The sequence below is a fragment of the Pseudomonas moorei genome (genome assembly GCF_008801475.1).
Classification (GTDB): Bacteria; Pseudomonadota; Gammaproteobacteria; order Pseudomonadales; family Pseudomonadaceae; genus Aquipseudomonas; species Aquipseudomonas moorei.
In genome coordinates, this window is the sequence record NZ_VZPP01000003.1 from 230,111 (window position 1) to 284,712 (window position 54,602).

Below are 54,602 nucleotides of genomic sequence, written 5' to 3' on the forward strand. Positions count from 1 at the left end.
AGCAGCGCCGGTGTCACGCGGAATGCGCATGTACTCATCGGCCCACTGATCGATCCAGACATCCGGGTCGGGCCGCAGCCCACGGAAATACGCCTCACGGTACACCTCTGCACCATCAGGAATGTCCGAAGTCATAAGGTCAACTCATGGTCAGTGCGTGTTCAAGGTCTGCGGAGGACATGCGCTCGGCATCTTCCAGCGAGCGACGGATCGCCGCCGTCAGGTGTTTTTCGATTTCCCAAGGGTCCGTCATGGAAGCCAATTCAGGCGCCAGCTGCGGAGGCATGCCCAGCAGTTGATCACGCAGCATGCGCCCAGCGCTATAAGCGCCCGTCTGCACCGCCGACGCGAACACCAGCGAGCCCTTGGCCTTGTGCAACTCGATCTCGGCGAGCTGTGCCAGGTTGTGTTCGCGTAGGGCGCGGGCTTTCTGGAAGTCTGGCAACTGCCCGGTAGGGGCAATTACTGGCGGCGGCGCAGCCGTTGAAGTCGGTTCGACTTGGCTGGACAGTTGGCTGTACACGTCACGCTGAAGCCGATCTTGGTGGTGCCGATCCGCAACAGCGGTTTTGCTCGGGTCAGCGGTCTCGCGAATCAATACTTCGCTGGCCGTGACATCTACCTGCTTACCATCGGCGGTGAGCACCAGTCGGTTGTTGTTTTTCAACCAGGTGATGTAACTGGGCGCCCTGCCAATGCGAGCCGCGAAGGCGCTCTTTGACAGGTACATTGGTTCTGTCATAAGCCCTCCTTTTCAACGGCTTTTCAATGCAAACCTTTCAATTTCAATGGATTGAATTTCAGTAAGCTGGCAACCCTGCCGCTAACACTTTCCCGCGGGTTTCCGACCCCGTACCCACCGAATACCCCCAGGGTCCCCGGCGATTTCAGGCCGACCCGCCGCTGCCCGGAGGCAGATCGGAGATCCCCAACCGCTTCGCCGCCCAGCGTTCGTACAACCCGATGGCAACATCGGCGCCGGCCATGGCCGTCAAACATCCGATGCCCCCTGCCGCCACAATTGAAACCCCGGCGGCATGCAACAGCATCATCGTTGACAGCCCACACGCAACGCAGGCACCAGACCGAAGTGCCAACCGCCGCACCAGCGGCCAACCTCGCACACCAGCCTTGTCTGCCCGCCACATCTCGCCGGACACGCCGCCGACCAGCGACAGGACAATCACCATCCAAACCGGCATATCTACCAACGCCTGTTGCTCATTCGTCATCGCCTTCCCTATAAACGCAAAAACCCGACGCAATGGCCGGGTTTGGTGGTGTGGTGCCTGCCGCTCTCTGCGGTCGCACCTATCGAAGATGACTACTTTTTACAGGTCGATTCCGGTGGCAGCAACCCTGTTTTAATGCCACCCAGTGAATAAGTGGGTAACACAGGGTGAACGCCTAGCGAATGTCGGCGAATACACCACTACGGCATTCTGTTGTTTCGGTGGTGTCCCATACGTCCCACTTTTCGGAATCGAAGTGGGACGCCTGAGAGCGCCTAAATTCGGGGCTTCGCCCCACTGTCCTACTTATCTTTCTACTTTCTCGTGTAAAGGAAGAAATTTAAAGAACACGCGTTCGCGCGTAAGCGCGTAATGCTCGCCCGCTACGCTCACACGGGCGGGAGGCACTTCTAGGCGGGACGGTGGGACAACCCAACAACGACAAGGCCCGCACCTGTCCCACTGCGTCAAAACGCAGCGAGACAAGACGGGCCAGTGGGACAACCACAACCGGAGCGATGCCTGGGGTCACGCAGCCTTCCCCATCAGCACCCAGTAGATCTGCAGATGCGCATCATGCAAACGCTGGTAGTACGTGTCGCGGCCACAACCGCAGTGGGCATACCGCAAGCGCATATCCACATCGAGCGTGCAGTAATGCTCCCGCACTACCGTCACCAGCTCCGGTGCCAAGTGCTTGCTCACGATCAGCTCAATGTCCAACGAACTCTCCAGCGGCGCACGGAAGGCACGCCGCCCCCTGATCAGTTGCCCATTGCTCTCCATCATCATGGCAACCATGTTTCCCCCAGCCAGCCCCCCTTTTGAATGTTCCGAGTGCAGCTCCTGCGCCCACAACCGAAGCAGCGAATCGATTTCCTTAATCATCAAAGCAAGGCTCCTCGAACGCTTCTCGCTGCAACGCCGATGCACCACCCCACCCTGCCGGTTTCTTGTAAGCCCAGGGCCGCTGCCCACTCTTAGCCAACGCCGGCAAACGCACACGACGCCACCCCAACCGATGCATGATCGCCCCCACCCGCATCTGCTCCGGCTTGCCCCAATGCCCGAAGTCCAACTTCAACGCATTGGCCAGCACTTCGCTGCCAGTGGTGGTCTCGCCGATCTGCGACTCTTCGAGCCAGGTCAGAATTGGCCCTTCCCACTCATCTACCACAAAACGCTCGTCCTGCTCCTCGCCAAACATTGCCGCTTCATCCAGCGTCACCCACCAGAGGTCGCCCGCGTCATAACAGAACACCGCCTCGGCCCACAGCTGATCGCGCATCTCGCGCAACAACTCCAGATCCACCTTGGTACAGGCCACAGGCCAATAACGCCGGTTTCCCGTGGCATCCTTTAGGTACTCGTCCTGGTTGGTCGTACCCACAAATACACACTGGCGTGGCACATCCATGGTTCTGCGGCCATAGCTCTCGCGATAGGTGTCGGTGGACGCGGAGAAAAACTGCTTAGCCTTGGTGCTTTCAGCCTTGTTGAAGCTATCCAGCTCCCCCAGCTCAACAATCCACTTGCCCCGGATCGCCTGAAAGCCATCCTTGTCACCCAGCGCAAATGGCGTATCCATGAACCACTCGCCGCCGAGAATGCTCATCGCCGTCGATTTACCAGCGCCTTGAGCGCCTTCCAGAATCATCACCGAGTCGGCCTTGCAGCCTGGCTTCATCACCCGGGCCACGGCCGACATCATCCAACGCTTGCCGACCTTCGAAGAGTAATCAGTAGCCTTCACGCCCATGACGTCCGTGAGCCAGCTTTCGAGACGTGGCACCCGATCCCACTCCAGCTTGCGCAAGTACTGGCGCACCGGATGAAATGCATGGTCATGCGCAACGACGCTCACCGCCTCAATCACATGCGAGGCTTTCACCCGCAAGTTGTACTGCTGCGCAAGCCACTTCATCACCCGCACATCATCAATGTCCGCCCAATCACCCGTGCCGCCGCCATAAGGTGCAGCGCGCAGCTTCACGATCTTCGAGCTGAACGCGCTGTAGCTGATCACCCCAGCCCAGCGCTCGTCATTGGCCAGGATCAGCTCGACGTTCTGCATATGCGCAATCAAGGCGCCGCTTTCACTGCGGGCTAACATATCCTTCCAACCACCGGCAGCCGGTGGCTTGACCACCGCCAACACCTGGCGGCGCACCGCTTCCAAACCCTCGGCAACATGCAGATCGTTGAAGTCGGTCCACTTGTCTTCCCGCTCCCCGGAAAAGATCGGCGCGACCACCTGACCACCGACGATCAGTGCGGCATTGTTCGCCTTCTCTTCACCGGGGTTCCATGGCTCGCCATTCGGCCGTTTGGTCTTCCAGTCATCATCCCGGCACACAATCAGCGGGCAACCAGGAAAGCGCTCGCGCATGGCCTTGCACACTACCAGCAAATTGCCCGCATCGAAGGCGATCGCAACAGTCAGCGAGGTCGCCATGTGCAGGCTGGCGCCGGTGGCGTAGCCCTCACATACCAACACTGGCTCACCCGGCTCCGGGTGCGGCCCAATCAGGTGGAAAGCCCCCTCCTTCGACATGCCGTAAGGCCAATAGGACTTGTCCCGGCCGGTGTCTTCCTGCTTGGTTGGAAACACCACCTGCAGGCCCACAATCTGATCGCGTACGTTGCACATAGGCACCAAAAACGCGCCTGAGCGCGGTGCATATCGAACGCCGAAACCCACGATCTGCTTTCGATCCAGATAGTCGCTTCGGCCCTTCTCTGGCATGCGCTTGAACAGCGCAGCAGCCCGATTCGCCGCACGGCGCGCCGCATTGGCAGCGATCTCGGCAGCTCGGCGCTTGGCGTCCTCCTGCCGAGCACGCATCACCTCACGCTCTTCCGGTGACATCCGCGCGGCTTTGACTTTGATCTTTTGTGTCTCACCCGAACGCCAATCACCGAAGCTGCCAAAAATCAGCGTTTCGCCCTTCTCGGTGTGATGCTCATGAACGATGTACCAACCGTTCTTTTCCTTGCCCTTGTCCTGCGCCGTTTTACAGCGGGTCAGCTTGCCGAAACTCAGCGGCTGCTCAGGCTCAAGGCCGTAGTCTGCGAACTGCCCCAATACCTCATCGAGCATGGCGAGCCTCCCGCTGTTCATCAATCGACTGGCACTGCACGCACTGCGTGCACCCCGGTGACGCGACTCGGCGACCTTCTGGAATCGGATCGTCGCACTCTTCGCAGAACAAAAACGAATGAACTATCGACATAGACTTGGCGGCATTGCGGGCTGCCAGCGCCTGATCGATCCGCTCCTGCACCAGGTCATTAGCGAAATCAGCGATATCAGCCACGGTCAGCACCCCGCGTCGTCTGGTTAACATAGGTGGCGCGGTTGAACATCCCCAGCAGCCCTTGAATCCCACGAAACACCTGCAGGCGAATCGCGGCGAGTTCATCGTCCGTCACCACCCCATCGCCGATGCTCTTGGCCCAGGTATCAGCCAAATCAGCCACCTGCCGGAAGTACTCAGCAATGCCGGTGGTCAGCGTTTCAGGCATGTCGTTGGTGTACGCCTCGGCCAGCTCCTGCCAGGTCGTGTCACCCACCAGTGCATGCACCGCATCCAGAATGCGGCGATCCTTGGTCAACTCCAGGATCTCGCCGAACTCCTGAATGTTCACCGTGTGGCTCGGATGGGTTGGGGAAAGTTTGTGCTGCAGCGTGGTGGCGTTTCTGCCGGTGGTGGCGGCGATGGCTGCCGCACCGCCAGGATAGTCCCGAGCGGCATGGTAAAGCGCGAGGTCGAGCGGCAGCACTTCTCGCTGCGCCCGCTCAACAGAACTCAGAGCGATTCGGCTCATGGCATTAATCCTTAAAAGTTGCCAGTGCCGCGCGACATGCAGTGGTGGTACATTTGCCGCGTGGCTTGAAAGGGCCCAAACGCCGGCTAGATCTTCAGGATCGACACCGGCACCGTGCCGGGGCGAGCAATCCGTTACTCACCCCTGGCGCAACCGCTGCCCAATCTGTGGTGGAAAAGGCAGCAACAACAGGGCATTCCATGTCCTGGAAAGCGCAGTAAAGGGAGGTGGCTAGCATGTGGTGTGCCCGCCTCCCTTTACTGCGACCCGACAGCGCTGTGGTGGTGCGTGCCGGGAGGAACTGGGCGGCCTTTAGGTCGCCTTTTTTCTAGCTATGCTGCTTTGGATTCCGTCACACCGAAATGCTCTAGGACTTCGGCAAGTGATACACAACCTTCGCTTTCACGGGCCAACGATTTGATCAACGAAACGCTAGGGTCTTTACTCGCGTACTTCACATGTAGACGCAAGTAATTCACAGCGATGTTGCAGCGCCCGGCATAAGCCAGCAGTGCTTGAGAATCTAAAAGCTCGATATAGTCACGTAATTTCATGTGGTGTACCTCCGCGAGGTGCAATTTAACCATAAAGGTTAATTTAAGCAATACCTAGAAGGACATTCACCTCATAGGTTAATCTGGGCACAATCGCAGCATGAGAATTTCAGACACACGACTAGATAATTTCCGCAGGGTCCTGGCCGAAAAAAAACTGCGGCTGATCGATATAGCCGAGCTGCTGGGTAAAGCGCCGGCTCAAGTGAGTGCTTTCGGGGGTAAGAATCCCACCAAGGGTATTGGCGACCAAATCGCCCGAGAGATCGAAAATGCGTTAAGCCTGCCGAATGGTTCGCTCGACGTTCCGAATGCCTTTGCTGAATTCAACAACGGCTCAGTCATTGGCTATACCGGAAGAAAGCTACCGGTTATCGGCTCGATTGCTGCAGGCTCATGGTGCGAAGCTATTGAAACGTTTGACCCGCGGGATGCCGAAGAATGGATCGAAGCACCCGGACCTGTAGGTCCCCGGGCCTTTATCCTCCGCGTAGAAGGTATAAGCATGGAACCCAAGTTTATGGAGGGGGACAAAATTGTAATCGATCCTTCACTTGAGGCCCTTCCTGGACATTTTGTGGCAGCTAAGCGTACTCGTGATCACGCTGCGACGCTTAAACAACTGAAGCAAGAAGGTAATGAGCAGTATCTATATGCGCTCAACCCTGATTGGCCAGAGCGCATAATTCGAATGACGGAAGAGTGGAGAGTTTGTGGTCGCGCTCGCTGGAAAATCTCGGACCTTTAATGTTCAAGATAACAACATTTTTGAAGCTTTCAAATTAGTTGCCAAGACGACAAAACCATGGACTTAACATATAAACTGAGACTTACAAAATCCGCCCAAACACTCGCAAAAAAAATCTTAGCGGCAGTATTATCTGGCGCCAAATAAAGTTTATATGCCAAAAAAGAAAACCCTGAAAGCAACATGACGTAAGCAACTTTATCAATATACTCAAGTCTCTTTTTAGCTTTACTTATTAGGCCTTCAATTTTTGACTGAGTATCCTCCGCACTTTCTTTTACCTCCTCCGCAACCTCAGTTTTTTTATACTTCTCAAAACCTTTCTTAATTTGGATAAGCAAATTATCAAAAGAATCAAAGTAAATATCATTGGCCGTTTTCGTAAGAGATCTGACCATCATCAATCCCACGCATATCAAAGCCATTTCAGCCATGCCAGCGGATTTCACCAACGCAGCTATACCCACCAAGACACCTGGCAGCGCAAACGCTTTTGTTTGGCTGCCAGTAATGAAGTCATTAATTTTATTGGTATATTCTAGATTCTTCTCTTCAATCTCAGTCAGAAGCTTATTTACAGAAAACCGGTGAGTATAATTATCATAATGCTCACGATATTTTTTAAATAATTTCGCCCCCTGAGAAACGACCCAGACAAAAGGGCTTCCAGTATGATCCTCGCCTAGAATATCTGCTAATGCAGTTCGCATTACTGACTTTCTTTCTAGTTGGTGAGCATCATCCACTTTCAAATGATCAAACAAACTCTTTGCGATTTTTTGCAAGCCTTCATCAAAACCATCCGAAAACTCACCAAAAGCTATTACGGGATTGACTTCGTATTTTTTGGCACTCTTATCCCCAGCTATAAAATAAATAAACTCATTCATAGAAGTTCTGGTGCCAACATGATCAACTAACAACTCTAAAACTTTTCGCCATATCACATAGCATTCGACCTTATTTGAAAACAAGGACGCAAAGCCCGGAATATTTGTAGCTTTACATTCAGTTATATAATAATAACTATCCGAGTTAGCATCATTTGTGAACGCGGCCCAAAAATCCTCATCATTGGCATAAAAGAAAAGCTTCCGCTTTTCAGACCACTTACTGCTTTCATTAGACAAAGAGAATTTAAACTCATCACCTACATCCTCTCTTTCAATTTCTGAAGCATAGCCTACAGCCTTGAATGCGAGGGAGACTTCATTCCAATCGAATGTAAATTTATCACGTTTAATCACGATATCGAGATAGGAGTCCTCCCAAGTCAAAGCACCCTTTTCAAGGAACTGAGCAACTAATCTCCCGTCATCCATTAGTTTCATCCACCGAACTCATGAGGTCCGATATCGTTTTTTTAGAAGCTGCATCTAGAGGAATACGAATATAGTTAAAGTCCTTATCAACTTTAACAGGCCTGTCAGAACCATCAAACCCGAGAGAGGTCACTTTAAGTTTACATTCATAACTACGACTAGTATCAGTCACATTCACAGATGCGCCGGAAACGGCAGAAGCAACTGTAGGTTCGAAGTGCGAGCTTATTTCATATTCTTTATCATTTACAAAAACACAAAAACCACCTAAAAGCTCTGAGTCTTCAGGTAGCACTCGATCGACTAGCGCTTGAATCTCTTTTAACTGCACCGTCTTTCTGTCTTTACCTTTCTTGAGCAGGAATGCCTCAACGCTAGCTAAACACTTATCTCGGTCGGTTCTGCTGATCTTATTCTCAGCAAAAAAATCTCTAATAGATTTATATATATTATCAACGCTTGCCTTATTACTAGGAGATTCCATGCATCCAAGGGCTGACTTAAAAAACTCACTCCTCGATTGCCCTTGAATAAATCGAAGGTATGCATCACCTGAGTTTTCAGGATATGACACATCAAACAAATTCAGATCAATCCAAGCAGCTTGTCGCAGGGCATTTATATCAATTGATGTAAGGCTTTTAGGCTGAAGCTTATCATCAAACTCAAAACCACTTCGATTGCCAACCATAACAATTAACAACCTACCATGATTTGTGTCCTCATCCATATCCTGAGCATTAACAACGCGATCACGATACATTATGAAAACAACATGCCCACCACCTAAACCTCCACCAACAATTTCATTAGCGGCATTTTTAAGCAACGTCATTACTGAGTTTGTGAATGTAAGATGATCGCACTCGACTGCCAGCAATTTTCTAACTGTATCTGGCATCGCATGCCAGATAGTTTTTGAGAAAAAACCATGTAGCTTGTTCTTTTTCCTAAATCTTTCTTCAATTTTTTCAACAAATTTTTGAGCCGTCGAGTCTCCGAGAACCCAAGGAGTGCCGGTTTTAGCCTCAAACGGACTGCCGGTTAGCTCAGTGTTCCTGCCTAAAGCCGCAGTAATTGCAAATAAAACGTCGATTTTAGGCAGTGCTAAATCATCGTTTTTGGGTTCTACCGTCTGATTCTGGCCTACTTCAGCATCCTGGATCACGTCTACAACTCCATATTTTTTCATATTCTCGATTGCTAACACTTCTCTTGGCAATGAGTTTATGCATCTTGAGCAATAGAGCTAGGTTAAGCTGAACAGAATTTCACCAGGACCCACCTTCAAGGGTATTTTTTCTTGCACAAATAACCTTTTGGGTTAATTATTGCCTCACTCTTCCACCACAGAGCGAGGCAATACCCATGCACACCACAGCCACCCTGCATATCCATCCAGCCGCTGCTGACCCGATCCGCATCTTCGAGATTCGCCGCCTGGCCCGCGAATGCGGCTGCGCGTTTGTCCCCGCAAAGCCAAAGCTGAAAGCCCGCACTGCGCCCGCGCCATTCGCCCCAAACGGCGGAGGGCAAGCAGCATGAGCAAGTTCAAAATCGACAACCGTACCCTGCAGTTGCTCAATGCCCAGGTCAACCTGTCCGAGACCTTCAACCACGTCCTGCGGTCAGCGCCCAAGCGTGAAGCTTTGCCGTTTCGTCTCAGGGTTGAGCGCGGCACGGCCGAGACCGTTTTCGTCGTTGAGATGGACAGCGAACGCCACACGCTGACCTTGAACAACGAAAAGAAAATGCACCTCAAGCTGGCTGACTTCATCGAAGAAATTGCCAACGGTCCTTTTCACTTAAGCAACTCAGCTGATCTGCTGTACTTGCCCCATGCAGAGCGCGATTACGGTCGGTTTAATCTGCAGGACAAGCAACGCGTGTTCGAACTGGTCATCACCGGGGGCACCCTGAGCCTCGACATGGGTTTCGAACTACCCCTTCACGTCGCGATACATCGCACCCACACCCGCCCCGGTATCACCACCATCCTGAGCATCGGTGTAAAGAGCCCACGCACCAAATGCTTCACCGTGTGCGGCACCGATGTCGAGATCTACGGCAAGGTCGTGGAGTCCATAAACCACCTGGCAGCTGCGGCGACACCTGCCGCACACGCTGCGTGAGGGGACGCCATGGAACGCACACTCGCCCAAGCCGCCAGCCAACTTGGTCTGACTAGACCAAAGCTCATCAAATTGATGCGTGAAAAGGGTCTGCTCAACGAACGGAACCTGCCGGCCTACCCCACCCGTGATCGCGACTATCTGCGGGTCAAGGACGGCCACTGGTATCACGACCAGCTCGGCATGCAGTACAGCCAATCAACCCGGGTCAAACAACCCGGCATCAGCTGGCTGGCCGAGCAACTGGGATTGGCGTTACCCGCCATTCCGGTAGACACCCGTGACGTGGCCTAGGGAATACGCCCGCCAGATCATCGCCATGCGGACACGAGAGGAGCGCAACGCCGCGCTCCTCGAAGTTCCCGAGCATCTGCGCGAGCTGACCAGAACCCATTGCCTGAATGCCTGGAACCACCCGGCAAGAACACAACGCAAGGAGGCCCAACTAAGCCATGAGTAACGCAGCACAAAACCCACTACGCCTGCACCCGGCACCGGAGTCGGCCACCGTCGAATTGCTCTACCGCATCTTCGGCGATGTCCTGATCCCGCTGGACAAAGTGCGCGAGCAGTACTTCCGCAACCTCAACGAGCAGTCGTTCGTCACCGAGATCAGCAGCGGCCGCATCCAGCTTCCCATCACCACGCTGGACACCAGCCGAAAGGCACCGAAGTACGCCCATATTCGGCACGTCGCCTCACTGATCGACATCCGTGCCTACAAGGCAGACGAAGACATGCAGCGACAGCAGGAAGAGACCACCTAGTAACACCCACAAACCGAACGGCTGTCACCACCAGCCGATGACATCACCAGGAGCACACCACATGACCGCAATACAGATCTGCGCACTGATTGTCCTCATCTTGCTTGTAGGCCTCACCTATTGGGCCGGCTACCGCGGCGGCCTCATCGACGGACGCGTTAAGGGCATTGATGAAGGAATGCCCATTAAACATTCCGACCATTCGCAAAACATCCGCAATCTGGAGCTTTCGCTTAACCAAGCAAGGGAACAGCACCAGCAGCTTTACGCCCGCTACGAGCGCGTACTGGCCACTTCGAAACTGGGTGAACCAGAACGCCAAACCCTGCTGGCCATCACGGAAAAACTCAGAATCGCCGCCGAGACATTCGCCGCATTCCGCACTGGCAAAAAGCTCGAACGTGAATCTATCGCGCTCCGCGAACAAGCACTCACCATGGCCGCCCTCCTGGAGCCAGTAGAACAGGGGGGCCGCATGAGCCAGAGCCTCCCCCATACCGGCAAGCGCTTCGACTTGCCCGAGCCAAATACCAAAACGAGCCTCGACGCGCAGGAAACAAGCAGCCTCTGCTGCGCAGCAGCAGGCATTACTGCTCCTTCCAGCAGCACCACCGAGGCACTTATACCCCACGAAAAGCTGCGCGGGGCAGCGTCACCCGATGCATCGCTAACCGCTCAGAATGGCCCGCTCGCGCAGCCTGTTGTGGGGGATACGCGCACTATGCCAGATCAGGGGCCGCCTCAGCAGCAAGCCGTCAAAGCGGTTCAGATCGATGAGCGCGCCGAGTTTGAGAGAGAGTTTCCAGTGCCTGAAGGCGTGCAGTACTGCCGGCAACGCGGAACGTACATCAGGTCACCAGGCGCAAGTAATTCCGACAACTTCGCTCGAGAGCATTACGCCTACAGAGCAGGTTTTACTGCATGGATACGTCGAGCCTCAAAGCATGCGAGGGACTACGCATGAGCGCCCAAAACATTGACAGCGTAAGCGGTGGTAAACCGGAGCAGATGCCACATCCCGAAGTAGACAAGGTATCGGAAGAGGTTATGGCCCATATCCTGGGTATTTCATTTAGAGCACTCGCAACCCGGCGTGCCCGCAAGCAAATCCCCGAAGGCGTTTGGAACAAGCTGGGGAATCGCATCATGTACAGCAAAAAGAGATATTACGAATGGGAAGAAGCACAGTGGATTTGCCCGATGGAGTTGAACTCTTCCGCAAATCCCTCAGGATTCGTTTTACTTGGAACGGTATCCGCCGAAGCGAAACCCTCCCCTATCCCACGACGCAGAAGGGCATTAAAGCTGCATCCCAATTACGCGATCAAGTAGACAACCTGATCAAACTCGGCCTGTTGGATGACGCCAAGTACGCCGAGCTGTTTCCCGGGTCATCGGTATTACTCGGTGGTGTACCGACCTTCCACGAGTATGCCCAGTTGTGGCTGGATGGCCGGAACATCACCAGCGGTACTCGCAACAACTATAAGGGTGCGCTGAACCTTTACTGGATTCCACCGCTTGCCCGGGTGCGCATTGATCTGATTACCACCACCCTCCTACGCCGCATTATTGCGGCTACGGAGTGGACGTCTCCTGGTGTTCGGCGCAACGCCTTGGTCAAGCTCTCGACAATTCTGGATGCGGCCGTGGCTGAAGAGCTGATCAAAAAAAATCCGGCCAAAATGATCGATCTCCCGAAGCGAGGTCGCAAGGAGATCAACCCGTTTTCCCTGGACGAAGCCAACCTAATCATCGACCACCTGTATCAGACGACACACTGGCCCAGCGGTATATATGCTGCGTTCTTTGAGTTCGCGTTCTTCACGGGGCTTCGCCTGGGCGAGGTCGCCGCGTTGCGCTGGGAGGCGGTTGACCTGGTGAAACGCCAGGTTCACGTCTGCCGCACAGTCGCCCTGACCGCCGTCGAAGAGCGCACCAAAACCGGCAAGGATCGTTTCGTGCTGCTGAACGAGCGAGCGCTGCATGCGCTCGAGTTCGCTCGCCAGTACGCCGAGCGCCGCGCCAAGGGTATCGGCAGAGTCAAGACGACTCCCTATGTGTTCCCGCCGTCGAAGAACAGCGAGTACATCAAACAGACCTCCGATCTGCACAAACAGTGGGGGCCGGCACTCAAAGAGCTGGCGATGCCTTATCGACCGCCGTACAACTGCCGTCATACTTATGCGACAATATGCTTAATGTCCAACATGAACCCCGCATTCATCGCTCAGCAGCTTGGCCACAGTGTCCAAATGTTGCTGACGACGTATGCGCGTTGGCTCAACTCAAGCTCAGACTGGGCGGAGCTGGAAAAGCTCCAGATTGGTATCAAATCGGTATCAGGCAAAAAAGACCAGCTCTAACCCATTGATAGGTAAGGTAATTGATCTCCACAGCTAACATCACCATGCAGTTCGGCGCCAAGCCGTTGTTCGAAAACGTTTCGGTCAAATTTAACGGCGGCAACCGTTATGGCTTGATCGGTGCCAACGGTTGCGGCAAGTCGACCTTCATGAAGATTCTCGGCGGTGACCTCGAGCCGTCTGGCGGCCAGGTCATGCTGGAGCCGAACGTACGCCTGGGTAAATTGCGCCAGGATCAGTTCGCCTACGAAGAATTCACCGTGATCGACACCGTGATCATGGGTCACGAAGAGTTGTGGAAGGTCAAGGCCGAGCGCGATCGTATCTACTCGCTGCCGGAAATGAGCGAAGAAGACGGCATGGCCGTGGCCGAGCTTGAAACCGAATTCGCTGAAATGGACGGCTACACCGCCGAATCCCGCGCCGGTGAGCTGTTGCTGGGTCTGGGTATTCCCCTGGAACAGCATTTCGGCCCGATGACCGAAGTCGCTCCAGGCTGGAAGCTGCGTGTATTGCTTGCCCAGGCCCTGTTCTCCGACCCGGAAGTGCTGTTGCTCGACGAACCGACCAACCACCTGGACATCAACACCATTCGCTGGCTGGAAACCATTCTCACGGCGCGTAACAGCACCATGATTATCATTTCCCACGACCGTCACTTCCTCAACAGCGTCTGCACCCACATGGCCGACCTGGACTACGGTGAGCTGCGCCTGTTCCCGGGCAACTACGACGAGTACATGACCGCCGCGACTCAATCGCGCGAGCAATTGCTGTCGGACAACGCCAAAAAGAAAGCCCAGATCGCCGAACTGCAAACCTTCGTCAGCCGCTTCTCGGCCAACGCCTCGAAAGCCAAGCAGGCGACTTCCCGCGCCAAGCAGATCGACAAGATCCAGCTGGCCGAGGTCAAGCCATCGAGCCGCGTGAGCCCGTTCATTCGTTTTGAACAGACCAAGAAGCTGCATCGTCAAGCCGTGACCATCGAGCAGATGTCCAAGGGCTTCGACGGCAAGACCCTGTTCAAGAACTTCAGCTTCACAGTTGAAGCCGGCGAACGCGTCGCAATCATCGGCCCGAACGGTATCGGCAAGACCACCCTGCTGCGCACCTTGATGGGCGAACTCACCCCGGACGCCGGTTCCGTGAAGTGGACCGAGAGCGCGGAATTGGGCTACTACGCCCAGGACCACGCCCACGATTTCGAAGACGATGTCAGCCTGTTCGACTGGATGGGCCAGTGGACTCAAGGCGAGCAGATCATTCGCGGCACCCTGGGCCGCATGCTGTTCTCCAACGACGAGATCCTCAAGTCGGTTAAGGTCATTTCCGGTGGTGAGCAAGGTCGCATGCTGTTCGGCAAGCTGATCCTGCAAAAGCCGAACGTACTGGTGATGGACGAACCGACCAACCACCTGGACATGGAATCCATCGAAGCGCTGAACCTGGCGCTGGAGAACTATCCGGGCACGCTGATCTTCGTCAGCCACGACCGTGAGTTCGTATCGTCCCTGGCCACCCGCATCATCGAACTCAGCCCGAATGGCGTGACCGACTTCAGCGGCACCTATGACGACTACCTGCGCAGTCAGGGCGTGGTGTTCTAAGGGCAGATCCACGCCTTTAGCTGCACAAGCTGCAAATGAAAAGCCCTGTCCATGTGACAGGGCTTTTTTCATTTCAGACCAAGGTTTCCTGTTGGTGCATAAGTCATCGCGAGCAGGCTCACTCCCACAAGGGATACATTCCACAATGTGGGAGTGAGCTTGCTCACGATGGGGCCATGAACAACAGCGACAATGTCATGGCAAAAGTAGTTAGCCTGCTTCCTTTTATGTCAACGCCACGCCATCATGCAGTTCTCCCACCGCCGCCCGCGAACGAGCCCTCATGTCTGCGCCGCAACAGCTACCGCAAAGCTCCATGGCGATCACCCTGCAGATCGTCTCCATCGTTTTCTACACCTTTATTGCCTTTCTCTGCATCGGCCTGCCGATTGCGGTATTGCCGGGCTATGTCCATGAACAACTGGGGTTCAGTGCCGTCATCGCGGGGTTGACCATCGGCTCGCAGTATCTTGCCACGCTGCTCAGCCGCCCCATGGCCGGGCGTATGTCCGACAGCGTCGGTACCAAGCGGGCGATCATTTACGGTCTGTCAGGCATTGTGTTGAGCGGGGCATTGACGCTGCTGTCGACCCTGTTGCAAAGCGCTCCGCTGCTAAGCCTGTTGATTTTGATTGCGGGGCGTTTATTGCTGGGGATCGCCCAGGGACTGATCGGAGTCGGCACCATCAGTTGGTGCATGGGCCAAGTGGGTGCCGAGCACACCGCGCGCTCGATCTCGTGGAACGGCATCGCTTCCTATGGCGCGATTGCCATCGGCGCTCCGCTGGGCGTGGTGATGGTCGATCAGTTGGGATTCGTCAGCCTGGGCATCGCGCTGTCGGTGCTGGCGTTGGCTGCGCTGCTGCTGATTCGCAACAAGCCATCGGTGCCCGTGATCCGGGGCGAGCGTTTGCCGTTCTGGGCGGTGTTCGGTCGCATTGCGCCCTTTGGCGCGAGCCTGAGCCTGGCCTCCATCGGCTACGGTACCCTGACCACTTTCATCACCTTGTATTACCTCAATCGTGGCTGGACCGGCGCGGCTTACTGCCTGACCGTGTTCGGCGTGTGCTTCATTCTGGCGCGTTTGCTGTTCATTGCCAGCATCAGCCGTTTCGGCGGATTCACCTCGGCCATCGCCTGCATGAGCATTGAAACAGTCGGCCTGCTACTGCTGTGGCTTGCGCCTTCGACCGCCTATGCCTTGATCGGTGCCGGCCTGACCGGCTTCGGTCTGTCGTTGGTGTACCCGGCGCTGGGCGTCGAGGCGATCAAGCAGGTGCCCAGTTCCAGCCGCGGTGCCGGTTTGAGTGCCTATGCGGTGTTTTTCGACCTGGCGTTGGCGATCGCCGGCCCCTTGATGGGGGCGGTGGCATTGAACTTGGGTTATACGTGGATATTCTTCGCAGCTGCGTTGTTGTCAGTCACCGGCCTTTGCCTGACGCTGCTCCTGTCACACCAAAGTGCGCGTCAAACCCGTTGAACGCTGACACCGACAAGATCATGGATTAAAACATTACCGAAGGATTCCAGCGCAACATGCCGCATCGATTGAGACAAAGAGCCAGCATTGTTTGAAGTGTCAACTTTCACAGATGCTCGACGCCGCTGTTACATAACAATCGACAAATGGAAATTAATAAACATGCGTATATTGCCTTTAAGCCTGCTCGCACCTGCATTGCTGTTTTCCCTCTACGGCACAGCCCATGCGCAAAGCTCGACGCAGCAACAAATCTGCCATAACGGTCAATGCTGGGACGTCGGCGACGATATTGGGGATGAGTGCTGCCCATTTCTACGTCAGGAAAACCCTATGAAAAACCTCCTGAAACTCCATGGTGTCACGTTCAACTGGAAGCAAAACGACCCTACCCATGTCGGCCTGATTGCCCATGATGTGTAGAAAGTCTACCCCCCAGTTAGTACGCACTGATCGGGGCCACTTGCAAGTTGATTACCAAAAACTGGTGGCGCCTCTTATCGAGTCCGTACGTGAACTTAATGCAAGAGTAGTCACTCTGGAACTGCTTTAGCTGATAAGTAACCAACGATAAACAACTGCCGATCCCCCTCACTGATCGGCAGTTTGCATTCCGGCCCGAGTCGCCTTGCCCAGCGTGCGGGAGAAGAAGCTCCCGGCTTCGGAAATCAGGTTTCGGTGAATGTCTTCACGATCGACACCATCGGCATCAGTACACAGCGCTGGCATGATGACAATCTGCTCGTCGTTGCACGGCGCCATGAATACGAAGTGCCCTGCCCCGGCCAGCAACTTGAAGTCCGGAGCAACGGGCAGCTTGCGCGCCAAAGCCACTGCGTTTTTGTCGATGGGCACCAGTTTGTCGCCGTCGCCGCTATAAAGCAGGACCGGCACGTGCACGTCGGCGAGGGTTTGACGGCCGAACTTCAAGCTCAGCGGCGCCATCAGCATCAACGCATGGACGCGTGGATCCGCCACCGGTTGCAGGTCATCGCGGTCGACGATCAGTTCACCCTTGGTGTTACAGGCGTCGCGGTCGTCCGGGCGTTCCTCGCAGTAACGGCGCAGGCGATCCAGATCCGGGGTCGCGCCGGATAGAATCAATGCGGTCTCGCCCCCGGCCGAATAACCGATGACACCCACCTGATCAGCATTGACGAACGGCGACAGCATGCGGTCGCCCAGGGTCGCGGTAATGGCTTCGGATATCTGGATCGGCCGTCCGTACAGGTTGCTCAAGGTGCCGAGACGACTGTGGTCCTTGGAGTTGTCGCCGGGGTGAATCACGGCTACCACTACAAACCCCTTGCGTGCCAGGGAGGTGGCGAGGTCGTGCAGCGCCAGTGGCGTTCCGGTGTTGCCGTGGGAGAGCATCAGCATGGGGAACCGGCCGATGGCGACTTTGGTGTCTTCACCGGCTTCGACGGTGTAACCCTCGAGCCTGCTGGAGTGTTCCTTTTCGCTCGATGGGTAGAAGGCAATCGCACGCATCGGTTGCAGGTCCAGCGGGTCGAGAAAACTCAGTTCGTGGTAACCGACGCTCCAGTGTGGATGCGGTGCAGGCGCGGCGTGCACTGTATTCAGGCTGCAGAGCAGACAAATCAGTAAAGTTGCACAAAGACGCATCATGGGATGCCCCACCTTGTTACCGGACTAGAGACCTGTACCCTTGACTGCATAACTTGGGCCAGAATCTGAAACGACCAGAAACAAAAAACTCCGTACCTGGTACTTGCGTATCCAGAATACAGAGTTTTTTGTGGGATTGCCTGAGCAGTGTACTGTCTTTACGCAAGCCTTACGCGGCGGCGAACAGTTGCTCGCTGATTTGCGCGTGAGCGTCGCTCATGGCCTTGTTGCGGACTTCATCGCCATAAGCCAGGCCGTGGGCGCGAACAAATTCGATGTCCGTGATACCGATGAAACCGAACAGCACCTTCAAGTACTCTTCGTGGGCAACACCCGTTGCCTGGCCGGCATGCATCCCACCGGAAGTCGACACGATCACGACTTTCTTGCCGCCGCACAGCCCTTCAGGGCCGGCCTCGGTGTAACGGAAGGTCTGGCCGGCAACGGCGATGCGGTCGATCCACGCCTTCAATTGAGTCGGGACAGTGAAGTTGTACATCGGCGCTGCAATCACCACGGCATCGGCGGCGAGGAACTCGGCCAGGGTGGAAGCACTGAGTTGTGCTTCGTGCTGTTGTGCGGCGTCGCGCAGTTCAGCGGGCGTGCCGGCAGCAACCAGGGTGTTCGAGGAAAAATGGCTGATGGCGTCAGCCGCCAGGTCACGGTAAGTCACCACCGCCGACGGCTCGGCTATTTGCCAGGCTTTGACAACTTCGCTGCTCAGCTGACGGGACGCCGAGTTATCACCAAGAATGCTCGAATCGATATGCAGCAGTTTCATGTGGGATCTCCAGGTGAGGATCGCCACCGGGGCGATCTGATGGAAACGATCCTACAGACGAAACCAATAGCTGATTAGACTGCAACAATGCGATAGTTTGTCCCACTGATAGAACAATCGAGCCAATACCCATGCAAGACCTCAATGACCTCTATTACTTCGCCAAGGTCGTGGAAGCCGGTGGTTTCGCCGCGGCCGGGCGACTACTCGGCATTCCCAAGTCACGGTTGTCGCGGCGCATTGCGGAATTGGAAGAACGCCTGGGCGCCCGTCTGCTGCAACGTACCACCCGCCAACTCAAACTGACGGCCGTGGGCGAGCGCTACCTGAGGCACTGTCAGGCCATGTTGCTGGAAGCCGAAATGGCCGACGAAGCCGTGGCCAGCATGTCCAGCGAACCTCGAGGGCGCTTGCGGGTGTCATGCCCTGTGGGATTGGCCCATGAGCTGCTACCGTCGGTGATCAGCAAATTTCTTGAAAAATGCCCTCAGGTTCAACTGGAAGTCATGCTGCTCAATCGCCGCGTCGATCTGGTGAACGAGGGCGTCGACGTCGCCCTGCGGGTCCGCGAACTGGGTGATGAAGACCCTTTGCTGGTCACCCGACGCTTGCGTCAGGCGCAGATGCTCCTGGTCGCCAGTCCGGCGCTGATTCACGGTCGAGAAATCAATCATCCCGAAGATCTCAAGGGTTTGCCGGTGCTTGGCGCCCTGGAAGCCGACCGTATGGTGCACATTCGCATGCTCGACCAACAGGGCAAGAGCTGTGACCTGGCGCTGGAGGCCCGGCTGGGTATCGACGACTTCATTATCCGTCGGGCCTGCACCCTCTCCGGCCAGGGCTTTACCATGCTGCCGATGATGTATTGCGAGCAGGAACTGCAGACTGGCGCGCTGGTGCAGATACTGCCCGAGTGGTCACTGCCTGGTGGCTGGTTGCAGGCGGTCTACCCTCATCGACGCGGGGTGATGCCAGCCGTTCGCGCCTGGATCGACCATCTGATCGAATCATTCAATGCCTGTGGGGACCGATTGATATGAAGGCTGGACGCATGAGCGAAGAGGACGTCGCGACATTCTGCCTGGCGTTGCCCGGCGCGCGGGAAGACTACAAATGGGGAGGTGTACGGGTATTTTCGATTGCCGGGAACAAGATGTTCGCCTTGCAGAATCTGCGTGGCGCGTCCCTGGCGTTCAAAGTCGACAAGGATTTGTTTCTCGGTCATTGCGACCGTCCGGGCATTCATCCCGCACCTTATCTGGCACGGGCGCAGTGGATCATCATGGCAACGCCCTACCCGCTTGGCACCGAGGAGCTGCAAGGTCTGTTGCGGCGCTCCCATAAACTGGTGGTCGGCAAATTGCCCAAGCGTACCCAGGTAGGGTTATTGCTTTAAAACAGTGCCAATAGGTTGGCACCGAGAAACAGCATGTCGATCCAGAACACCTGGTGCAGCAACACGATGATCCAGAACACCAACTGATAGGAGACCTTGCGCGTCTTGTGCCGAAAGACTTGCTGGGCCAGCAAGGCACCCGGCCAGCCCCCGGCGAACTCCAGCGCATGCAGCACGTTTTCCGGTGTTCGCCGTTGATCGATCCGGGCGCTGCGTTTGTCATTCCAGTACAGGAAAAACGTCAGTACGCTGACGATGCCGTAGGCCGCCAAGGGAATCGGCGAGACCCCACGCAGCCACAACGACATCGAACCTATCAGCGGCAGCGCGCACAAAATCGCGAACACCAACAGTTTCAGGCGCAGATGCTGGATATCTCCCCCAGACTGGCGTCCGGGTTGATTGCGCGCGCTGGAATCACTCATGGCTTGGCGGCAGTCCAGTCAACCCAGCCAAACTGCCAGGTAGCCAGAATCAGCAGGCCGAACGCGATGCGATACCAGGCAAACGCCGCGTAGCTGTGGCTGGCGATGAACTTGAGCAAACCACGCACGGCAATCATGGCGAAGATAAACGCCGTGACGAAACCCAGGGCGAATACCGGGAAGTCTGCCGGCACAAACAGCTTGTGGTACTTGTAGCCTGAGTACACCGCCGCCCCCACCATGGTCGGCATCGCCAGGAAGAACGAGAACTCGGTGGCAGTTTTACGCGACAGACCGAACAACAGGCCGCCGATGATCGTCGAGCCGGAACGCGAAGTACCCGGAATCATCGCCAGGCACTGGGCGAACCCGACTTTCAGGGCGTCTTTCCATGTGATTTCATCGACGGTATCGGCATGCACTTCATGCTGACGCTGTTCAGCCCACAACATAATGATGCCGCCCACCACCAAGGCCGTCGCCACGGTGATCGGGTTGAACAGGTAGTGGTGGATCAGGTCAGCGAAAATTACCCCCAGTACCACAGCCGGCAGGAAGGCGATCAGCAGGTTCGCGGTGAAGCGCCGCGCACTCGGCTGGGTCGGCAAGCCGATGACCACGTCGAAAATCTTGCGGCGGAACTCCCACACCACCGCCAGGATCGCCCCGAGCTGGATGATGATGTTGAACGCCATTGCACGCTCGCCACCGAAGTCGAGCAAGTCGGCCACGATAATCTGGTGACCGGTACTGGAAATGGGCAAAAACTCTGTAAGTCCTTCTACAACGCCAAGAATCAAAGCCTGAAAGGCAGTCCAAAGATCCATCAATCCCCCAAAAGGCTATGCGCCGATGCATGCCCCATTAGTATTTTTTAAAACGCTTATCGCGATCAGCGTAGTCGAAACTATGCGAGCACAAGAAACACACTCGATCCTGAAAAACTCCGTGAAACAGTTGGATTTCAGGTTTACCGTGCGGGGCGCAAATCCTATCAGACAAGTCCGATCCGTGCTGCCGTGTTATGGGGACTGGCGAGGGGCTGACGCTAATTGATGACAGGAGAGGTACAATCCGCCCCTCTTCGACTTTACCCAAGGAAACTGCATGTCCGGGCTTGAACTGTTTGCCGCTGCCCTCGGTGTCATTGCCGTCTGGCTGACGGTCAAACAGAACCCTTGGTGCTGGCCGATCGGCCTGGTCATGGTGCTTTTATATAGCTGGATCTTTTTCGAAGTGAAGCTGTATTCGGACATGCTGCTGCAACTGATCTACGCCGCATTGCAGCTGTACGGCTGGTGGCAGTGGACCCGCGCAGGCGAGACACGGCATGGGCGCGAGGTCAGCCGGTTGGGCGGCCAAGCAGTAGCGTCGGGACTGGCCTTCGGCGCGATCGGCAGCCTGTTGCTCGGCGCCGCCATGGCGAACTGGACCGACGCAGCGCAACCCTGGCTCGATGCCGCTCTCACGGCCTACAGTCTGGTGGCGCAATTCTGGATGGCGCAAAAGCGCGTACAGTGCTGGCCGCTGTGGATCGCTCTGGACTGTATTTTCGTCGGCCTGTTCCTCTATAAAGGCATGTACCTGACTGCTGCCTTGTATGGGCTGTTCACGCTGCTGGCCATAAAAGGCTGGCGCACATGGCGCAGCGATCCGCTGCTTTGCCCATGAAGGTGTTGGTGCTGACAGGCCCGGAATCCAGCGGCAAAAGCTGGCTTTCGAACGAGATTCACGCCAATTTTGGCGGCATATTGGTCGGTGAATATGTTCGGCACTTTATCGACAGCGAAGCCCGCGAAACCTGCTACGGTGACATTACAGACATAGCGAATGGCCAGCTGACTTGGGAAGATGAGGCACGCGGCAAACAACCCGAGTTGTTGATTCTCGATACTCACCTGCTGAGCAATATCCTTTGGAGCCGTACTTTGTTTGGCGCTTGCCCGGCCTGGATAGAACACGCATTGCTGGCACGGCACTACGACCTGCATTTGCTGCTCAGCCCTGAATCCGTGGCCTGGCATGACGACGGACAACGTTGCCAACCGCAACTGGCAGAACGCCAGGCGTTTTTCCAGGCCAGCCACCAATGGCTGAACCTGCACCACCAGCCTTGCCAGGTACTGCAAGGCGGCTGGACACAGCGCAAACTGGCGGCATTTGAAGCTGTGGCATGCTTACTAAAAGCCTGAAACGGGCGCCCCCTGCAAAGGTATAAATGTCCATTCCTGAAACACTCCCTTCCCCGCAAACCCGCGAATTAAAGCATTCCGGGCCGTCCTGAAAGAAAATGTTACACCGCTGATACAACTTGCCTGCAACGCCCTTGGCGAGCAATGCCGCCCGCATGGACGGCGTTTTTACGTGGCTTTGTCTCAGCAGCGTTACAAATCTTTTTCAACCACCTTGATTAATAAATCCAACCCGCTGTTTTAAAAAGAAAATCAAAAACCGGCACACCTTCTGCTCTCTTCCTCGCAACGCTGATAAGGGCCAGCGTTCCACTTACAGAAGGAATTGCCGCCGTGGGGAAACTTGATAACCGCATTTTTAGCCTCCTGCTGATCGGATGTGCACTGGGCTCAAGTGTTTGCCTGCCTGTACAGGCCGACAACGGCATCATCATTATCAAACGTGATGTTCAGGTGCGAGACGCAGTGACTCCGACGTTAGCTCCCGATCCTAACCCCACGACCGCCAATGCCAACCCGTCCAAACAAATCCTCAATCAGACGAGCGAGTTGAGCGACGGTGACTTTGCCAGCGTCGCCAGTGGTGCAGGCATTTCACGCCTGGTCGCCCAAGGCACCAACAACCTGGGCGGGAACATCACCAACCAGACCCAGCTTTCCAACATCCCCGCCGGACGCTCGGGAAATTCGGGCAACAACGGCATTGCCAACATGGTCAATTCAAACGTCCAGCAAGGCCTGGGCGCTTTGAGAATCATAACGGGGGACCGTTGAGATGAATCGCTCGCTACTGATCATCGCCATGCTTTGCAGTACATCGGCCTTCGCCCAATCTCCCGTCATCAATAACGCCGAAATCGATGATTCGGGCGCGCAGTACCAGGGCAACTTCTCCGTCAACCAGGCGGCTGGCGATCTCCAGCAACAGGCTAACGCCCGTGCCATCGCCATTGGCCATGGCGCCAGCGCGACCGTACAGATTCGCCAACGGCTGCGCGGTCAAGTCGACCCTGCCATGGATGCGCACTCGAGCATTCAGGGCAACTCCTTCAGTAACGGCAGCGGCGTATTGGGCGTAAACCAGAGTTCGGGCGCCAATACCCAGCAAGCCAACGCACTGCGCATCAGCATCAGTGCTCAGCCGCAAAGCATCGACGACAGCGTCCTCATGCAACAGAACGTGACGCTGCTCAACAACTCCGATCCAACTGACTCTGCACCGGGCTATCGCCAGGTCGCTACCAGCGATCAGGCCTTCACCGGTAGCCGCGGGGTAATTCAGTTGAATCAGAGCGCAGGGGTGGGAAACCGAATGGCCAACACCTTCAGCGTACGGGTCGCGGATTGACCCAAACAGGTAGTTTCAACACTTAACCTAAAATAAGTACGGAGAATCACCATGAAACCTTCGATGGCATTAAAGCCTCTGGTTTTCGCAATTGCTGCGGTCATGGCTGTTGCTGTACAAGCTGGGCAAAACGATCGGCGTGACCATCACCACGGCCACACTCCTCCTCCTCCAACCAAGATCCTTGTCAATGCAACGGCAAGTGCCACCGACAAGCAGACCAGTACCGGCAACCGCATCTATAACGAAGGTACTCAAAACTCTGCCGAGATGAGTAGTTCCGCCTCGGGTGCCAGCGGCAACGTCGGCGTCAACGTGGCAGGCGGCAACGGCAACCAACAAGACAACGCGGCTGCCATCGCTAACGCCTCCTCCGAATCAAGCCTGGATAACAGCTTCGTGTTCGGCAATGCCACTGCCACCGCCAAAGTCACTCAATACGGCAACAACAACCGTGTCGATAACTACGGCGTCACAAACACTGCAACGATGAGTGGCTCGGGTAATGGCGGCAGCGGCAACATGGGTATCAACGTTGCTGGCGGCGACCTTAACCAACAGAAAAACACCATGGCAATCGCCAACTCCAACTCCCCACTTGGTAGCGCTACAGCCACTGCCTCGGCCGATCAAAGCAGCCCTGGCCTGACCGTAAACAACGGCGCCGACCGGACTTATCGCGTGGATACTCTGACTGTTACCAAAACAGCCAGTGGCAGTGCCTCCTTTAACAAGGACTCCAGCCTGAGCGTTGATAAGAGCGCCAACAGCAGCTGGTCTGCTAGCGGTAACAATAGCTTCAATGCAAGCGGATCAAAAAGCTTCGATGCTAGCGGATCCAGAAGCGCAGATTCCAGTGCTTCCAGCAGTGCTTCGTTCGATGCTTCTCTGAACGCTAGCCTGGACGCATCGGCGAGTGCTTCCAGATCGTCGACCTGGAATAATGGCGGCGCCGATCACACCCGCAGCAGGTCTGCTGACGCTTCTCTGTCCGCATCGCTTGATGCATCGGCCAGTGGTTCTCTCAACACGTCGAACAGCAGTTCGTCCGACTCTTCCTACACCAAATCGCACGACTCTTCGTTCACAAAAGCGTATGACTCCTCGTACGCCAAATCAGGCGAGAAATCGTCTGCGTCTTCGAAAGACGTAACGAAGAGCTACAGCGAAAGCAGTTCATTTGATTTGAGTAATACCTACTCCTATCAAGTGCTGACTCCAACCGGCTGGGCAAACCCTGTGACCAACACTGCAACCCTGAGTGGTTCGGTGAATGGTGGCAGTGGCAACCTGGGTGTCAACGTGGCTGCTGGTGTGGGCAACCAACAAAGCAACTCGCTGGCCATCTCCAACCAGTCGTTCTAATGCTGTCTCTGGAGGCCCCCTTACGGGGGCCTTTTTTCACCACAACCAGAAGGCATCCCACAATGCGCATTATCGTCTTGGCATTTTTGCTTTGCGTGGCCAGTGTGAGCGAAGCAGCACAAATGCCGCTGTCCGTCCTGCCGGGCGGCGCAGTGGTGTTCAAGCCGATCCAGAGCATCCGCGAACGTAAATTTGCCGACCTGGTGCAACAGAAAACCGACTTTAGTTGCGGTGCAGCGGCGCTGGCGACCATTTTGCGCCAAGCCTATTGGCTGGACGTCACTGAAGACCAGATCATCGAAGGCATGCTGGCACACTCCGATCAGGATCTTGTCCGCGTTCAGGGCTTCTCCATGCTCGACATGAAGCACTACGTGGAAAGCATCGGCATGCGCGCCCGTGGCTACCGGGTAGCAACGGAAACCCTGGGTGAAATCAAAATTCCTGTGGTGGTACTCATGGATATACGTGGCTACAAGCATTTTGTAGTCATGCAGAGAGTCCATGACGGCTGGGTGTATATCGGAGATCCGGTACTCGGTCATAAACGCTACAAAGTCGACGACTTTGTCAAAGGCTGGAACGGCATCATCTTTGCCGTCATCGGTCAGGGCTACGACAAGACCAATGCGTTGCTCGATCCGCCGTTGCCGCTGAGCGCCAAGAATCGTGTCAACAATTTCAACCCGGTGCCAGACGCTGAGTTGATGGATTTTGGATTCATCCAAAGCGACTTCTTCTAATAACAAGGGAGCACGAAGCTCCGGGAGTATCCAATGAAGACTCCAATCTGGCTGGCAGTGGCTTGCCTCGCCGCCAGCCTGCCAATCCATGCAGAGACCTTTAAACCCATCGAATTGAATGACCAGCAATTGGCGAGCCTGCGCGGCCGCTTTGTCATGCCGGGACGCATTATCAGCTTCGGCATCGCCATGACCAGCACCTGGCAAAATGCCAACGGTGAAGTGATCGGGGCAACGTCCTCGATGCAGATTCAACAATCGACCATCCAGCCACAGTTCTATGTGTCGAAGATCGATGAAAAAGGCACGGGTACCTCGCAATCCCAAGGCACCGGCACCGTCACGGGCGGCAACGGCCTCAACAGCACCGAAGGTGTCACACAAGTCACGCGGGCTGCCGGTGACTACAACTCGGCCTACAACAACGTTGATATCAACGTGAGCAAGGCTAACCAGGCCCCAGCCACACAACAGCAGCAGGGCCAGCCATTGGCCGCCGGCTCGACGTTAACCGGCGCCAACGGAGCGGGTTCGGTGAGCGTTTCCTCAACCGGTAATGGCATACAACTCAACATTGTGGCCAACAACAACCAGGGTAATACCGTACAAAGACTGGCCCAGGGAGGGCTTCTGCAGAACACGACGTTACTCGGCGCCGGCAATCAGGTCCGCAACATCACGTCGCTCAATGTCGTACTGCGTGACACCGTTCCGACGGCCGGCTCGTTGAGCGGCAATCTAGACCAGCTCAAAGGGCTACGCACCAGCGGATTCTGATCTACGCTCAGTCACACCAGACGTGTCAGAAGGGACGGCTAACCCATGCACCGATCTTTAACGTTCAGGGCTTTCGTTTGTTTGAGTAGCCTGGCCCCGGCCTCATTGCTATACGCAGCACCGGATCCCCAGGTTGAAGCATTAAAACAAGAACTCATGGAGCTGAAACAACGTTACGAAGCACAACAGAACGCGCTGATGGTACTCGAACAGCGCGTTCGCCAGGTCGAAGAAACACCAGCGACACCTGCACCCAAGCGCCTGACCAAATCCCCCGCGGAAAAGACCAAGGGTGGTCAGACAGTGGCCGCTTCCGGGTCGGGAGCCACAGGCGCGTCATATGGTCAGTCGCTCAAGGATGACTCGGAACCTGCGCAAAGCGTTTCCAACCTCTATGACGAAGCCAGCGGCTTCTTCGGTGGCGGCAAATTCAGCTTCGAAACCGGCCTGACCTACACGCACTACGATACCCGGGCATTGACGCTCAACGGCTTCCTGGCACTGGATTCGATTTTTCTCGGCAACATCAACATCGACCGTATCAAGGCGGATAACTGGACCCTGGACCTGACTGCCCGCTACAACGTGGCACAACGTTGGCAGTTCGACATCAACGTTCCCGTGATCTATCGCGAATCGACGTACTCCTCCGGAGGCGCCGGTGGCGCAGGTCCGGTGACGTCGGATGCATCCGTCACCCGCGACCCGACCATCGGCGATGTCAACGTTGGCGTTGCCTACAAGTTTCTCGATGAATCGGCCAACTATCCCGACGCGGTCGCCACACTGCGGATCAAGGCACCAACGGGTGAAGACCCTTACGGCATTAAGCTGATCGTGGATCCGAACAATAATAACCTGGCGGTACCCGATAGCTTGCCTACCGGCAACGGTGTCTGGTCGATTACCCCGGGCATCTCGCTGGTCAAGACTTTCGACCCTGCGGTGCTGTTCGGCAGCCTGGCCTATACCTACAACATGGAAGACTCATTCAGCGACATCAGTCCCCAGGTCAATTCCAAGGTACCCGGAGATGTGAAACTGGGCGATTCCTGGCAGATCGGCGCCGGCATTGCATTCGCCTTGAACGAGAAGATGAGTATGTCGTTCTCGTTCACCGATCAGTTCGCCCGCAAGAGCAAGATCAAACCGGACGGAGGGGATTGGCAATCCATCACCAACAGCGATTACAACTCGGGCAACTTCAACATCGGCATGACCATCGCCGCCAGCGATAACCTGACGATCGTCCCGCAACTGTCTATCGGGATGACCGACGACGCGCCTGACTTTTCCTTCAGCCTGAAATTCCCTTACTACTTCTAATCCTGCTCCAACTAAAAGCCCGCTGTTTCAGCGGGCTTTTTGGTGGGCTCTGCAAGCTCTCGCAGCATTGGCTTGCAGCGATACACCTTAGCGGCTCACCGTATTTGATGCTTGTGCAGCAAACGGTAGAAGGTGGGCCTGGAGATCCCCAGCACCTTGGCAGCGATGCTCAGATTATCGCTGTGGCGGTTAAGCACATCGCACAACGCCTGGCGCTCTGCCCGGTGCTTGTAGTCTTCCAGCGTGCCCATCGGCACGGCGATGGAATGATGGCTGATCAAGCCCAAATCGCGCGCTTCGATCTGCCGGCCTTCAGCCAGTACCAACCCGCGACGGACCCGGTTGGCCAGTTCCCGAACATTGCCCGGCCAGTCGTGCTTACCCATGGCGATCATGGCGTCCTCGCTGAAACTGCGTGGACGGCGACCGGTTTCATGGCTGTAGAAATGGGAAAAGTGGTTGGCCAGCATCGACAGATCGCCATTGCGCTCACGCAGGGGGGCGGTTGCGACCTGCAACACATTGAGCCGGTAATACAGGTCTTCGCGAAAGCGTTTCTTCTCGATCGCGGCCTCGAGATCGACGTGGGTCGCAGCCAACACCCGCACATCCACGGGAATCGGCTGACTGCCCCCTACCCGCTCGATGTGCCTTTCCTGAAGGAAACGCAACAGGTTCGCCTGCAACTCCAAGGGCAGATCGCCGATCTCGTCGAGAAAAAGCGTGCCACCGTTAGCCGCTTCGATTCGCCCGATCTTGCGTTGATGGGCGCCCGTAAAGGCCCCCTTCTCGTGGCCGAACAGTTCGGACTGGATCAGATGCTCGGGAATCGCGCCACAATTGATCGCGACAAAGGGTTTATTGTGGCGCAGGGATTGCCGATGCAGCGTGCGGGCAACCAGCTCCTTGCCTGTGCCGCTTTCCCCGCGTATCAACACCGGCGACTCGGTGGGCGCCAGTTTGCTCAACAACTTACGCAATTCGCGTATGGGTTTGCTGTCCCCCAGCAGTTCGTGCTCGGGCTGATCGATATGAACCGTTCCCTGCCCGCGCAGGCGCGCCATGCCAAAGGCCCGCCCCAGCGTGACCTGGACCCTGGAAACGTCGAACGGCAAGGTATGAAAATCGAAGAACCACTCGCAGACAAAGTCCCCGACATTCTGTAGCCGCAGGACTTCCTGATTGAGCACGGCGATCCATTCGGTTCCGCTGCGGCTGATGACATCCTTGACGGCATCCGGGTGCTCGAGGTGCCAGGGCTGCAACCGTAACAATCCTACGTCACAGGTTCGGTCGGCGGCGTTTTCCAGCGAACAGCTGTCCACGTCCCAACCCACGGAGCGCAACCCCGGTAGCAGACGATGGCAGTCGTCGCAGGGGTCCACGACTAATAGACGTCGTAAGGCAGGCGCATCGCTCATGACTATTCCTTGGCGCCAAATTCAGGAAAAATTATTAAAAACAGTCATTTGGCAAACCTGGCTGTAACATTAGCAAGAATTTGACGTGGCCTTGTACCGTTTGACTATAGAGCGGGGGCGGAAATAGTTATAAGAAGGGACTTTGTTAGCCACCTAATTAACTCAACCTTTCATTTACCTTTCAAAATGGCTCGACGCATCGGGTATATGAAAGAAAGTTGAAATTTCTTTTGATCGCATGTGACCCGAACCACTGTTGCGGACATCAGTACAAGTAACCTGCCGAACGCCAAGCCCAACCGTCGGCACATCACTTGATTGGGCATATTGAGGGAACATCCTATGAACGCCCCGCTCCGTATCAACGAAGCTCTTTTGATTGCCGACCGCGCATTTCAGCCTTTCCAGTGCGTGGCCTGGGCGCAAGACTGCACCGGCGAACTCAGCCTGACCGTGATCGACCGTACCAACACCAGCATCGGCCGCAAGCAGATCCCGAGCAGCGCCTATACCGATCCAGCACAGCTTGAGCGCCTGCTTGAACAGGCCCGTACCGAGTTGAGCCAGGAAGGTTACCAACTCCAGTCCTGGTCGATGCCGCATTAATTGTTTTGCGGATTATCCCAAGGATAATCCGCGCCTTTCCCCTTCGTTAGTTGGTACTTGCGACACTCGTTTATTTGAACTTGTACGCGCCTGAATACGTTGCTGGCTTGCCAGTGGTTCGAAAAGACACTGTTGTGGCACACAACGACCCTCCGCTTGTTAGTTATCCCCGTTGTGCATTCAAGCATTCAGGTTTTGAATGTTCTCCTTATAGTCGCTGCCCCAACTTCTGGATCAGGACGACTCGCAAGGAGATGCGTGCATGTCAATCCAGTCCGTCTTGGCTTCACAACCCGTAGTCGGTCATGCCGGGAAACTCGATCCTGCCTTCGCCAGCCATGGCAAGACCCAGGTGTATTTCGCCGACAGCCTTTCAAGCATGGCCAACGACGTCGCGATAGATTCACAGGGCCGTATGCTGGTGGCGGCAAAGGTCGGAACCCAGGGAGGTAGCCGTTTTGGCCTGGCCCGACTGCTGAAGGACGGCTCGGCGGACCTGACCTTCGGCCACCAAGGCAGCGTCATCGGACAATTCGAACAAGGTTTCGAAGCCATGGCCGGCAAGGTTCAGGTGCTGCCCGATGGACACATTCTGATCGTCGGCCTGCACTATGAAAACACCCACCGTACCCTCCCCGCATTGGCCTTGTTTGACCAACAGGGCCGCCCGGCCCGGCAGTTTGGCGACAACGGTCGTTGCGTCGTGCGCCTGCCGGGGCATCTGTCCCATGGTGTGCGCGATGCCTGGCTGCCCGCAGGCGTGCCGGGTGCCGAAGCTTGTGATGTGGCGGTCCAGGAGGACGGTCGAATCCTGCTGGTGGCCAACCATCACTTCGAACTGGCTGATCATGCCGGCCTGCTCATCCGGCTCGACCCCGACGGTTCGCTGGACAGTACCTTCAATGGCCGCGGTTTCGTGATAGTCAGGCATTTGCTGATGAACACCTGGCTCAGCAGCCTGAGTGTGCAGCGGGACGGTCGGATCCTCGTTGGCGGCTCGATCAACTTCCCCGAGGAAGGGTTGTTGGCCCGCTATCACCCGGACGGCAGTCTCGACGCCCATTTCGCCGTCGATGGATTCATGACCTTCAGGGCCCGTGGGCACAGCGCTCAGGTGAGTCAAATCATTCAGCAGGAAAATGGCGACGTTCAGTGCTTTGGCAGCAGCCGCGACCCGATGCATTGCATGGCCTTGAAAGTCCGCGTCAATGGCCGCCCGGACAACCGCTGCAACGGCGGCCAGGCGCACTTGCTGAACATCGCTCGTAGCGGTTGCCAATGGACCGCCGCTCAAGCGCAACCGGACGGCAGCGTGTTGGTGGCCGGTGCCACCATCGGTGGTGTCGAAGCCGACTTCATTCTTGGCCGATACCTGAAGGACGGTCAGCTTGATCATGCGTTCGGCGATGGCAACGGATGGATGCGTACCCGCCTGGGCAAAAGCCTGGATACGGCAACGTCCGTCGCCGTGCAGGAAGACGGGAACATCGTGGTCGGCGGTTATTCGCTGGATGGCAACTATAAGGCGGTCGTCGTCCGTTATCTGGCTTAGTCCAAAGTATTTCTTCCGTACTTGATCTTCCCTTGCGCTTACGGCAAGTTGCGCGCTTCTTAATACAAGGAGCAGCTAATGTCCGGCTCGATGCCTCAGGCGTTCGCGCGTAACTTTCTGGGCAATTCACCCCGCTGGTACAAGGTTTGTATTGTCGGTTTCCTGATTCTCAATGCTCTGGTGCTGTGGACGGCAGGTCCGGTGGCCGCTGGCTGGTTAGTGGTGCTGGAGTTCATTTTCACCTTGGCCATGGCACTCAAGTGTTATCCGCTGATGCCGGGTGGCTTGTTGTTGGTCGAAGCACTGTTGCTGAAAATGACCACGCCACAGGCGCTTTATGACGAGCTCGTGCACAATTTCCCGGTGATCCTGCTGCTGATGTTCATGGTGGCCGGCATCTACTTCATGAAAGATCTGCTGTTGTTCCTGTTTTCGCGCCTGCTGCTTGGGGTGCGCTCCAAGGCGCTGCTGGCGTTGATGTTCTGCTTTTTGTCGGCGTTCCTCTCGGCGTTTCTCGACGCTCTGACCGTGACGGCAGTGATCATCAGCGCTGCCGTCGGGTTCTACTCGGTGTACCACCGGGTGGCCTCGGGCACCGATCCGCGCCAGGACAGCGAGTACGGCGATGATCAGCATCTGCCTACTCTCCATCACGGCGACCTCCATCAGTTTCGTGCGTTCCTGCGTAGCTTGTTGATGCACGGTGCCGTCGGTACGGCGCTGGGTGGCGTTTGCACGCTGGTGGGCGAACCGCAGAACCTGCTGATCGGCCATGAAATGGGATGGCATTTTTCCGAGTTCTTTCTGCAAGTCGCTCCGGTTTCGCTCCCGGTGCTGGTGGCCGGTCTGGTGACCTGCGTCCTGCTGGAAAAGTTGCGCTGGTTCGGCTACGGCACCCTGCTGCCGGACAACGTCCGCGCCGTGCTGGCCAATTACGCGGCCGAAGACAATGCCGAACGCACTTCGCAGCAGCGTGCAGCCCTCATCGTCCAGGGCGCGGCCGCATTGATTCTGATTGCCGGTCTGGCGTTTCACGTGGCGGAAGTGGGTTTGATCGGTTTGATGGTGATCGTGCTGATCACGGCCTTCACCGGCATCACCGACGAACACCGTCTCGGCAGCGCATTCAAGGATGCCATGCCGTTCACCGCATTGCTGGTGGTGTTCTTCGCCGTGGTGGCGGTCATTCACGATCAACAGTTGTTCACGCCATTGATCCAGTGGGTACTGGCGCTGCCCGCCGATCAGCAACCAGGCATGCTGTTTATAGCCAATGGCTTGCTCTCGGCCATCAGCGATAACGTGTTCGTGGCGACCATCTACATCACGGAAGTGAAACAGGCGTTCCTCTCCGGCCACATGAGCCGCGAGCATTTCGAAACCCTGGCGATCGCGATCAACACCGGTACCAACTTGCCGAGTGTGGCGACGCCTAACGGTCAGGCCGCATTCCTGTTCCTGCTGACTTCGGCGATTGCGCCGCTGATTCGTCTGTCTTACGGACGGATGGTATGGATGGCGCTGCCCTATACCGTGGTGATGGGTGGTCTGGGTTGGTACGCCGTGAGCTACTGGCTCTAAAGATTGCCCAAAAAATGTGTGGGCGAGCCTGCTCGCTCACACGATTGGGTATGAATGGCTATCGAGGGAGGATGTATCGCTCTATCGCTTGAGCCGCACCCTCCTCGGTATTGGCGCCCGTCACCACATCAGCCTGGCGCTTCACTTCCTCCTCGGCCTGCCCCATGGCAATCGACAACCCGGCGCGATGGAACATGGCCGGATCATTGCCGCCATCGCCCATGGCCGCCGTTTGCTCCAGCGGCACACCGAGAAACGCGGCCAGGGTCGCCAGCGCTTGGCCCTTGTTGGCTTGCATCGCGGTGATGTCCAGATAAACCGGTTGCGAACGGGAAACCTGGGCCTGCCCCTCCACCAGAGGTAGCAACTGCGCTTCTAGCTCGATCAGCAACTCGGTGTTGCTGCTGGCGGCGACGATCTTGTCGATTCGTTCAAGAAACGGTTCGAAGCTCTCCACCGCCACCGGCGGATATCCCAGGCCATGCTGCTCTCGGGGCACCAAGGCGCCGCTCGGGTCTTTCACCAGCCAGTCGCCGCCACTGAAGACCCAGACCTCAATGTCCGGCTGATCGGCCAACAGCGCGAGCGTGGTCAGTGCCGCGGTGGCCGGCAAGTAATGCGCCACCAGCAGACTGCCGTCCGGGTTGACGAGGGTACCGCCGTTGAAGGCAGCGGTCGGCAAGTCGACGCCCAGGGCCTCGATCATGTGCAACATGGCTTTGGGTGGTCGGCCGGTGGCGAGACTGAACAGTACCCCGGCCTCACGCAACGCGCGTACCGCATCGACGGTGCGCTGACTGAGACTGTGATCGGGCAGCAGCAAGGTGCCATCCATGTCACTGAGCAAAAACCGGATGGGATGTTGCGCCTGCCCACTCATCCGAGACCGTGCCAGACGCGACCATCGCGAGCCAGCAATTCTTCGGCGGCCTGCGGCCCGTTTTCACCTGCGGCGTAGTTTTGCAGCGTTGAATCCTGCTGCCAGGCGTCGAGGAACGGCTGTACGGCACGCCAGCCGTTTTCAATGTTGTCGGCACGCTGGAACAACGTCTGATCGCCGGTCAGGCAATCGTAGATCAGGGTTTCATAGCCGGTGGACGGTTGCATTTCAAAGAAATCCTTGTAGGCAAAACCCAGTTCGATGTTGTCCATTTTCAGGGCCTGGCCAGGCCGTTTGGCCAGCAAATCGAACCACATGCCTTCGTTGGGCTGAATCTGGATCCGCAGGTAGGTCGGTTCAAGCTCATCGACCTCGGTATCACGGAACTGCGCGTAGGGCGCGGGCTTGAAGCAAATCACGATTTCGGTGTCGCGCACGCTCATGCGCTTGCCGGTACGCAGGTAGAACGGCACGCCGACCCAACGCCAATTGTCGATCATGACCTTCAGGGCCACATAGGTTTCAGTGTTGCTGTCCGGTGCCACCTTCTCTTCCTGGCGATACCCTGGCATTGGTTTGCCGTCGACTTCCCCGGCGGTGTATTGACCGCGTACCGAATTGGCGCGGGCCTCTTCGATCGACCAGGGGCGGATAGCGCCGACCACCTTGGCTTTTTCCCCACGCACCGCATCGGCGCCAAAGGCTGCCGGAGGCTCCATGGCCACCATCGCCAGCAACTGGAACAGGTGATTGGGCACCATGTCGCGCAGGGCGCCGGTGTGTTCGTAAAAACTGCCACGGGTTTCCACGCCGACGGTTTCAGCGGCGGTGATTTGCACGTGGTCGATGTAATGGTTGTTCCAAAACGCTTCGAACAGGCTATTGGAAAACCGGCTGACCAGAATGTTCTGCACGGTTTCCTTGCCCAGATAGTGATCGATCCGATAGATCTGCTTTTCCGTCATGACCTTGAGCAGGCATGAGTTCAAGGCTTCGGCGGTTTGCAAATCGGAACCGAAAGGCTTTTCGATCACCACCCTCCTGAAGGACTCCGGGCTCTCCGCCAGCAACCCTGACGCGCCCAGACGGCGGACCACTTCAGTGAAAAAGCGCGGCGCGGTGGCCAGGTAGAACACCGCATTGCCAGTGCCGCTGGCGGCAATCTTCGCCCCCAGCGCTTGATAAGTGCTGTCGTCCAGGAAATCGCCCTGGACGTAGCTGATGCCTTTGGCGAGTCTGGCCCACACCTGCGGGTCAAGGGCCTGATCGCCCTTGCCGACTTTTGCGGCCGCCTCGTTGCGAATGAAGTCTTCGAGTTTGTTCGCGAAGCCTTCATCGCTGATGGCGTTGTGGTCAACGCCGATGATCCGCAGTCCATCCCCGAGTAACCCGTCGCGCTTGAGGTTATACAGCGCCGGCATCAGCAGGCGCTTGACCAGATCGCCATGGGCGCCGAACAAAAACAGCGTGGTCGGTGGCGCGGGTTCCGTCTTGGATTTTCTGCGGATCACTTGGGTCATTTTTTCGGAGTCTCCACATGGCCGCCGAAGCCGAAGCGCTGGGCCGAAAGGATCTTGTCGCCAAAGGTGCCCTGGCCACGGGAACGGTAGCGCGAGAACAGCGAATTCGACAGCACGGGGACGGGCACCGATTGCTCCATGGCGGCTTCAATGGTCCAGCGACCTTCACCACTGTCGGCTACGGATCCGGAAAAACCATCGAGTTTCGGGTCACTGGCCAGGGCGTCGGCGGTCAGGTCGAGCAGCCAGGATGAGACCACACTGCCACGACGCCAGACCTCGGCGATGTCCGCGACGTTCAAGTCGAAGCGCTGGTCTTCCGGCAGGTTGGTGCTGGCCTTGGTCTTGAGAATGTCGAAGCCTTCGGCAAAGGCCTGCATCATTCCGTATTCGATTCCGTTATGGATCATTTTCACGAAATGCCCGGCACCCGCCGGACCGGCATGAATGTAGCCGTGCTCGGCGCGATGGTCATCGGACTTGCGGTCCTTGGTGCGCGGAATGTCGCCCATGCCCGGTGCCAGGCTCTGGAACAGCGGGTCGAGACGGTTAACGGTCTCGGCATCGCCGCCGATCATCATGCAGTAACCGCGCTCCAGGCCCCACACGCCACCGGAAGTACCGACATCGATGTAGTGAAGGCCTTTTTCCGAGAGGGTTTTCGCCCGGCGGATATCGTCCTTATAGAAAGTGTTGCCGCCGTCGATGATGGTGTCGCCGGCTTCGAGCAGGTTGCTCAGGGCGTCGATGGTTTCTTCGGTCGGTGCGCCGGCCGGCAACATGACCCAGACCGCTCGTGGTTTGGCCAGGCCAGCGACCAGGGCCGGCAAATCGGCAGCGCCGGTGGCGCCCTCTGCGCTCAAGGTCTCGACGAAGGCGGTATTGCGGTCGTACACAACGGTGGTATGCCCGTTGAGCATCAGGCGCCGCGCAATATTACCGCCCATGCGGCCCAGTCCAATAATCCCGAGTTGCATGTGCTGATGCTCCCTACTACAAATAAAAGTGTGTCAAAGGTATAGCCCAACGCGACTAATGAAGCTTAGTCCAGAGCGTCGGGATGAAGTTTCCGGGCATTGTGCCCGATCCAGACTGATAACGTCGGGAATCGTGTCGAAGACACAACGACCATGAAAAATAAAAAAGTTCCCTTCAAGGGCAAAAGAAATCAAAATCGGCGCCGATAGTAGATCAACCGCCGATTTGGGCGGATCTACAGTTGAGACACGCCATTTGCGAGGTGAGCAATGGGCACCGTACAGACCGCACTGCCAGCACAAACCCTTTACGTCACTATCCGTCGCGATGAATTGCGCCAGTTGAAGGACGAACGCGATCAGTTGAAACAGGAACTGGCGCAACTGCGCTTGCTGCTCCAGGGCCAAGAGCCCTTGTCCGTGACCCAGGGCGCCCCTCACGCCTGATTCCCCCCCTGAACTGGAAGCAGTCCCGCACTGCTTCCGATGCGCAATAGCCCTTCGCCAGCCATGGCGACTCCCGCATTTTTCACATTGGCTTGTTGATGCTCGGTCGATTGGAGCAGCACTTCTCTACTCCTGCCCGGCAATTGACTGGCATGACCCGATGACAGGCAACGCAGATCCTGGGCTGGAAACTCCAACCACCTTTAATTCCCTTTTAATGGAATCGGCGGATAATCGAAATTCGACTTCGATTCATTGATTCATTGATTCATGGACGAATGGCATCCGACCGCTGTTAGTAGGAGGCATACCATGAAACGTATTACGTTGACCCTCGCCGTCCTGATGACTCTCGGCTCCACCTGCGTATTTGCAGAAGGTGGAGCCGAACGCATGAGGTACTACTACGAAACCCTGAGATACAACCAGCAACTGGCGTTGGGCAACGCCACGCAAAGTCAGACGACGCCATTGCGGGTCCCCGACGACCAAACCGCGCAAATGACCGAGTCCTACAGACCGAAATGATTGTTACACCTCTGACTGTCCTGCTCTGCAGTCAGAGTCGATCATTGGGCGTCCTGATGGGCGCCCCTTTTTTGTCTTGATCACAGCGCCTTGATCTCAGCACCTTGATCAAAGCGCCTTGATCCAGAACATCATTCGACCGTGCGCCGGGTCGAACTCACCCGGGGCAAAGCCGAACTTGCCGTAGGACGCCTGGGCCACCGCATTACCCTCCAGCACCTCCAGGGTGATTTTGCAGCAGCCGCGTTGACGGGCGATCTCTTCGACCTTCCGCAACATCCGCTGGCTCAGCCCCAATCCGCGAAACTTCGGCACGACCGCCACGTCATGAACATTGACCAACGGCCGACAGGCGAAGGTCGAGAAACCTTCGAAGCAATTGACCAGCCCGGCGGGTTCGCCGCCGACGAAGGCCAGCACACTGAAGGCATGAGGGCGCTTGGCCAGCTCACCCGGCAAGTGCTCCAGCACGCTGGCAGGCAAGGAGTGGCCTCCCCCCATCGGGTCTTCAGCGTAACTGTTCAACACCAGACAGATGGCTTCGGCATGCACCGGATTGGTATAGCTGGCCTGCAACACTAGTATTTCCGCGGAATCCATTTCCATCCTCGATTGCATGAAGTAGCCCCAGCGCGTTGTTCGCCCTGGAAGGCCGGGTGACGATATCGTGGGCGCCGCGGCAAATCAAAAGCTTGCTGGCTCAATGCCCCCAAATCAAAGCCTCGGTCCAGCCCAACTCGGCAAAATCCTCAGCCCGCAGATGCGATTCGCCGACACAGAAAAACTCGTCCAGTTGTGGCGGCTTGACTGAGGTGCCGCTGAGCATCGCGTGAACCTGGCCGCGATGGTGGATCTGGTGCTCGAACAGGTGTGACAACAGGCGCAGGCGGCTCTCGTGCTGTGGTGTGTCACGGGCGATGGTCACGACCCTGGCCAGATCGGCGTCGCGCATTTGCTCGCAATAGGCAATCAAGCGTCGATCCACATGGGATTGCTCGCGCATGAGGTCGACGGCCTGGGTGTAAGGCTCGTCGTCCTTGAAAAAGACGTAGCAATCGGGGTGCGGATCGTCGCCGCGCAACTCACGCTCGAGGGCATCCAGGTAAAACCAGTCACATGTCAGTATGTGATTCAGAGTCGCGCTGAGACTGGGGAAGAAACTGGTGCGCGGTGCCGCCAGTTCATCTTGATTCAACTGACTCCAGGCCTTGGCCAGTCGATGATTGGCCCAGGCGTTCTGGTAGGCCATGGTCAGCAAATGGTGGGACAGCGGTTGATTCATCTTCACGCCTCCTGGTTCTCACGCCTCGGCGAAACGTTGCAGCTGCATCTCCTGCAGGCGACTGAGGGTGCGGCGGAACGGGAATTCCAGATAGCCCTGGGTGTACAGCGAGTCCATGGGCACCTGCGCTTCGAGGTACAGCGGCACCTTGCGGTCGTAGCACTCGTCCACCAGGGCAATGAACCGCCGTACGCCGTCATCATGCACCGATAACTGTGGCAACTCGCGATCGCCGGCCACCACCCGCTCGACTCCATCTTCGGTGCCACGGGCTATGCGCCCCTGGCGCTTTTGAGCACTGAGGTTGGGTACGTCGCTCAACAGGATAGCGCTGTAGGTGTCACACAGGGTCATGAAATCCATGGCGGCGAAAGGCTGTTCACAGAGGTCGGCGTAACGACACCAGAGCACGCCCTGGCTGGCCTGCACGACATCGAGCGAGCGATAGCCGACCTGGACCGGCGCACTGGAAACCGCCTGACCGACGGTCAACGCCTTGAACACATCGCCCAGGGCACTCGATTGTCCGGGCGTAGTCACCCAGTAACGCTGCAAGCCCTGGCCTGGATGCAGTCGATGGTCTTCCCCGCCATCCACGGCAATCACCTGCATGTGCTGCTTGATCGCCGCAATGGCGGGCAGGAAACGGTCGCGATTGAAGCCATCGGCGTACAACTGGTCGGGCGGCAGGTTGGAGGTGCAGACCACCACCACGCCCTGCTCGAACATGACCTGGAACAAGCGCCCGAGAATGATGGCGTCACCGATGTCATTGACGAACAGTTCGTCGAAGCACAGCACGCGCACCTCTTCGGCCAGTTCCCGAGCCAGTGCCTTCAAGGGGTCGGCGGTGCCGGTCAGTTGAAACGAGCGCTGATGCACCCATCCCATGAAATGATGGAAGTGTTGACGCCGGGCCGGTACCCGCAGGTGCTGGTAAAACTGGTCCATCAACCAGGTTTTACCGCGCCCGACCGGACCCCAGAGGTACACACCGGAAATCGACTTGCGGCCTTCATGCAAGGCTTCGTGGCACTTTTGCAACGCCCAGACGGCATGTTCCTGGGCTTCGTCCTGGACGAAGCCCTTTTGTTCGATGGCGTGTTGCCAGGCGCTGAGGGGGGAGTCGACATTCATGCGCAGCAGTATGCCACTCGTCAGCGTTGTCTTCAGTGAAATGTCCGAGAGGATGCTCAATCGAGGAAAAAGCACCACGCAGGCCGCTGACAGCCTGATCGCAGACACCTTCATCGCGAGTAAGCTCGCTCCTACGTATTTCAGGTGGCCCACCCGACATACCATCACTCGGGCAGGCGACCAAATACCGGGTTGTTTTTACCGGTCGACCTTATGCCTCGCCGCATACAAACACAGCATTTCCATCGCCAGGGTCGCTGCCGCCAGTGAGGTGATGTCGGCGCTGTCATAGGCCGGTGCCACTTCCACCACGTCCATGCCCACCAGGTTGATCCCGCGCAAACCACCGAGAATCTCCAGCGCCTGCACCGTGCTCAAGCCGCCACACACCGGTGTTCCAGTACCCGGAGCGAAGGCCGGGTCGAGGCAGTCGATGTCGAACGTCAGGTACACCGGGTGATCGCCGACCCGTGCGCGGATGGCTTCGACAATCGTGTCCACGCCACGCCGATGCACTTGTCGTGCATCCAGCACTTCAAAGCCCTGGTGATCGTCGTTGGTGGTGCGCAAGCCGATCTGCACCGAATGCGAAGGATCGACCAGGCCCTCCTTGGCGGCGTGCCAGAACATGGTGCCATGGTCGATGCGCTTGCCCTCTTCGTCCGGCCAGGTGTCGCTATGGGCGTCGAAGTGAATCAGCGACAGCGCACCGTGCTTGCGGGCATGGGCCTTGAGCAGCGGGTAGGTGATGAAATGATCGCCGCCGAAGGTCAACATCGCGCTGCCGGCATTGAGGATGTGTTCGGCGTGGGCTTCGATGCATTCCGGCGTCGACTGCGGCGATCCGTAATCGAAGTCGCAATCGCCAAAGTCAACGACCGCCAGGTGATCGAACGGGTCGAACGTCCACGGCCAGTGGCGTTCCCAGGCAATCCCGGTGGACGCGGCGCGAATGCCCCGTGGTCCGAAGCGTGCACCTGGACGGTTACTGGTGGCCGTGTCAAAAGGCACACCGCTGACTGCGACGTCGACACCGCGTAAATCGCGGCTGTAGCGACGGCGCATGAAACTGGTGATACCGGCGTAGGTACTTTCGGCGGCAGTGCCGTAAAGGCTGTCACGGGTGATGGCTTGGTCGTTCTGCGCTGGGACGTCCATTGAAGGTTCCTTGTTATTGGCGGCTACGGAAAGCGGTCCACACGCGAGTGCGCTGGCGCATGTCCTTGAGGCTCATGCTGCGGTCGGCGTACAGGCGGTCACGAATGTCGGCGGGCGGATAGATGTCCGGATCGGTGCGCACCGCCTCATCCACCAGCGGCGTGGCCGCTTGGTTGGCCGTGGCAAAGAACAGCGTGTTGGTCAGTGCGGCGACGGACTCTGGGCGAAGCATGAACTCGATGAATTGGCGAGCGGCTTCGGGGTGTGGCGCATCCTTGGGGATCGCCAGATTGTCTTGCCAGACCAGGGTGCCTTCCTTCGGAATCCGGTAGGCGATTTCGTACGGTTTGTTGGCCTTGCGCGCCTGATCCGCGGCCATGCTCGCATCGCCGTTGTAAGCCAGTGCCAGGCAAATACTGCCGTTGGCCAGATCGTTGATCTGCCGCCCGCTGGCGACATACAGCACCGAGGGCTGCAGTTGATGCAACAACACCTGCGCCGCATCCAGATCGTTCTTGTCGGTGCTGTAGGGATCTTTGCCCAGGTAGTGCAAGGCCAGGCCGATCACTTCCTGCGGCGAATCGATGATCGCAACGCCACAGTCCTTGAGCTGGCTGGCGTATTCCGGTTTGAAGAGCAAATCCAGGCTGTTGAACGGCACGTTCGGCAGACGCTTGCGCACCGCTTCGACATTCATTCCAAGCCCCAGGGTGCCCCAGGTGTAGGGCACGCCATATTGATTGCCGGGATCGACCGCGGCGAGCTTCTCCAGCAGGTCCGGATCAAGATTCGCGTAGCCCTTGAGGCCTTCATGGGGAATCGCTTTCAGTGCGCCCGCCGCCAGGCCACGCGCCAATACGCTGGACGACGGCACGACCACGTCATAGCCGCTGCCACCGGTGAGCAACTTGGTCTCGAGCACTTCCGGTGCATCGAAGGTGTCGTAGCGCACATGAATGCCGGTTTCCTGCTCGAAACGTTGCAGGGTTTCCGGGGCAACGTAATCGGCCCAGCTGTAGAGATTGACGACTTTGTCTTCAGCCTGGGCCGAGGCGGCCACGGCCAGGAGCAACGCGGGTAAACACAGCTTGAACTTGAGAGCCATGACAAACACCTGACAAGAGGAAGTGACGGCAGGATGCGTCGTCGGATACATTGGTAAAATATCAAGTTTGTTAACCTGACATTACCCAGGAGTAATGTTTGATGCTCGGTCAACTCCACGATCTGGACCTGCACCTGTTGCGCCTGTTCGTCAGCGTGGTGGAATGTGGTGGCTTCAGTGCGGCCCAGGGTGAACTGGGCTTGAGCCAGTCCAGCATCAGCCAGCAAATGGCCAAACTGGAAACCCGACTCGGCTATCGTCTGTGCAGTCGTGGCAAGGGCGGATTCAGGATCACCCCCAAGGGCGAACAATTGCTCTCGGCCACCAAGGCTTTGTTCGAATCCATCGAAGCGTTCCGCCATCAATCCAACGGCGTGGCCGGAAGATTGATCGGTGAGGTGCGCCTGGGCCTGTCCGAAGCCCTGGATCAATCGATCCTGCAGCAAGTGGCCGACGCTATCCGGCGTTTCCGTGAGCGAGACGAATCAGTGCGCATCGAGTTGATCAGCGCGATGCCCGGCGAAATGGAGCGCTTGTTGCTGCAACAGCGTCTGGACCTGGCCATCGGCTATTTCTCCCAGGCACAGAGCGCTTTCGATTACCGCCAATTGTTCAGCGAAACCCAGCACCTGTATTGCGCCCCCGGTCATCCGCTATTCGACAACGACGCGCCGGACGATCAGGCATTGCAGGCCTGCGACCGGGTCGATCACCCCTACCGCTTCCTGCGCAGCGACGAGCCGTTCCAGGGCAAAGTGTGTTCGGCGCGCTCGGAGCAGGTTGAAGGCACCCTCGCCTTCATTCTGTCCGGCAAGCACGTCGGCTACCTGCCCAGCCACTTCGCCCGAAGCTGGGAAGACAAAGGCTTGCTGCGGGTCGTGCGCCGTGAAGGCATGAGCTTCGATGTAGCGTTCCATTTGGCCCGCCATCGCGCCCAGATCCCGGGGGATGCGCAGAAGGCGTTTGAAGAGGATTTGCTCGCGGCGTTTGCCTGAACAACGAATCCCTCTGTAGGAGCGAGCTTGCTCGCGATGGATTTCAGAACACCGCGGGGTGCCTGATTTCCCGCGTTTTCGTTGACGTCCATCGCGAGCAAGGCTCGCTCCTACAGGTTGGCCGAGGTTTCGGGGACTTTGCTCGCCACAAAATGGTCTTTCTGGCATCCTGCGCCTCCATTTTCTGACCCGGGTCGCCTTCTGGCCCGCACAAGCCCCATGACCGTCTCTGAAAAACCCCCTGCCCCGCGTCACAACGACCTGATCTATGGCCTCAACGATCGCCCGCATCTGACTGCCACCGTCTTCGCCGCCCTGCAACATGTGCTCGCCAGTTTCGTCGGCATCATCACCCCGACGCTAATCATGGGCAGCGCCCTGGGCCTGCACAGCGAAATCCCTTACCTGATCAGCATGGCCCTGTTCGTCTCGGGCCTGGGCACCTTCGTTCAGGCGCGGCGTTTCGGTCCGGTGGGTTCCGGCCTGTTGTGCCTGCAAGGCACCAGTTTTTCGTTCATCAGCGTCATCCTCAGCGCCGGTTTCATGGTCAAGGCCCGGGGCGGCGGCACCGATGAAATCCTCTCGACGATTTTCGGTGTGTGCTTTTTCGCCGCCTTCATCGAGGTGGTGTTGAGCCAGTTCATCGGCAAATTGCGCATGCTGATCACCCCGGTGGTCACCGGCACGATCATCACGCTCATGGGGCTGTCGCTGATCAAGGTCGCCATGACCGACATCGCCGGCGGATTCGGCGCCAGCGACCTGGGTGCTGCCAGCCACCTGGGCCTGGCCGGGCTGGTGCTGGGGACGATCGTGGTGCTGAACCGGGTCGATGTGCCGTTCCTGCGTCTCGGCGCCATTGTCATCGGCCTGACCCTGGGTTACGGGGTTGCCTGGCTGATGGGCCATGTCGACTTCGCCAGCCTGCCGGCCGTGCCGCTGATGAGCGTGCCGGTGCCGTTCAAATACGGGTTTTCCTTCGATTGGGTGGCGTTCGTGCCGGTGGCCGTGATTTTCCTGGTGTCGCCACTGGAAGCGGCCGGTGACTTGACGGCCAACTCGATGATTTCCCGGCAGCCGGTCAAAGGCCCGGTGTACATCCGCCGAATCAAGTCAGGGTTGCTGGCCGACGGCCTCAATTCGGCCATGGCCGCGGTGTTCAACAGCATGCCGATGGTGACCTTCGCGCAGAACAACGGCGTCATTCAGCTCACCGGCGTGGCCAGCCGCTACGTGGCGTTTTTCATTGCCGGCCTGTTGGTGCTGCTGGGGTTGTTCCCGATGATTGGCGCGGTACTGCAATTGATGCCCAAACCGGTGCTCGGCGGCGCTGAGCTGGTGATGTTCGGCACCGTCGCGGTGGCCGGGATCAAGATCCTCGCCGAAGCGGGACTGCATCGGCGCAACATGCTGATCGTGGCGATTTCCCTGGGCATGGGCCTGGGCGTGGCGGCAGTGCCAGAAGTCCTGCGTGAACTGCCCTTGGCCCTGCACAACATTTTTGAATCGCCCATCACCGTCGGCGCGCTGTGCGCTATCGTTTTGAATATCTTCCTGCCTGAAGAATTCATCGAGCTGGAAGAGGACGAGTTCGATCCCGAGGCCTCGGTCCTGCAAGTGATGCAGAACCCCGATATGCCGGCCCAGGGTGAACCCGTAACGCCTGCGGGTGTCGCACAGTTGAACCGCTAGATTGCGCTCAAGGGCTGAGCCATGGGTGGTTCAGCCCTTTTCTCATCGAGAGCACGTCAATGCGCAGTGTCCACGCAGTCCTCGTTTCCCTCCTGCTGCTCTGCCTGAGCGCCTGTTCCTCGTTTCCCAATAGCGATCCGTTGAAGGTCAATGTCGTCGGTATCCAACCGCTGCAAAGCCAAGACATGGAAGTCCGGTTCGCCGTGAAGATTCGCGTGCAAAACCCCAATGGCACCAACATCAACTACAACGGCGTGGCACTGGACCTGGAAATCAACGGTCAGCCCTTCGCCTCCGGGGTCAGCGATCAGTCCGGTTCAATTTCACGCTATTCCGAAACCGTGTTGACCGTGCCCGTCAGCGTGTCGGCCTTCTCGGTGTTGCGCCAGACCATTGGGTTGAGCCAAATGCAATCCCTGAACAATCTGCCCTACGTGCTGCGCGGCAAGCTGGCCGGAGGCCTGTTCGGTACCACACGCTTCGTGGACAGTGGCAAACTCAGCCTGCCAGGGCCGATGACCGGCAGCCGCTAAGTATGATTTCAAGGAGCGATAAAGAACATGGAACCCACCCCCACGCTTTACACCCAGCGTCTGATCCTGCGCCCGCTGGAACTGGCCGATGCCGAAGCCATCCAGCAACAATTCCCGCGCTGGGAAGTGGTGCGTTACCTGAACGTCTTGGTGCCATGGCCCTATCCCTGCGATGGAGCGCTCACGTACTTGCGAAACAATGCCCTGCCTGCGATCGCCCGTGGCGAGGAATGGCATTGGTCGATCCGCTTAAAGTCGGCACCCGGGCAATTGATCGGCAATATCAGCCTGATGAATGAACAGGACAACAACCGCGGATTCTGGCTTGGCCCGCAATGGCAAAGTCAGGGTTTAATGACCGAAGCGAGTGAGGCGGTCACCCGATATTGGTTTGAAACCCTGGATCGTGACGTGTTGCGCGTGCCCAAAGCGGCGCCGAACATTGGCTCACGCAAACTTTCCGAGCGTACCGGCATGCGCCTGATCCACACCGAGGAAGGCGACTTTGTGGGAGGAAGATTTCCGAAAGAAGTCTGGGAAATCACCCGCGAAGAGTGGCTCCAGCAGCGCTGACTCATCATTTCAAAAGGGAAGAACGCCGACACTTGGAAACCACAAATCAACTGCAGGAGCTAGCTTGCTCGCGATAGCGTTGGAACAGTCAACCTTGGATGTGCCTCCGTGATCGCGAGCAAGCTCGCTCCTACAGATGTCATGCGCTGAACTTCACGCCGGGTCTGGCCCGTTCATCCACCGTCAACTCGAACACATCCGGGCGTGCATAGTGGCCCACTACGTCATAGTCGTAACGGGCGCGGATCAAATCATCGGTGTCGATTTCAGCCGTGAGCAAGCCTGGTCCGTCACGTAACGGCCCGGCCAGAATGTCGCCCATGGGCCCGACGATCACACTGCCGCCGGCAATCAGCGGCCGCTGCGCCGGCCAGTTGGCCACTTCCACGCCCAGGGCTTGCGGCGAATCCTGGACCTGACAAGCGCTGACCACAAAGCAGCGCCCCTCATGGGCGATATGGCGCATGCTGACCTGCCACATCTCCCGCTCATCCACGGTCGGCGCGCACCACACTTCGATGCCTTTGGCGTACATCGCGGTGCGCAGCAGCGGCATCATGTTTTCCCAGCACACCACCGCCCCAATCCGCCCGACCTGGCTGTCGATCACTGGCAGGGTCGAACCGTCGCCCTTGCCCCAGATCAGGCGCTCGGTGCCGGTGGGCATCAGTTTGCGGTGCTTGGCGACCAGCCCTGCCTGCGGGTCGAAATACAGCGCGGTGCAATACAAGGTGCTGCCGGCACGCTCGATCACGCCGATGACCAGATTGGCGTTGGTACGCGCCGACAATCCGGCCAGCGCGTCCGTTTCCGCTCCGGGTACATCGATTGAGTTGGCGAAATAGCGGGCGAACGCTTCGCGGCCCTCGGGCAATCGGTAGCCCAATTGCGTGCCAAAGCCCTCACCTTTCGGATAACCGCCCAGCAAGGCTTCAGGCATCACCACCAGCGCGGCAGCGGACTCGATGATTGCGTTTTCATACGACAGGATCTGTTCCAGGGTCTCGGCTTTGCCGCCGGGCAAGGCGCCGATCTGCAGGGCAGCAACGATTGATTTGGGCATCGCGGTCACTCCATTCACATCAGGTGTTGCTGATTCTCCAGCCTGACGTGATCATGAATAAAGCCCCACTTACTGCTAAATGATATGAACCAGATGAATATCATCGACATCGATCTCAACTTACTCAAAGTCTTCGAAGCCCTGCACGAGGAGGCCAGCGCCAGCCGCGCCGCCCTGCGCCTGGGCGTGACGCAATCGGCAGTCAGCGCCGCATTGCGGCGGTTGCGCGAGGTGTATGGCGATCAGTTGTTCGTGCGCACCGGCCGCGGCCTTGCCCCTACGCTGGCGGCCAATCAGTTGAAGCCGGTGGTCAGCGATGCGCTCAACAAATGCCGACAAAGCCTGGCGATGCTTGACCCCACCGCCAACCATTACGACGGTCGCTCGGTGACGGTGGGCATGTCCGACGATTTCGAGATTGCCTACGGTCGCCGCTTGATCGAAGAAATTGCTCGCCGCGCGCCAAAATTACGCCTGATCTTTCGCCAGACCCACAGCCAGATTGTCGCGCAAGCCTTGATGGAACGCAGCATCGACCTGGCGATTACCGCCGGCGGTTTTGCCGAACGTCTGCTCAGTCGCCAAGTGCTGGGCGAGGGACATTACGCGTGTCTGGTTGATCCGCTCAGCCTGGCCGAGGGACAGCAGCACATCAGTCTTGAGGCGTTTGTAGCCCGCGAACACATCCTGGTGTCATCGGGTGGATTTATCGGGATCACCGACGAAGGCTTGGCGGCGGTCGGCTTGAGCCGGCGGGTCTGCGCCTCGACCACGCATTTTGCGGCGTTGCCGCACCTGCTCAAGGGCAGTCAGGCGGTGGCGACCATTCCGGCCCACGCCGCGCGAAGCATTGCGGCGCTAACCGGGTTGGCGCTGCTGCCCTGCCCTTTGATATTGCCCCGTTACCCGATCGAGCTGGGCTGGCGTACCAGCACCCGGCTCGATCCGGTGGTGTTGAAAGTACGTGAAGCGATCGTAGCCAGTTTTGCCTAAGCGTTACTTGTTGGCTGCCATCAGGCGATTGACTTCGCTGCGCACCATGTTCGAAAACTCCGGCGGCGACATGCCGTCCAGCTCGGCACGGACCCACTCGGCCCATTTGCCTTTGCGCTTGGCACGTTCGCCAAACAACCGTGCGGCCTCGCCCTTGGCTTTGCCCAGGTTGGTTTGCCAGAGTTCGAACAGACGGGATTTCTCATCTTCAAGCGCAGCGCGCTCGGCAAGGGGTTTGTCGGCCAGATTGAAGCTCATGGGAATTTCCTGCTGCGTAAAATAGGCAACATCTTACACTGTAGGACGAAACGTCCTGCGCTGGATTTTCTTCCGGATTGAATCTGAGCGAAAAATCGCTGCAACTTTTTCAATCGCGGCGCACTCCATTGTTCACTGTCCACTTACCTGCAAGGAGTCTTTCAATGGCCCGGAAAACCGCCGCACAAGCCGCCGAAGATCAAATCAAGGATCAAGCATTCAGCGAACTTTCAGCCCTGATCGAAGAATCGGAAAAATTGCTCAAAAGCAGCGCCTCACTGGTCGGTGAGGAAGCCGAGACGCTCCGCGGGCAGATTGCCCAGAAACTCCAGCAGGCCCGGGATTCAGTGACCAGCGTGCGTGATCGGGCGAAACCTGCGGTCGACGCCACCGAGACCTACATCGGCGGCCATCCATGGCAAACCGTTGCGGTTTCTGCCGGATTTGGCCTGGTGGTCGGGTTGTTGCTGGCACGCCGCTGAACACACGTAAATCCAACGCCCTGTGGGAGCTTGCTCCCACAGGTGTGGTGGTGTTCACACGTTCATCAAATTCCAGCCAACTCCCGCAAATTCGCCAACGTCTGGTCGTCCAGGGCAATGCCCGCTGTTGCGGATTTCGCGCGTTGATGATGACGCCGATCACCCGGCAAGCGCTTCAGACCCACACCGTGCATCTGCCGTACCAGCTCCTGGCTGCGCTCGGCGAAGCTCTGCCCCGCGGCCTTGGATGGATCGATCACGATCAGTAACTGCCCGGTCCATGGGGTCTTGGCGCCGGGATGGTTTTTCCAGTCGAACTCGAAGGAGAAATTGCCTCCGGTCAACGCCGCCGCCAGCAACTCCACCATCATCGACAGCGCCGAGCCCTTGTGCCCGCCGAACGGTAACAATGCCCCACCTTCCAGGATCGCTTTCGGGTCCTGGGTCGGCTGACCGAGACTGTCCACGCCCATGCCGGGAGGCAAACGCTCACCCTTGCGCGCGGCAATCTGCACGTCGCCATGGGCAATGGCGCTGGTCGCCAAGTCAAAGACAATCGGATCACCGTCGGCCCGCGGCGCGGCGAAGGCAATCGGATTGGTACCAAACAGCGGCCGGTCGGCACCATGCGGCACCACGCAAGTCATGCTGTTGACCACGCTGAGCGCCACCAGCCCTTCATAGGCAAACGGCTCGACGTCCGGCCACAGAGCCGCGAAATGATGGGAATTGCGGATCGCCAGGACCGCGATGCCGGCACTGCGGGCCTTTTCCACCAGCAAGGCCCGTGCGGCGGCGAGGGCCGGTTGCGCAAACCCGTTGCCGGCGTCGACCCGGACAAACCCCGAAGCCACATCCTCGACCACCGGAACGGCCTGACCGTTGACCCAACCGCTTTGCAGTGTCGAGACGTATCCCGGAATCCGGAACACCCCGTGACTGTGCGCCCCGTCGCGTTCGGCGCCGGCGCAGTTTGCAGCAAGCACCCGGGCAACTTCGGCCGAGGTGCCATGACGCTGGAATATCTTCTCAAGCAAGGCTGTCAGTTCGTCGAAGGACAGGTTTTGCGAGACAACAGTAGACACTTGATCGTGTGGCGCAGACATCTGAAGCTCCAGACTAATTATTGGAGGGGGCAACAGCGTAGGTAGACCTCCGATTAACAACTCGGGGCGAGCAACCTGTCAACTTTTAGATGGGGCCGATGCATTAAAGGGGCGTTATCGAGTTGTCACAAACTCAAGTCCGGCAGGCAGTAACTATCTACCACCTTTGTCCGTTCAACGTTTTTAGGCTTGAGACTCTATCAACAGGCGCACTCATCGGCGCCGCGCATGAGACTCGACGATGCCAACTTCCCCCACTCCGCTTTTTTTCCCCGAGGCCCTGCAGTCCCCTGGACTCTGGAACGACCTTGGCAAAATCCACCGACTTTCACGCAAGGAATTCGAATGGCTCGGCCACGTGGAACTGGCCAGCCAGGCACAGCGCAGTCAACAAACGCCGCCCATGCTCGCGCACAGCATCCTGGTCCACGCGGAGGGGTCCGGGTACACGCCCCTGGTCGGCAGTTTTGTCTTGAGCCTGACGCCGGATGACAACGGTTTGATTCTGTACAACCCGTACGATGGCATCAGGAAGTTCGACAGCCTCGACACGCTTAAAAGCCAACTTGAACAGCGCCTCAACAGTGCCGCCGAGGACAGTCGGTTATTGAACATCGAAGCGCGGGGCATGGAAGACATACGTACCCACCATCCCGAAAAGGCCCGGATGATCGTGCAGGCCATCGATATGGCACGCTATTACGCCTTCAACAGCCTGCATAACCTGGCGCACCTCAGGCGCTTGATCCCCGGCACTCGACTGGATACGTTCCTCAAACATTTCTTTGATGTTCGCAGCGTCGATCACGGTCTGCTCGACAAAATCAAACAGAGCATCGTCCCCATTTGCACGGCGCTGGTGGATCCCGAAGAAGATTTGCTGAACAGCGAACGTTTTATCGTAGGCTCGAACAAGTACCAACACGCCAACCTGATCGCTTTCGTCGTGGAGCAGGATGCGCGGAAAAACGTGCATTTCACTGAAAGATTCTTCGATCAGCAACTGGACTGGTACAAGTCCTGTTTGACCGAGCCCTTCAATGTCGACGAACACAGTCAGGCCGCCACACTGATCCATGAGTTCGCGCATTTGTTTGCAAGCGCCCTGGATATTGCGACGCTGGAGGCGAGACGGCCGTTCAGCGACCTGGTGTCGCCCATTACCCAATATGGACGTGCGATCAAGCAGATACAGGAGGTTTTTCAGCGAGAAGCGCTATCGCTCGGGACGCCCCGGGAAGAACTGTTCGCCCGCTGGAATAACGACGATCAGGCATGGGACGACCTGGATGAAGTTCCCGGCTTGAATCACGTGGGCAAGGCCATCCTCAAAATCGCCGGCACCCAGACAATAGAAGCGGCACGCGAAGCCTTTCTTGACCCGCACAACCCGGACAAGAGGATTGACATCATCTTGCGCAATGCCGATTCGATCGCATTCCTGATTTGCGAGATGGGCCGACAGCTGGACCCGTTGCCTGACACATCGACCTCACAAGCCTGACCGACACGAACATGCGCAGCTTCGAGGGCTGCGCATCGGTTTTCCCCAGTAATGATGGCCCGATTCAATGCCGTTTGATCCTGCTGGATTGTCTGAATCTTGGTCACGCACGGCGCACCCATTCAGGGACGAAGCAAACGACAAAATTGCGTGCGCTGGCAGGAGATGCTGTGGGGCTCACAGGTTGCTGACGCAATGACGACGAAATTTCTACATTTGAGGCTTCATGATTTGCGTGGCTCATACGTCCAGTCAGGTACGAGCGCACAACTTTTTTCCTGATGAGGCTCGCAACGGGAGTTTTGCCATGTACAACTCGCAACTGCCAACGGACGGTAGCAATGCGTCAATCGGCAACGCCCTCGGAAGCGATGCCTTCGACCCGCCTGCCGAGCGCCATGGCAATGAGCGGATTCGGGTGCTGCTCAAGAGTTTCGGCCTGCGCACCAGCCTGATCCGCCTGAAAGTCATCGACGCCTTGCTGACGGCCGCCAAACACGACCGCAGCCTGGGCGTGCGTGGCGTGCACACTCAATTGCTGGAGCTGGATATACCGCTGTCCTTCCTGAGTGTGCGCGAAGTGCTCAAACGCCTGTGCAGTGAAGGCGTGCTAGTCCTCAATCCGGACAAAAGCTACAGCCTGCACCCGAAGGCCGCCGCTGTCCTGCATCAGGCTTGAACAAACCCTGAGCCGTTTGCTCAGGGCTTGACCTTGCGACGCATCACCCCATTGATGACTACCACGATCACCGCCACGCCAATGGCGATGTACTGGAACAGCTTTTCGCTGATGACCCCAACGTTCTGCAGATACGAAAGGCCAAACATGATTCCCAGTACCACCAGGGAGATCAGAATCGAGTATTTCAAACGTTGCGACTGGGTCATTGCCATTTCCTGAATGTAAGCCTGAACCTGAAGAATGTATCCGCTTTGTATCCGATCGCATGCCAAGTCCCTACCGATTTTCGGGGATGAGAGGCGGCGAACGGGGTCTCATGTTACAGCCGATGAAGAGTTTTAGCTTCATCGCGGCGATAACCATGAGGATTTACAAATGTTGCGTCGAATCACGCTGTTGATTCCCCTGCTGGCTCTCTTGTCCCTGAGTGGCTGCATCGTGTTCCCCCGCGGTGGCTGGCACCATGACCATTACTACAACGACCATGGCGGACCGGGTTACTACCAGCATCGATAACGTCCGTTGTTCATCAGACAGCCGAACATTCAATCAGCGAACTGACAAACCTTATTCTTAGTGGAGTCTTGATCAGGACAAACAATGGCCTGGCCCGTTCGATCGCCTGAACGGGCCAGCACTAGTTGTATCAGGCTTTCGCTTCGACGTTCTTGCCGGGACGTACCGCCGGCCCGCCGCTCTCGCCGTAAGTTTTCAGGTTCTGCAATACGTAGATGGCTTTTTTAAACTCGGGAATCAAGAAATTGGCGTACTTGTTGCCCTTCACGTTATTGGTCTGAATGTTATCCAGTTGAAGGGCAAAGTATTCCAGCGCATTGAACTTGGCTTCCGGATCCGTCGCAATACCGAAACGATCGAACTTGTCCCCCGCATTCGTCAGTGTCAGTGCCGTCACGTCGCTGATCAAGCCACGCTCGCGCAAGAAAGAACTGAGATTGCCGAGCGACTTGACGGACACATTCGCCGGGTCAAACCCCGTTAGTTGCTTACGCAGTTTCATTTGATCCATCTTCGCGGTGTCCAGCGCCACCGGATTGTTGCCCACCAGATTCAACATCTGGCGGACCTTGTCGCTTTGCGCGATGGGTTTTGATCGACTGTTGGTATCTCGCACCAACAATCCTGCCTTGGGGGCCCAGGTGCCTGTGTAACCGATGGTCATGATGGAAGTCCTCGTGAGGCAACCATAAAAACTCCTTGTTCAACCCAGTTAAGTGGGCGCGAATATCGGCTGCGGCACAGGTACAATCAACAACTGATTCGAGCTTTTTACAATTCCAGTACAATTCAGATACAAATCCCCACACAGCTTGTTTTGTTGCCTTACAGAAACTTCCTACATATGAACAAAATAAGTCATTCAAATTTTTGTACGTCTTGGTTAGTTTGTTTTTTATGAGTTGGCGTACCCGCAACCCAGGACGTACCTGACAGCTTTGTAATGTGCGTCTCATCGGGATGTCAGCCTGGATCTGCGAAGATGGGGGCCAAGCGACTTTGTATTAATTAGAAACAATCCTTGAATGTCGGGCAGGAAATTTTGGTCAGAATGCCTTCCTTTGCCCGCACCACGAGACCCTCCCCACATGCAAACCCATCTGCGTTTGGCCGCTCTGAGCGCCCTGTTGATTTCATCCCTGGCCCAGGCCACCGAGCTGATTCCGATCGAGGTGCATCGCGACGCCAACTGCGGTTGCTGCAAAAAATGGATCAGCCATCTGCAAGCCAACGGCTTCAAGGTTGAGGACCATGTCGAAGCCAACATGAGCGAGTTCAAGCAACAGCACGGCGTGCCACCGCGCCTGGCGTCGTGCCATACGGGCTTGATCAATGGCAAATTCGTCGAAGGCCACGTGCCGGCCGACCAGATATTGGCCCTGAGCAAGCGTGACGATCTGCTGGGCGTTGCCGCGCCCGGCATGCCCATGGGCTCGCCGGGCATGGAGATGGATGGCATGAGCGATGCCTATCAAGTGATCGGCCTGAAAAAGGACGGCACCGATGTGGTGGTGGCGGACTACCCGGCCCATTGATGTTCGGCGCTTACCTCGGGCTGTTCCTGGCAGCTTTCGGTGCCGCAACGCTGTTACCCCTGCAATCCGAAGCGGTCCTGGTGGGGCTGTTGCTCAGCGATCGGTATTGGCTGTGGTTGCTACTGGCGGTGGCGACCCTGGGCAATGTCCTCGGCTCCCTGCTGAACTGGTGGCTGGGACGGGCCATCGAGCGCTTCCGTGACCGGCGCTGGTTTCCGGTCAGCCCCCGGCACCTGGAACGCGCCCGTCATCGTTACCAGCGTTACGGTCATTGGTCGCTGCTGCTGAGCTGGCTGCCGGTGATCGGCGACCCGCTGACCCTGGTGGCCGGCGTCATGCGTGAGCCACTGGGGCGTTTCCTGCTGATCGTGACGCTGGCCAAAGGCGCCCGTTATGGGGTGCTGGCGCTGATCACCCTGGGCTGGATGGGTTGAACCAACCGCCGCGACGATTGCCTG

62 protein-coding genes and 1 pseudogene (1 of these 63 cut by a window edge) are annotated in these 54,602 nt (G+C 57.3%); 35 read left to right on the forward strand and 28 right to left on the reverse strand.

Going from position 1 to position 54,602, the window contains the following annotated elements; all coding sequences use genetic code 11:
* From F7R06_RS06435 to F7R06_RS06470, 8 genes are all read right to left on the reverse strand, one after another.
* Positions 1 to 135 carry the 5' end (the start) of a phage terminase large subunit family protein gene (locus F7R06_RS06435; RefSeq protein WP_090321269.1) on the reverse strand. 1,884 nt of this gene lie to the left of the window's left edge, so 135 of the gene's 2,019 nt are visible here — the first part of the coding sequence; the start codon lies at positions 133 to 135; its stop codon lies beyond the left edge, outside the window.
* 4 nt (positions 136 to 139) lie between these two features.
* Positions 140 to 742: a terminase small subunit gene (locus F7R06_RS06440; RefSeq protein ID WP_090321266.1), complete on the reverse strand. Its 603-nt coding sequence runs from the start codon at positions 740 to 742 to the stop codon at positions 140 to 142.
* Positions 743 to 887: 145 nt separating this feature from the next.
* Entirely contained in the window at positions 888 to 1,232 is a 345-nt protein-coding gene (locus F7R06_RS06445) for a phage holin family protein (RefSeq protein WP_090321263.1), read from the reverse strand.
* Between the two features lie 528 nt (positions 1,233 to 1,760).
* A complete protein-coding gene (locus F7R06_RS06450; RefSeq protein ID WP_065940029.1) occupies positions 1,761 to 2,120 on the reverse strand; it encodes a PA0613 family protein in 360 nt (119 codons plus the stop codon).
* On the reverse strand, positions 2,113 to 4,332 hold the full coding sequence (locus F7R06_RS06455) for a VapE domain-containing protein (protein WP_090321260.1): 2,220 nt from the start codon (positions 4,330 to 4,332) through the stop codon (positions 2,113 to 2,115). The genes F7R06_RS06450 and F7R06_RS06455 overlap by 8 nt, the downstream gene beginning before the upstream one ends.
* Positions 4,322 to 4,549, reverse strand: coding sequence for a TraR/DksA family transcriptional regulator (locus F7R06_RS06460; RefSeq protein WP_090327292.1), 228 nt, complete (start codon positions 4,547 to 4,549; stop codon positions 4,322 to 4,324). Before F7R06_RS06460 ends, F7R06_RS06455 begins: the two co-directional genes overlap by 11 nt.
* The gene (locus F7R06_RS06465) at positions 4,542 to 5,060 is read right to left on the reverse strand and encodes a phage regulatory CII family protein (RefSeq protein ID WP_065940031.1); all 519 of its coding nucleotides are present in this window, start codon (positions 5,058 to 5,060) and stop codon (positions 4,542 to 4,544) included. The genes F7R06_RS06460 and F7R06_RS06465 overlap by 8 nt, the downstream gene beginning before the upstream one ends.
* A gap of 332 nt (positions 5,061 to 5,392) precedes the next feature.
* On the reverse strand, positions 5,393 to 5,614 hold the full coding sequence (locus tag F7R06_RS06470; protein WP_090321254.1) for a hypothetical protein: 222 nt from the start codon (positions 5,612 to 5,614) through the stop codon (positions 5,393 to 5,395).
* A 100-nt stretch (positions 5,615 to 5,714) separates the two neighbouring features.
* Between F7R06_RS06470 and F7R06_RS06475 the strand changes: the two genes are divergently transcribed.
* A complete protein-coding gene (locus F7R06_RS06475) occupies positions 5,715 to 6,362 on the forward strand; it encodes a LexA family protein (protein ID WP_090321251.1) in 648 nt (215 codons plus the stop codon).
* 29 nt (positions 6,363 to 6,391) lie between these two features.
* On the opposite strand, the gene F7R06_RS06480 is transcribed toward F7R06_RS06475, so the two are convergent.
* Positions 6,392 to 7,693, reverse strand: coding sequence for an anti-phage protein (locus F7R06_RS06480; RefSeq protein ID WP_090321248.1), 1,302 nt, complete (start codon positions 7,691 to 7,693; stop codon positions 6,392 to 6,394).
* Positions 7,677 to 8,852, reverse strand: coding sequence for a nucleoid-associated anti-phage protein (locus F7R06_RS06485; protein ID WP_159437790.1), 1,176 nt, complete (start codon positions 8,850 to 8,852; stop codon positions 7,677 to 7,679). Before F7R06_RS06485 ends, F7R06_RS06480 begins: the two co-directional genes overlap by 17 nt.
* Before the next feature lie 373 nt (positions 8,853 to 9,225).
* Here F7R06_RS06485 and F7R06_RS06490 point away from each other — a divergent pair, with 373 nt between their 5' ends.
* The 8 genes from F7R06_RS06490 (at position 9,226) to F7R06_RS06535 (ending at position 16,459) form a co-directional block, all read left to right on the forward strand.
* On the forward strand, positions 9,226 to 9,816 hold the full coding sequence (locus F7R06_RS06490; protein WP_090321243.1) for a hypothetical protein: 591 nt from the start codon (positions 9,226 to 9,228) through the stop codon (positions 9,814 to 9,816).
* A 9-nt stretch (positions 9,817 to 9,825) separates the two neighbouring features.
* On the forward strand, positions 9,826 to 10,110 hold the full coding sequence (locus tag F7R06_RS06495; protein WP_090321240.1) for a phage antirepressor KilAC domain-containing protein: 285 nt from the start codon (positions 9,826 to 9,828) through the stop codon (positions 10,108 to 10,110).
* Between the two features lie 158 nt (positions 10,111 to 10,268).
* Positions 10,269 to 10,583, forward strand: a complete 315-nt coding sequence (locus F7R06_RS06505; protein ID WP_090321235.1) for a pyocin activator PrtN family protein — start codon at positions 10,269 to 10,271, stop codon at positions 10,581 to 10,583.
* Positions 10,584 to 10,644: 61 nt separating this feature from the next.
* Positions 10,645 to 11,547: a hypothetical protein gene (locus F7R06_RS31040; protein WP_245706682.1), complete on the forward strand. Its 903-nt coding sequence runs from the start codon at positions 10,645 to 10,647 to the stop codon at positions 11,545 to 11,547.
* A gap of 208 nt (positions 11,548 to 11,755) precedes the next feature.
* Positions 11,756 to 12,949, forward strand: coding sequence for a tyrosine-type recombinase/integrase (locus F7R06_RS06520; protein ID WP_090321232.1), 1,194 nt, complete (start codon positions 11,756 to 11,758; stop codon positions 12,947 to 12,949).
* Between the two features lie 20 nt (positions 12,950 to 12,969).
* Positions 12,970 to 14,556, forward strand: a complete 1,587-nt coding sequence (locus tag F7R06_RS06525; RefSeq protein WP_090321229.1) for an ABC-F family ATPase — start codon at positions 12,970 to 12,972, stop codon at positions 14,554 to 14,556.
* Positions 14,557 to 14,839: 283 nt separating this feature from the next.
* Positions 14,840 to 16,036 carry an MFS transporter gene (locus tag F7R06_RS06530; RefSeq protein WP_090321226.1) on the forward strand — a complete coding sequence of 399 codons (1,197 nt, stop codon included), beginning with the start codon at positions 14,840 to 14,842 and terminating at the stop codon, positions 16,034 to 16,036.
* A gap of 162 nt (positions 16,037 to 16,198) precedes the next feature.
* On the forward strand, positions 16,199 to 16,459 hold the full coding sequence (locus F7R06_RS06535; protein WP_245706681.1) for a tail fiber domain-containing protein: 261 nt from the start codon (positions 16,199 to 16,201) through the stop codon (positions 16,457 to 16,459).
* Positions 16,460 to 16,627: 168 nt separating this feature from the next.
* On the opposite strand, the gene F7R06_RS06540 is transcribed toward F7R06_RS06535, so the two are convergent.
* Together F7R06_RS06540 and F7R06_RS06545 are read right to left on the reverse strand one after the other, a co-directional pair.
* A complete protein-coding gene (locus tag F7R06_RS06540; RefSeq protein WP_090321223.1) occupies positions 16,628 to 17,665 on the reverse strand; it encodes an alpha/beta hydrolase family protein in 1,038 nt (345 codons plus the stop codon).
* A 169-nt stretch (positions 17,666 to 17,834) separates the two neighbouring features.
* A complete protein-coding gene (locus tag F7R06_RS06545) occupies positions 17,835 to 18,446 on the reverse strand; it encodes an FMN-dependent NADH-azoreductase (protein ID WP_090321219.1) in 612 nt (203 codons plus the stop codon).
* 131 nt (positions 18,447 to 18,577) lie between these two features.
* On the opposite strand from F7R06_RS06545, the gene F7R06_RS06550 reads away from it, so the two are divergent.
* Entirely contained in the window at positions 18,578 to 19,486 is a 909-nt protein-coding gene (locus tag F7R06_RS06550; protein WP_090321216.1) for a LysR substrate-binding domain-containing protein, read from the forward strand.
* Positions 19,483 to 19,842 carry an MmcQ/YjbR family DNA-binding protein gene (locus tag F7R06_RS06555; protein ID WP_090321212.1) on the forward strand — a complete coding sequence of 120 codons (360 nt, stop codon included), beginning with the start codon at positions 19,483 to 19,485 and terminating at the stop codon, positions 19,840 to 19,842. The genes F7R06_RS06550 and F7R06_RS06555 overlap by 4 nt, the downstream gene beginning before the upstream one ends.
* Here F7R06_RS06555 and F7R06_RS06560 read toward each other — a convergent pair.
* The gene (locus F7R06_RS06560) at positions 19,839 to 20,267 is read right to left on the reverse strand and encodes a DUF1294 domain-containing protein (protein WP_090321208.1); all 429 of its coding nucleotides are present in this window, start codon (positions 20,265 to 20,267) and stop codon (positions 19,839 to 19,841) included. The genes F7R06_RS06555 and F7R06_RS06560 overlap by 4 nt on opposite strands.
* Positions 20,264 to 21,094, reverse strand: a complete 831-nt coding sequence (locus F7R06_RS06565) for an undecaprenyl-diphosphate phosphatase (RefSeq protein ID WP_090321205.1) — start codon at positions 21,092 to 21,094, stop codon at positions 20,264 to 20,266. The genes F7R06_RS06560 and F7R06_RS06565 overlap by 4 nt, the downstream gene beginning before the upstream one ends.
* A 280-nt stretch (positions 21,095 to 21,374) precedes the next feature.
* Between F7R06_RS06565 and pnuC the strand changes: the two genes are divergently transcribed.
* The 8 genes from pnuC (at position 21,375) to F7R06_RS06605 (ending at position 28,018) form a co-directional block, all read left to right on the forward strand.
* Entirely contained in the window at positions 21,375 to 21,938 is a 564-nt protein-coding gene (gene pnuC / locus F7R06_RS06570; protein ID WP_090321202.1) for a nicotinamide riboside transporter PnuC, read from the forward strand.
* Positions 21,935 to 22,459 (forward strand): AAA family ATPase, encoded by a 525-nt coding sequence (locus tag F7R06_RS06575; protein WP_090321200.1) that lies wholly within the window; start codon positions 21,935 to 21,937, stop codon positions 22,457 to 22,459. Before pnuC ends, F7R06_RS06575 begins: the two co-directional genes overlap by 4 nt.
* Before the next feature lie 333 nt (positions 22,460 to 22,792).
* Complete coding sequence (locus F7R06_RS06580) at positions 22,793 to 23,233, forward strand: hypothetical protein (RefSeq protein WP_090321197.1); 441 nt, start codon at positions 22,793 to 22,795, stop codon at positions 23,231 to 23,233.
* 1 nt (position 23,234) lies between these two features.
* The gene (locus F7R06_RS06585; RefSeq protein WP_090321195.1) at positions 23,235 to 23,807 is read left to right on the forward strand and encodes an adhesin; all 573 of its coding nucleotides are present in this window, start codon (positions 23,235 to 23,237) and stop codon (positions 23,805 to 23,807) included.
* Between the two features lie 51 nt (positions 23,808 to 23,858).
* Positions 23,859 to 25,172: a heme utilization protein gene (locus F7R06_RS06590; protein WP_090321192.1), complete on the forward strand. Its 1,314-nt coding sequence runs from the start codon at positions 23,859 to 23,861 to the stop codon at positions 25,170 to 25,172.
* Between the two features lie 62 nt (positions 25,173 to 25,234).
* A complete protein-coding gene (locus tag F7R06_RS06595; RefSeq protein ID WP_090321189.1) occupies positions 25,235 to 25,915 on the forward strand; it encodes a C39 family peptidase in 681 nt (226 codons plus the stop codon).
* 33 nt (positions 25,916 to 25,948) lie between these two features.
* Positions 25,949 to 26,692 carry a hypothetical protein gene (locus F7R06_RS06600; protein WP_090321186.1) on the forward strand — a complete coding sequence of 248 codons (744 nt, stop codon included), beginning with the start codon at positions 25,949 to 25,951 and terminating at the stop codon, positions 26,690 to 26,692.
* Between the two features lie 45 nt (positions 26,693 to 26,737).
* The gene (locus F7R06_RS06605) at positions 26,738 to 28,018 is read left to right on the forward strand and encodes a coiled-coil domain-containing protein (RefSeq protein WP_090321184.1); all 1,281 of its coding nucleotides are present in this window, start codon (positions 26,738 to 26,740) and stop codon (positions 28,016 to 28,018) included.
* Positions 28,019 to 28,113: 95 nt separating this feature from the next.
* Here the strand turns inward: F7R06_RS06605 and F7R06_RS06610 are convergent, their stop codons facing one another.
* The gene (locus tag F7R06_RS06610) at positions 28,114 to 29,439 is read right to left on the reverse strand and encodes a sigma-54 dependent transcriptional regulator (protein ID WP_090321181.1); all 1,326 of its coding nucleotides are present in this window, start codon (positions 29,437 to 29,439) and stop codon (positions 28,114 to 28,116) included.
* A gap of 342 nt (positions 29,440 to 29,781) precedes the next feature.
* Between F7R06_RS06610 and F7R06_RS06615 the strand changes: the two genes are divergently transcribed.
* From F7R06_RS06615 to nhaB, 3 genes are all read left to right on the forward strand, one after another.
* Complete coding sequence (locus tag F7R06_RS06615; RefSeq protein ID WP_090321178.1) at positions 29,782 to 30,045, forward strand: hypothetical protein; 264 nt, start codon at positions 29,782 to 29,784, stop codon at positions 30,043 to 30,045.
* A 262-nt stretch (positions 30,046 to 30,307) separates the two neighbouring features.
* A complete protein-coding gene (locus F7R06_RS06620) occupies positions 30,308 to 31,597 on the forward strand; it encodes an NHL repeat-containing protein (protein WP_090321176.1) in 1,290 nt (429 codons plus the stop codon).
* Positions 31,598 to 31,675: 78 nt separating this feature from the next.
* Complete coding sequence (nhaB, locus tag F7R06_RS06625) at positions 31,676 to 33,178, forward strand: sodium/proton antiporter NhaB (protein ID WP_090321173.1); 1,503 nt, start codon at positions 31,676 to 31,678, stop codon at positions 33,176 to 33,178.
* 58 nt (positions 33,179 to 33,236) lie between these two features.
* On the opposite strand, the gene F7R06_RS06630 is transcribed toward nhaB, so the two are convergent.
* Genes F7R06_RS06630 through gnd form a run of 3 tightly spaced genes read right to left on the reverse strand, consistent with a single transcriptional unit; the run spans position 33,237 to position 36,579 of the window.
* Positions 33,237 to 34,058, reverse strand: a complete 822-nt coding sequence (locus tag F7R06_RS06630) for an HAD family hydrolase (protein ID WP_090321170.1) — start codon at positions 34,056 to 34,058, stop codon at positions 33,237 to 33,239.
* Positions 34,055 to 35,578, reverse strand: a complete 1,524-nt coding sequence (gene zwf, locus F7R06_RS06635; RefSeq protein WP_090321167.1) for a glucose-6-phosphate dehydrogenase — start codon at positions 35,576 to 35,578, stop codon at positions 34,055 to 34,057. The genes F7R06_RS06630 and zwf overlap by 4 nt, the downstream gene beginning before the upstream one ends.
* Complete coding sequence (gnd, locus tag F7R06_RS06640; protein WP_342671321.1) at positions 35,575 to 36,579, reverse strand: phosphogluconate dehydrogenase (NAD(+)-dependent, decarboxylating); 1,005 nt, start codon at positions 36,577 to 36,579, stop codon at positions 35,575 to 35,577. Before gnd ends, zwf begins: the two co-directional genes overlap by 4 nt.
* Before the next feature lie 246 nt (positions 36,580 to 36,825).
* Between gnd and F7R06_RS30710 the strand changes: the two genes are divergently transcribed.
* Positions 36,826 to 37,002 carry a DUF6026 family protein gene (locus F7R06_RS30710; RefSeq protein WP_162842373.1) on the forward strand — a complete coding sequence of 59 codons (177 nt, stop codon included), beginning with the start codon at positions 36,826 to 36,828 and terminating at the stop codon, positions 37,000 to 37,002.
* Positions 37,003 to 37,314: 312 nt separating this feature from the next.
* Complete coding sequence (locus tag F7R06_RS06645) at positions 37,315 to 37,530, forward strand: hypothetical protein (protein ID WP_090321160.1); 216 nt, start codon at positions 37,315 to 37,317, stop codon at positions 37,528 to 37,530.
* A 108-nt stretch (positions 37,531 to 37,638) separates the two neighbouring features.
* Here the strand turns inward: F7R06_RS06645 and F7R06_RS06650 are convergent, their stop codons facing one another.
* From F7R06_RS06650 to F7R06_RS06670, 5 genes are all read right to left on the reverse strand, one after another.
* Positions 37,639 to 38,130: a GNAT family N-acetyltransferase gene (locus F7R06_RS06650; protein WP_090321157.1), complete on the reverse strand. Its 492-nt coding sequence runs from the start codon at positions 38,128 to 38,130 to the stop codon at positions 37,639 to 37,641.
* A 100-nt stretch (positions 38,131 to 38,230) separates the two neighbouring features.
* The gene (locus F7R06_RS06655) at positions 38,231 to 38,812 is read right to left on the reverse strand and encodes a DinB family protein (protein ID WP_090321154.1); all 582 of its coding nucleotides are present in this window, start codon (positions 38,810 to 38,812) and stop codon (positions 38,231 to 38,233) included.
* 18 nt (positions 38,813 to 38,830) lie between these two features.
* Positions 38,831 to 39,949, reverse strand: a complete 1,119-nt coding sequence (gene zapE / locus F7R06_RS06660) for a cell division protein ZapE (RefSeq protein WP_090327289.1) — start codon at positions 39,947 to 39,949, stop codon at positions 38,831 to 38,833.
* A 198-nt stretch (positions 39,950 to 40,147) separates the two neighbouring features.
* Positions 40,148 to 41,107, reverse strand: a complete 960-nt coding sequence (speB, locus tag F7R06_RS06665; protein ID WP_090321151.1) for an agmatinase — start codon at positions 41,105 to 41,107, stop codon at positions 40,148 to 40,150.
* Positions 41,108 to 41,120: 13 nt separating this feature from the next.
* Positions 41,121 to 42,212 (reverse strand): polyamine ABC transporter substrate-binding protein, encoded by a 1,092-nt coding sequence (locus tag F7R06_RS06670; protein ID WP_090321148.1) that lies wholly within the window; start codon positions 42,210 to 42,212, stop codon positions 41,121 to 41,123.
* A gap of 101 nt (positions 42,213 to 42,313) precedes the next feature.
* Between F7R06_RS06670 and F7R06_RS06675 the strand changes: the two genes are divergently transcribed.
* From F7R06_RS06675 to F7R06_RS06690, 4 genes are all read left to right on the forward strand, one after another.
* Positions 42,314 to 43,207, forward strand: coding sequence for a LysR family transcriptional regulator (locus F7R06_RS06675; RefSeq protein WP_090321144.1), 894 nt, complete (start codon positions 42,314 to 42,316; stop codon positions 43,205 to 43,207).
* Positions 43,208 to 43,426: 219 nt separating this feature from the next.
* Positions 43,427 to 44,899 carry a nucleobase:cation symporter-2 family protein gene (locus tag F7R06_RS06680; protein ID WP_090321141.1) on the forward strand — a complete coding sequence of 491 codons (1,473 nt, stop codon included), beginning with the start codon at positions 43,427 to 43,429 and terminating at the stop codon, positions 44,897 to 44,899.
* Between the two features lie 59 nt (positions 44,900 to 44,958).
* Positions 44,959 to 45,432 carry an LEA/WHy family protein gene (locus F7R06_RS06685; RefSeq protein ID WP_090321138.1) on the forward strand — a complete coding sequence of 158 codons (474 nt, stop codon included), beginning with the start codon at positions 44,959 to 44,961 and terminating at the stop codon, positions 45,430 to 45,432.
* Positions 45,433 to 45,459: 27 nt separating this feature from the next.
* Positions 45,460 to 46,005 (forward strand): GNAT family N-acetyltransferase, encoded by a 546-nt coding sequence (locus F7R06_RS06690; RefSeq protein ID WP_090321135.1) that lies wholly within the window; start codon positions 45,460 to 45,462, stop codon positions 46,003 to 46,005.
* 139 nt (positions 46,006 to 46,144) lie between these two features.
* Here the strand turns inward: F7R06_RS06690 and F7R06_RS06695 are convergent, their stop codons facing one another.
* On the reverse strand, positions 46,145 to 47,068 hold the full coding sequence (locus F7R06_RS06695) for a carbon-nitrogen hydrolase family protein (RefSeq protein WP_090321132.1): 924 nt from the start codon (positions 47,066 to 47,068) through the stop codon (positions 46,145 to 46,147).
* An 84-nt stretch (positions 47,069 to 47,152) separates the two neighbouring features.
* Between F7R06_RS06695 and F7R06_RS06700 the strand changes: the two genes are divergently transcribed.
* Positions 47,153 to 48,061, forward strand: coding sequence for a LysR family transcriptional regulator (locus F7R06_RS06700; RefSeq protein WP_090321129.1), 909 nt, complete (start codon positions 47,153 to 47,155; stop codon positions 48,059 to 48,061).
* Between the two features lie 3 nt (positions 48,062 to 48,064).
* On the opposite strand, the gene F7R06_RS06705 is transcribed toward F7R06_RS06700, so the two are convergent.
* Positions 48,065 to 48,319: a hypothetical protein gene (locus F7R06_RS06705; protein WP_047528516.1), complete on the reverse strand. Its 255-nt coding sequence runs from the start codon at positions 48,317 to 48,319 to the stop codon at positions 48,065 to 48,067.
* 164 nt (positions 48,320 to 48,483) lie between these two features.
* Here F7R06_RS06705 and F7R06_RS06710 point away from each other — a divergent pair, with 164 nt between their 5' ends.
* A complete protein-coding gene (locus F7R06_RS06710) occupies positions 48,484 to 48,801 on the forward strand; it encodes an ElaB/YgaM/YqjD family protein (protein ID WP_090321126.1) in 318 nt (105 codons plus the stop codon).
* 65 nt (positions 48,802 to 48,866) lie between these two features.
* Here F7R06_RS06710 and F7R06_RS06715 read toward each other — a convergent pair whose 3' ends face one another.
* Positions 48,867 to 49,907, reverse strand: a complete 1,041-nt coding sequence (locus tag F7R06_RS06715; protein ID WP_090321123.1) for an Ldh family oxidoreductase — start codon at positions 49,905 to 49,907, stop codon at positions 48,867 to 48,869.
* A 604-nt stretch (positions 49,908 to 50,511) separates the two neighbouring features.
* Between F7R06_RS06715 and F7R06_RS06720 the strand changes: the two are divergent.
* A pseudogene (locus tag F7R06_RS06720) lies at positions 50,512 to 51,411 on the forward strand (hypothetical protein); the annotation flags it as partial.
* A gap of 307 nt (positions 51,412 to 51,718) precedes the next feature.
* Positions 51,719 to 52,090 (forward strand): fe2+ zn2+ uptake regulation protein, encoded by a 372-nt coding sequence (locus F7R06_RS06725; protein ID WP_090321120.1) that lies wholly within the window; start codon positions 51,719 to 51,721, stop codon positions 52,088 to 52,090.
* A 20-nt stretch (positions 52,091 to 52,110) separates the two neighbouring features.
* Here the strand turns inward: F7R06_RS06725 and F7R06_RS06730 are convergent, their stop codons facing one another.
* Complete coding sequence (locus F7R06_RS06730) at positions 52,111 to 52,299, reverse strand: hypothetical protein (protein WP_090321117.1); 189 nt, start codon at positions 52,297 to 52,299, stop codon at positions 52,111 to 52,113.
* 169 nt (positions 52,300 to 52,468) lie between these two features.
* On the opposite strand from F7R06_RS06730, the gene F7R06_RS30715 reads away from it, so the two are divergent.
* A complete protein-coding gene (locus F7R06_RS30715; RefSeq protein WP_162842372.1) occupies positions 52,469 to 52,609 on the forward strand; it encodes a hypothetical protein in 141 nt (46 codons plus the stop codon).
* Between the two features lie 130 nt (positions 52,610 to 52,739).
* On the opposite strand, the gene F7R06_RS06735 is transcribed toward F7R06_RS30715, so the two are convergent.
* A complete protein-coding gene (locus tag F7R06_RS06735) occupies positions 52,740 to 53,273 on the reverse strand; it encodes a hypothetical protein (RefSeq protein WP_090321115.1) in 534 nt (177 codons plus the stop codon).
* A 424-nt stretch (positions 53,274 to 53,697) separates the two neighbouring features.
* Here F7R06_RS06735 and F7R06_RS06740 point away from each other — a divergent pair, with 424 nt between their 5' ends.
* Entirely contained in the window at positions 53,698 to 54,144 is a 447-nt protein-coding gene (locus tag F7R06_RS06740; protein ID WP_090321113.1) for a DUF411 domain-containing protein, read from the forward strand.
* The gene (locus tag F7R06_RS06745) at positions 54,144 to 54,578 is read left to right on the forward strand and encodes a YqaA family protein (RefSeq protein ID WP_090321110.1); all 435 of its coding nucleotides are present in this window, start codon (positions 54,144 to 54,146) and stop codon (positions 54,576 to 54,578) included. The genes F7R06_RS06740 and F7R06_RS06745 overlap by 1 nt, the downstream gene beginning before the upstream one ends.
* Positions 54,579 to 54,602 lie beyond the last annotated feature (24 nt).

Bases quoted from the DNA above. Each gene is read 5' to 3' on its own strand.
- F7R06_RS06590 (WP_090321192.1), top strand. From the start codon at position 23,859: ATGAAACCTTCGATGGCATTAAAGCCTCTGGTTTTCGCAATTGCTGCG.
- F7R06_RS06530 (WP_090321226.1), top strand. From the start codon at position 14,840: ATGTCTGCGCCGCAACAGCTACCGCAAAGCTCCATGGCGATCACCCTG.
- F7R06_RS06495 (WP_090321240.1), top strand. From the start codon at position 9,826: ATGGAACGCACACTCGCCCAAGCCGCCAGCCAACTTGGTCTGACTAGA.
- F7R06_RS06490 (WP_090321243.1), top strand. From the start codon at position 9,226: ATGAGCAAGTTCAAAATCGACAACCGTACCCTGCAGTTGCTCAATGCC.
- F7R06_RS06710 (WP_090321126.1), top strand. From the start codon at position 48,484: ATGGCCCGGAAAACCGCCGCACAAGCCGCCGAAGATCAAATCAAGGAT.
- F7R06_RS06535 (WP_245706681.1), top strand. From the start codon at position 16,199: ATGCGTATATTGCCTTTAAGCCTGCTCGCACCTGCATTGCTGTTTTCC.
- F7R06_RS06730 (WP_090321117.1), bottom strand. From the start codon at position 52,299: ATGACCCAGTCGCAACGTTTGAAATACTCGATTCTGATCTCCCTGGTG.
- zapE (WP_090327289.1), bottom strand. From the start codon at position 39,949: ATGAATGTCGACTCCCCCCTCAGCGCCTGGCAACACGCCATCGAACAA.
- F7R06_RS30715 (WP_162842372.1), top strand. From the start codon at position 52,469: ATGTTGCGTCGAATCACGCTGTTGATTCCCCTGCTGGCTCTCTTGTCC.
- nhaB (WP_090321173.1), top strand. From the start codon at position 31,676: ATGTCCGGCTCGATGCCTCAGGCGTTCGCGCGTAACTTTCTGGGCAAT.
- F7R06_RS30710 (WP_162842373.1), top strand. From the start codon at position 36,826: ATGGGCACCGTACAGACCGCACTGCCAGCACAAACCCTTTACGTCACT.
- zwf (WP_090321167.1), bottom strand. From the start codon at position 35,578: ATGACCCAAGTGATCCGCAGAAAATCCAAGACGGAACCCGCGCCACCG.
- speB (WP_090321151.1), bottom strand. From the start codon at position 41,107: ATGGACGTCCCAGCGCAGAACGACCAAGCCATCACCCGTGACAGCCTT.
- F7R06_RS06680 (WP_090321141.1), top strand. From the start codon at position 43,427: ATGACCGTCTCTGAAAAACCCCCTGCCCCGCGTCACAACGACCTGATC.
- F7R06_RS06565 (WP_090321205.1), bottom strand. From the start codon at position 21,094: ATGGATCTTTGGACTGCCTTTCAGGCTTTGATTCTTGGCGTTGTAGAA.
- F7R06_RS06725 (WP_090321120.1), top strand. From the start codon at position 51,719: ATGTACAACTCGCAACTGCCAACGGACGGTAGCAATGCGTCAATCGGC.
- F7R06_RS06470 (WP_090321254.1), bottom strand. From the start codon at position 5,614: ATGAAATTACGTGACTATATCGAGCTTTTAGATTCTCAAGCACTGCTG.
- F7R06_RS06575 (WP_090321200.1), top strand. From the start codon at position 21,935: ATGAAGGTGTTGGTGCTGACAGGCCCGGAATCCAGCGGCAAAAGCTGG.
- F7R06_RS06520 (WP_090321232.1), top strand. From the start codon at position 11,756: ATGGGAAGAAGCACAGTGGATTTGCCCGATGGAGTTGAACTCTTCCGC.
- F7R06_RS06705 (WP_047528516.1), bottom strand. From the start codon at position 48,319: ATGAGCTTCAATCTGGCCGACAAACCCCTTGCCGAGCGCGCTGCGCTT.
- F7R06_RS06605 (WP_090321184.1), top strand. From the start codon at position 26,738: ATGCACCGATCTTTAACGTTCAGGGCTTTCGTTTGTTTGAGTAGCCTG.
- F7R06_RS06695 (WP_090321132.1), bottom strand. From the start codon at position 47,068: ATGCCCAAATCAATCGTTGCTGCCCTGCAGATCGGCGCCTTGCCCGGC.
- F7R06_RS06445 (WP_090321263.1), bottom strand. From the start codon at position 1,232: ATGACGAATGAGCAACAGGCGTTGGTAGATATGCCGGTTTGGATGGTG.
- F7R06_RS06745 (WP_090321110.1), top strand. From the start codon at position 54,144: ATGTTCGGCGCTTACCTCGGGCTGTTCCTGGCAGCTTTCGGTGCCGCA.
- F7R06_RS06595 (WP_090321189.1), top strand. From the start codon at position 25,235: ATGCGCATTATCGTCTTGGCATTTTTGCTTTGCGTGGCCAGTGTGAGC.
- F7R06_RS06630 (WP_090321170.1), bottom strand. From the start codon at position 34,058: ATGAGTGGGCAGGCGCAACATCCCATCCGGTTTTTGCTCAGTGACATG.
- F7R06_RS06740 (WP_090321113.1), top strand. From the start codon at position 53,698: ATGCAAACCCATCTGCGTTTGGCCGCTCTGAGCGCCCTGTTGATTTCA.
- F7R06_RS06685 (WP_090321138.1), top strand. From the start codon at position 44,959: ATGCGCAGTGTCCACGCAGTCCTCGTTTCCCTCCTGCTGCTCTGCCTG.
- F7R06_RS06715 (WP_090321123.1), bottom strand. From the start codon at position 49,907: ATGTCTGCGCCACACGATCAAGTGTCTACTGTTGTCTCGCAAAACCTG.
- F7R06_RS06440 (WP_090321266.1), bottom strand. From the start codon at position 742: ATGACAGAACCAATGTACCTGTCAAAGAGCGCCTTCGCGGCTCGCATT.
- F7R06_RS06540 (WP_090321223.1), bottom strand. From the start codon at position 17,665: ATGATGCGTCTTTGTGCAACTTTACTGATTTGTCTGCTCTGCAGCCTG.
- F7R06_RS06550 (WP_090321216.1), top strand. From the start codon at position 18,578: ATGCAAGACCTCAATGACCTCTATTACTTCGCCAAGGTCGTGGAAGCC.
- F7R06_RS06610 (WP_090321181.1), bottom strand. From the start codon at position 29,439: ATGAGCGATGCGCCTGCCTTACGACGTCTATTAGTCGTGGACCCCTGC.
- F7R06_RS06475 (WP_090321251.1), top strand. From the start codon at position 5,715: ATGAGAATTTCAGACACACGACTAGATAATTTCCGCAGGGTCCTGGCC.
- F7R06_RS06735 (WP_090321115.1), bottom strand. From the start codon at position 53,273: ATGACCATCGGTTACACAGGCACCTGGGCCCCCAAGGCAGGATTGTTG.
- F7R06_RS06620 (WP_090321176.1), top strand. From the start codon at position 30,308: ATGTCAATCCAGTCCGTCTTGGCTTCACAACCCGTAGTCGGTCATGCC.
- F7R06_RS06645 (WP_090321160.1), top strand. From the start codon at position 37,315: ATGAAACGTATTACGTTGACCCTCGCCGTCCTGATGACTCTCGGCTCC.
- F7R06_RS06465 (WP_065940031.1), bottom strand. From the start codon at position 5,060: ATGAGCCGAATCGCTCTGAGTTCTGTTGAGCGGGCGCAGCGAGAAGTG.
- F7R06_RS31040 (WP_245706682.1), top strand. From the start codon at position 10,645: ATGACCGCAATACAGATCTGCGCACTGATTGTCCTCATCTTGCTTGTA.
- pnuC (WP_090321202.1), top strand. From the start codon at position 21,375: ATGTCCGGGCTTGAACTGTTTGCCGCTGCCCTCGGTGTCATTGCCGTC.
- F7R06_RS06655 (WP_090321154.1), bottom strand. From the start codon at position 38,812: ATGAATCAACCGCTGTCCCACCATTTGCTGACCATGGCCTACCAGAAC.
- F7R06_RS06600 (WP_090321186.1), top strand. From the start codon at position 25,949: ATGAAGACTCCAATCTGGCTGGCAGTGGCTTGCCTCGCCGCCAGCCTG.
- F7R06_RS06675 (WP_090321144.1), top strand. From the start codon at position 42,314: ATGCTCGGTCAACTCCACGATCTGGACCTGCACCTGTTGCGCCTGTTC.
- F7R06_RS06615 (WP_090321178.1), top strand. From the start codon at position 29,782: ATGAACGCCCCGCTCCGTATCAACGAAGCTCTTTTGATTGCCGACCGC.
- F7R06_RS06560 (WP_090321208.1), bottom strand. From the start codon at position 20,267: ATGAGTGATTCCAGCGCGCGCAATCAACCCGGACGCCAGTCTGGGGGA.
- F7R06_RS06450 (WP_065940029.1), bottom strand. From the start codon at position 2,120: ATGATTAAGGAAATCGATTCGCTGCTTCGGTTGTGGGCGCAGGAGCTG.
- F7R06_RS06650 (WP_090321157.1), bottom strand. From the start codon at position 38,130: ATGGATTCCGCGGAAATACTAGTGTTGCAGGCCAGCTATACCAATCCG.
- F7R06_RS06690 (WP_090321135.1), top strand. From the start codon at position 45,460: ATGGAACCCACCCCCACGCTTTACACCCAGCGTCTGATCCTGCGCCCG.
- F7R06_RS06585 (WP_090321195.1), top strand. From the start codon at position 23,235: ATGAATCGCTCGCTACTGATCATCGCCATGCTTTGCAGTACATCGGCC.
- F7R06_RS06480 (WP_090321248.1), bottom strand. From the start codon at position 7,693: ATGAAACTAATGGATGACGGGAGATTAGTTGCTCAGTTCCTTGAAAAG.
- F7R06_RS06455 (WP_090321260.1), bottom strand. From the start codon at position 4,332: ATGCTCGATGAGGTATTGGGGCAGTTCGCAGACTACGGCCTTGAGCCT.
- F7R06_RS06555 (WP_090321212.1), top strand. From the start codon at position 19,483: ATGAAGGCTGGACGCATGAGCGAAGAGGACGTCGCGACATTCTGCCTG.
- F7R06_RS06670 (WP_090321148.1), bottom strand. From the start codon at position 42,212: ATGGCTCTCAAGTTCAAGCTGTGTTTACCCGCGTTGCTCCTGGCCGTG.
- F7R06_RS06545 (WP_090321219.1), bottom strand. From the start codon at position 18,446: ATGAAACTGCTGCATATCGATTCGAGCATTCTTGGTGATAACTCGGCG.
- F7R06_RS06505 (WP_090321235.1), top strand. From the start codon at position 10,269: ATGAGTAACGCAGCACAAAACCCACTACGCCTGCACCCGGCACCGGAG.
- F7R06_RS06700 (WP_090321129.1), top strand. From the start codon at position 47,153: ATGAACCAGATGAATATCATCGACATCGATCTCAACTTACTCAAAGTC.